Origin of the sequence: Rothia similimucilaginosa (genome assembly GCF_029850875.1) — a bacterium.
In the GTDB taxonomy this organism is placed as follows: domain Bacteria; phylum Actinomycetota; class Actinomycetes; order Actinomycetales; family Micrococcaceae; genus Rothia.
Map to the genome: position 1 here is coordinate 1 of NZ_JAOVAM010000012.1, position 45014 is coordinate 45014.

A 45014-nucleotide genomic window follows, 5' to 3' on the forward strand; every position below is an offset into this window, starting at 1 on the left:
TCCCCTTTCATAAAAAAAAACCGGAGGGGGGCGGGTAACCGGATAATTCCGGTACCGCCCCACAGTCGTTTAGTACGCTAGAACTTAGCTACACAGAGCCTAGTCCTCGTCCTGAATATCAGTTGCAGGTGCTTCAGCTGCAGGAGCGTCCGCTTCGTTCAGCTCCTGCACCGAATCCAGAGCCAGCTCCTTCATCGGCTGAGAAGAGAAAACGAACTTCGCGGAGTCGCCCTCGCCCTCAGCATCCACGGTGATTTTCTCACCGGGCTTGATCTCACCGAAGAGGATCTTCTCGGAGAGTGCATCCTCAATGTTGCGCTGCATCTCGCGGCGCAACGGGCGAGCACCCATGGACGGATCGTAACCCTTAGTGGCCATGAGAACCTTCGCAGCATTGGTCAGCTCAATAGACATATCCTGCTCCGCCAGACGCTTAGCCAGGCGACCCACGAACAGGTCCACAATCTGCAGAATCTCAGACTCGGAGAGCTGCGGGAAGACAATGATGTCGTCCACACGGTTGAGGAACTCGGGGCGGAAGTGTTCCTTGAGGTTCTCCATCACACGCGACTGCATACGCTCGTAGTCGGCGGTTGCGTCGTCCATCGCCTGGAAACCGACCGGGATGCGGCGGTTCACGTCACGCGATCCCAGATTGGTGGTCATGATGATGACGGTGTTCTTGAAGTCCACCACGCGACCCTGCGAGTCGGTCAGGCGACCGTCTTCCAGAATCTGCAGCAACGAGTTGAACAGGTCGGCGTGAGCCTTCTCCACTTCGTCGAACAGGACCACGGAGAAGGGCTTACGGCGGACCTTCTCGGTCAGCTGGCCGCCCTCATCGTAGCCGACGTAGCCGGGAGGCGCACCGAACAGACGGGAGACGGTGTGCTTCTCCTGGTACTCGGACATATCCAGGGTGATGAGCGAATCCTCATCGCCGAACAGGAACTCAGCAAGTGCCTTAGCAAGCTCGGTCTTACCCACACCGGTCGGGCCGGCGAAAATGAACGAACCACCAGGGCGGCGCGGGTCCTTCAGACCTGCGCGGGTACGACGGATAGCGCGGGACAGCGCCGCGATAGCGTGCTCCTGGCCGATGACGCGCTTGTGGAGCTCCTGCTCCATGGTCAACAGGCGGCTGGACTCTTCCTCGGTGATCTTGTAGACGGGAACACCGGTGGAAGCTGCCAGAACCTCAGAAATAACCTCGGGGGTCACGGTGCCGAATGCGTCGCCACCTTCGTGCCATGCCTTCTCGGCTTCTTCCTTCTCAGCCAGGACCTTCTGCTCCTGATCACGCAGGCTTGCAGCCTTCTCGTAATCCTGGGAGTTGATGGCGTCTTCCTTCTGCTGGCGCAACTTGGCAGCCTTCTCGTCGAGCAGCTTGATCTCCGGAGGTGCGGTCATGCGCTTGATGCGCAGACGTGCGCCCGCCTCGTCAATCAGATCGACAGCCTTATCCGGCAGGAAGCGGTCAGAGATGTAGCGTGCCGCAAGATTCACGGCAGTCTCGATTGCCTCGTCGGTAATGGTGACGCGGTGGTGTGCCTCGTACTTATCACGCACACCCTTGAGAATCTGCACGGCGAGCTCCTGAGAGGGCTCCTCAACCTGAATCGGCTGGAAGCGGCGCTCCAGGGCCGCGTCCTTCTCAATGTGCTTACGGTACTCGTCCAGGGTGGTTGCACCGATGGTCTGCAGTTCGCCTCGAGCCAGCATGGGCTTGAGGATGGAGGCAGCGTCAATCGCGCCCTCTGCGGCACCTGCACCGACGAGGGTGTGGATCTCATCGATGAACAGGATGATGTCACCGCGGGAGCGAATTTCCTTCAGGACCTTCTTCAGGCGCTCTTCGAAGTCACCGCGGTAGCGCGAACCTGCAACCAGGGAGCCGAGGTCCAGGGTGTACAGGTGCTTGTCCTTGAGGGTCTCGGGGACGTCACCGTGCACGATAGCCTGTGCCAGGCCCTCCACGACGGCGGTCTTACCGACGCCGGGCTCACCAATCAACACAGGGTTGTTCTTGGTACGGCGGGAGAGGACCTGCATGACACGTTCCATCTCCTTGTGGCGGCCGATGACCGGGTCCAGCTCGCCCTCACGTGCTGCCGCGGTGAGGTTGCGGCCGAACTGATCCAGGATGGTCGAACCCGCGGGAGTGCCTTCGCGAGAGTTACCTGCACCCACGCCGGCGGTTTCCTTATCACCGGAGTTGTTGCCGGGGTAGCCGGAAATCAGGTCCATCACAGCCTGGCGCACGGCTGCGGGTTCAGCGCCCAGCTTGACCAGCACCTGGTTTGCCACGCCCTCGTTGGCACGAACCATGCCCAGCAGGATGTGTTCGGTGCCGATGTAGCCATGGTTCAGCTGAATAGCCTCGCGCATGGACAGTTCGAGAACCTTCTTCGCGCGAGGGGTAAAGGGGATGTGGCCGTTAGGTGCCTGGGGGCCGGGGCCGACGATGTCCTGAACCTGTTCACGTACTGCGTTCAGGGTAACGCCCAATGATTCCAGGGCGCGGGCACCGATGCCTTCGCCCTCGTGAATCAGACCGAGCAGAAGGTGTTCGGTACCGATGTAGTTGTGGTTGAGCATGCGTGCCTCTTCCTGGGCAAGCACCACAACGCGCCGAGCTCGATCGGTAAAGCGTTCAAACATTTACGCACTCCTTGCATTTTCCTATTGATACAAGAGTACGTTGAGCGCGGCTGAAAGGGCGGGCTGATGGGCGTCTGTTCGCCATCAAGAGAACAGATGAGCTGTTCGAAGCGTTTTAGGCACGGTTTCGGGGCTTCTGGCGGGGTACGGGAGTGGTTTTGAGGGGGCTAGCTCACGCAGGTGGGCCTACCCTGCAGGTGGATGGGCACTGCCGGTCGGTGCTGACTGTTTTTGCCGGGGCTGCCTGTGCAGAGTGTGCGCATGCAGAGTGTGTGCATATTGCCATCGGATGTACTGCGGGCAGGTGGTACGGGTGGGTTCTGAGAGACCATGGTGCCGATACGAGGGTTTACTGAAGAGGTGAACGCACAATAACCCATATAGACCAACTCCCCAAACTGATTGTTTCCTGCAGGTGCATGAATATATTGCAGAAATTTTTAAAAATTTATACGCTTAAGTGAGAAATTTCAATAATTTGCAAAAAATACTTGCCGGACAACACGGTACTTATTTCCCAGACAATTCCCGCATGATTTCGGCACCACACCAAGAAATAATCCGTAATTTCCGAAAGTACCACCGAAGATGCAGGGTCCCTAATTATTCGAAAATTTCAGTCAGTACATTCCAGTCTCTTCAATGGAATACTCGACTCAGCGACAGCACAAATACTACAGAGCATACCCCCGCTTTGAAGAGGTGAATGCACCATTACCTTTAGTGTTCCTGCCGATACATGAAATCTAAATGGGGAGCCTGAACTCGACACCAGATTGGGTATCCGATTCCCTAGTCTTCCTCCTGATAATTCAGAAGCGGGCATGGGCAAAGGATCAATATGTTTTACATGTAAGTAGTAAATTAGGGTGGGTGATATAAAAACACCCCACCCTCCGCAGATATGCAACACATATCAAGAAATACCGGGGTACAACTAAAGGCGGATGGTCAGAAAACCAGCCGCCTTTAGCGTCCGGAGAATTAGAGCCCTAAAGCACCAAACCCTCCGACAGCGTGAATACTGAGAGCCTTTAGCCCTGAGCCTTCATTGCTTCGTAGTATGCGTCCTGAACATCCTGGTGGATGCGGCCACGGTCAGAAACCTTGTGGCCATTAGCCTTAGCCCACTCGCGGATTGCTGCGGTCTCAGGGTTGCGCTTAACCGGAGCAGCGGTGCCACGGGGAGCACGGCTGCGCTGAGTAGCGGCACCCTGCACGCGGCGGGACTTCGCTACGAAGGGGCGGATAGCGTCACGCAGGCGAGCTGCGTTTGCAGAGGACAGATCAATTTCGTAGTGAGCGCCGTCCAGGCCAAAACGGATAGTTTCGTCTGCGGGACCGCCATCGAGATCGTCTTCCAGGATGATGCGAACCTTCTGTGCCATTGAGGCGCCTCCTCATCTGTTACATATATCCTATGGGGTAAACCCAAAAACCTCTATCGGAATTGAGAAAATAGGGCGCCGGATATATTTATGTACTAATTTTCTTTCATATAGTAACAGAAATATATTAAAGATTCCGAAAATATTCTGAGCATTGAAACAATGGACCAATCACCCGCAGCGATATATCGCTTCTGCTTCCCCCCGTTAAATCTGCACTCACTACAAGAACATTAAAGTGAAGTTCAGAGTGCAAATACTTTGGAATCTTCCAGACAGCAGACACAGCCCTCAGAGACAAAGACACCTAATAATGCACCCCCTCATCCTTTGACAATCTGAGTGCAATATAGCGCCCGTACGAGCCTGCACATTAGATCATTCGCACCATACATTTCAACTCTATTCAAAAGCAAAATTCTGCCGCCTCCCATCCCTTCATTATTTTCTATGTAACACATTCATGTATATAAGCAGAAAACCCCACCAGAGTGAATGGAACAGCATAAATCAGCACCAGAATAAGCAAAAAATCACCCTAAAACTCCCCTGACCTGTGTAAATAAACAACAAACCCAACCCCAGAAGCTATACGCCGCGCAAAAGAACACACAGAAAACGGCGGGTGGCGCAGATACAACCGTATCCGCGGCACCCGCCGCTTTGACACCCTCACAGGTGAAGGGGAAGCTTAGGCCTCCGGCTTCATCAGGGGGAAGAGAATAGTCTCACGAATACCGGGCTGACGCACCACAGTACCCGGATGCTCCGGATCCTGGTCGCCCGCCAGCAGCATAATCAGACGGTCGATGCCCAAGCCCAGGCCACCCATCGGGGGTGCACCGTGCTCGAGGGCGCGCAGGAAGTCCTCATCCAGCTCCATCGCCTCATCATCACCGGCAGCAGCCAGCAGCGACTGAGCGGTCAGGCGCTCACGCTGAATGACCGGGTCAATCAGCTCGGAGAACGCGGTACCGCGCTCCATACCGCCAATAATCAGGTCCCATGCCTCGATCAGAGGCTCACCGGAACGGTGCGGACGAGCCAGCGGCTGAGCACTTGGCGGGTAATCGTACACGAAGGTCGGGTTCACCAGGGCCGGCTCAACAATCTCACCGAAAAGCTCGGTCACCAGCTTCTCAGCGTCCCACTTCGGGTCAATGTCCACCTCATGCTTCTCAGCAATCTCACGCAAAACGGATGCGTCAGTCTCCGGGGTAATCTCAACTCCCACAGCCTCGGACAGGCCCGGGTACACGCCAACCCACTTCCACTCACCGAACAGGTCAATGGTGCCGTTCTCGGTCTCAATACGCTCAGTGCCGACAGCCTTCGCGCAGCTCTGGATAATCTCCTTCATCCGCTCAGCCATCACAAACTGGTCAGCGTACGTCTCGTAGCACTCCAGGGTGGTGAACTCGGGGCTGTGGGTCGAGTCCACGCCCTCGTTACGGAACACGCGGCCAATCTCGTACACACGGTCAATACCACCAACCACTGCACGCTTAAGCGGCAATTCGGTTGCAATACGCATCGTCATCGGCTGGTCAAAAGCGTTCAGGTGAGTGCGGAACGGGCGAGCCGTCGCGCCACCGTGCACCAGCTGTAGAACGGGGGTCTCAACCTCAATGTAGCCGTGATCTTCCAGCACGCGGCGGACGGTACGGGTAATCAGGGCGCGCTTCTTCACCAACTCGCGAGCCTCCTCGCGAACCATCAGATCCAGGTAACGCTGGCGAACGCGGGTTTCCTCATTCAGGTCCTTGTGCAGAACCGGCATGGGGCGCAGCGCCTTCGACGCCATCTTCCAGTCGGTCACCATAATGGACAGCTCACCGCGGCGAGAAACAATCACGCGGCCGGTCACGAACACGTGGTCACCCAGGTCAACCAGGGACTTCCACTCAGACAGGGATTCCTCGCCAACCTCAGCCAGCGACAGCATCGCCTGGATGCGCTTGCCTTCGGTACCACCCTGCAGGGTCACAAAGCACAGCTTACCGGTGTTACGGACGAACACCACGCGGCCGCCAACATGCACCACACGGTCAGTCTCTTCCCCAGCCTTCAGCTCCTCAGCAGCCAGCTTCGGATCGTACTCGGCGCGCAGATCCTCAATGTGGTTGGGCTCCACGCGATTACCCTCAGAATCCAGCAGACCCACCGGGTATGCCTCGCGACCCGATTCGATCAGCTTCGCACGCTTCTCCAGGCGAATCTGCATCTGCTCGGACATATCAGCAATCGCCGGTGCGGCAGTGTGCTCAGTGCTCACAGTGATACCTATCTGTGTAGTGTGTTGGGGACTCTTCTAAACGAGCGAACGCTTAGCGCAGGTCCATGTTGTCAATCAGGCGGGTCGGGCCAACGTACGCAGCAACCAGTGCCAGCACTCGCTCCGACTCCTCAGTCGGCTCGCCGAAAGTCATCGGATCAACCAACTCTAAATAATCCAGGCGCACGCCGGGAGTGGAATTAATCCGCTCGCGCGCACCATCCAAGTCAATCTCGTGGAAACCACGGTTCAGTGAATTCTCACGCAGCATCGCCAAGGTGCGGGACAGCACGAGAGCAGACTCACGCTCCTCATCCGACAGGTAGCCGTTACGCGAAGACAACGCCAAACCGTTATCATCACGCACAATCACCACCGGGCGCATGGTCACGTCATGGTTGAAATCGCGCACCATACGCTGAATCAGGATGTACTGCTGAGCGTCCTTCTGCCCGAAGTACGCGTTCACCTGGTGGTTACCGGCCGCGGGGCGAATAATATTGAAGAACTTATTGACCACAGTCAGCACACCATCAAAGTGACCGGGACGGGTCGCACCCTCAAACTTAGTACCCAGCTCACCGCTCGAAATGCGGATGAGCGGGTCACCATCGGGGTACATCTCTTCAACCTCGGGGGCAAAAATAATGTCAACACCGGCAGCACCGGCCAGAGCAGCATCCGCTTCGAGAGTACGAGGGTACGCCTCGTAATCCTCGCCGGGGCCAAACTGCAGCGGGTTCACGAAAATGGAGGCGACCACTACATCATTCTGTTCAGCAGCACGACGCAACAGGGTTGCGTGGCCGTCGTGCAGGGCACCCATGGTGGGCACATAACCCAGCGTGGCGGTACGGTACTGAACATCAGTGCCATTCTGCTCTGCCTCCTGGCGGGCTACCCGGTCCAGTTCCTCCTGCGCTGCGGCAAGGGATTCGGTGATTACCGTACGGAAATCCGCAATGGTGGTCACAACTCGGGGCTTCGAAGTCTCAGTCATGACGAGAACTCCTTGTTTTCGGGGGTTGAATCATCAATATCGCCGGGCTGGTTGCATTCCGTAGAATCGCCCAGCAGATTTTTAATTCGTCCCAGTTGCTCATCGTTTAACAAACCTCTATTATGCGCCCTTTTTGCAGTTGCATGTGCCAGAGCGGCATAAGAGTCTGTAATATCACCTGTTTTTTCAGGCTCTGAATACTCATTCAGAGCCTGAAGGTGAGCCTTCACGGTACCGGCGTCTCCACGTGCCACGGGCCCGGTTAGAGCACCTTCACCGCTGGCGAGCGCATTATCCACGGCGGCTCGAACGAGCGGCCCCATATAGCGTGCCGGGTCCTCAATACCGATAGAGGCAAGCATCTGCTGGGACTGGCCCAAGATGGTCACGAGGTGGTTCGCGGCATGCGCTAAGGCTGCATGGTAGAGCGCTCGGTCAGCCTCGGCAACGTGCACGGGTTCGCCGCCCATTTCCACCACGAGTGCCTGAGCAATCGGGATGAACGGCGCGGGTCCGGTCACAGCGAAGCAGGTGCCGTTCAGACGCTGCAAATCCACGGACATGCCGGTGAACGTCATGGCGGGGTGAATCGCCAAACCGATAGCGCCCAGCGCGGTCGCCGGTGCGAGAAGCTCAGTGCCGTGACGGCCGGAGGTGTGCACCAGAATCTGACCAGCGGTGATACTTCCCAAGGACGCCAGGTAGGTGATAAGGCCCGGCAACTCGTCATCAGGAACAGCAAGAATCAGCAATTCGCTGCGCTCAGCAATCTGCTCCACCGGCAGCAACGGCACATCGGGAAGCAGCATCGCGGCGCGCTCCTGAGAAGCCTCAGACACCGCGTGAACACCCACAATAGTGTGCTCGCAGGCGCGCAAAGCTGCACCGAGGACGGCTCCGACCCTCCCGGCTGAAATAATTCCAATGCCCAAACGCGCAGGTTTTGAATGCTGTATCACGGCTTTAAGTATATTCTCCCTTGGCAACACCCCCTGCCGCCGGTACACAACAGGAGACCGGCGGTAGGGTGTGTTTGCAGTTTTAGTAGCGGGTTAACGCACACCGTACCCATTCGCGCCGGGCACATTCGCAGCAGGCGCAGAACCCAGCGCGGGTTCCGGTACTCGGTAGTAGGGCTCAATACCCTCCAGCCGAACCGTCATCAACCACACCAGGTTCTCGCAGACGCGTGGCGGCGAGTGCATCATGAGCGTACGCACCGGGCCGGGCACCGTACCGAAATGCACACTCGCGCATCCGAAGGCACGCTGCAGCGGGCCCTGACCCCAGCTTACGCTCAGCACACGGCTGACCGGAACAATCGACAGGGCACGGATAAAGTAGCCACCACGAATCAGCAGCAGGTCACCTCGCGTATGCTCACCAACACTCGAGCACGCCGCATCAGAATCAATGCAAGTGGTCGCCTGCACCGAACCGGCGGTGTAACCGACCGTGGTCACACCGTTACGCTTCCAGGTGAGCAGATCCATCCAGCGCGCCGAAGAGGGCGTCACAATCATTGCCGGAACCTGCGGCTTCTGACTCTTCAGCGAACTGTTGGCGGTATCCAGCAGCACCTGCGCCTGCACCTCATCTAGGGCGGGCAACAGCAGACGCAACACCATCACCGTCTCCTGCTTGTTGCCAACCGGTAGGGCAATATTGCGGGTCACCAGCTTCTGGTTTTCGTTCTTCTCAATACCAATACCGGCAATGGTCATCTTGATGCGGTACCAGCCAAACGCACGCCACAGGATGGGCTGCTCCACGACCAGCGCCTGAATACGCTCAACCATCACGTTCTGGGTGTGCGTGCCGGTGAAACCGTACCGCAGGGTTACACCACCCTGACCGCTGGGGGTGATTTTGAAGTTCGCGGCACCATCAAAACGTGTCCATAGGGCAACCACGTAACCGACCATAGGCGCGAAGGTACCGGGCAGTATCGCCATGAAAATGAGGAACGGGCTCTCACCCTCCAGCATTGCGGCTAAGACCGCAATGCCAACCATGAGGGCCACGGCGGGCACCAGCCACACCAGGTGCTCCAGTATGATAGAGCCAATCAGACGCACATTCGAGATGCGAAAAATCGGCGGCTGTGAGAGGTCGGCTGCGACCGGCATTGGCATACGACCGCGAGCGCCGCGGCGAGATGCTGAGGGATGCTGAGGTACAGACTGCTCGGGTGCAAACTGGTCGGGTGCGGGCTGCTGGAATCCCTGCTGAGACACTACCTGCTGGGTGCTGTCCTGCACGGGCGCACCATAGGACGCCTCGAACGGCTGGTGCATCTGATCCGCATCCAGTATACGCTCCGTTGAAATCTGCATGCTATCGGACGACACGTCGACCGGGCGGCCAGCCGCCTCCGAACGCAGCAGGTTAATACTCGCCATCGCGGTGCGGCGCAGAACCTCCGCCTTACGGGCTGAAACGTACTTGATGTGCAGCGCCTCCGAAGAGCCGTCAGCCACCTCAAAACGTAGCTCCGACAGACCCAGCAGACGAGTCACCAGAGGACGCGAAATGTCCACGCTCTGCACGCTCTCCAGACGAATCGTGCGGTTCTTCTTGAACAGAAAACCGCTGCGGCGGTGAATCGCCAAATCGTCCAGGCTATAGCGAGTAAACCACCAGTCAATCGAGCCAGCAGCCAGAATCAGCAGGAGCACGGCAAAGCCGATGAGCTGCGAGTACGTCGTGCTGAAATAGCTGCTGTTCTCGTCAAATGCCTGCGTCAGGCGCGCGCCCCACTCGTTCGGCGGGGTGGTCAGAATATTCAGGATAATGCTCTGGAAGAAGCCGAACGCCAGCAGAATAATAAACCAGAGGTTCATAATGAACGTGCGGATATCGGCACGCCACCACTTCTGATCCTGAGAGTTCGGAGCGTTATTATTCGGAACCGGGGTACTCATTAGAGTGCCGCCATTCGCTCATCGGCGCGGCGCACTAAATCCGCACGCAGCTCCTCCGCCACGTTCAGCGGAATACCAAACAGCACCATCGTGCCGGTGGTCGTGCCCGCGGTGCGCACCGTCAGGCGGGCAACACCGCACATGCGCTCCAGCGGGCCCGAATCCACATCAACATACTGGATGCGACCGTACGGCATGGAGCTCATCGAACGGAACATGATACCGCGGCGAGCCATCAGGTGATTAGACTCCAGCGCGTAGCTGAGCGCGCGAGTACGGCGCGGAGTGGTCAGGATCCACCACAGACCCCACAGGCCAAACACCCCAATCACAGCCAGACCGATAATGCGCAGTACCTCCGGGCCGCCGAAGAACGCACCCGCACAGTACATGGCAACACCCGCAAGAATCGGGAACGCCAAAGCAGAAATGGTGTGAACAAAGCGAACTGTCAGGTAGCGGGAAGCTGCGGGCACCCATTGCGGCTCCGGTACGGATTGCGCGGGAACTGGCTGAGATGCGTTCGGGTACGAGGCTGCGGACGGAACCTGCTGACCGTACTCTGTTTGCTGTCCATACGGGGTACCATGCTGACCATAGGGCTGCTGATACTGCCCGTTCTGCCCATAGGGGCCCTGCTGGGCGTCCTGCCCGTACTGGCCATTCGGCGAATAACTATTCTGGTTAGGAGCCGACATAGGTTCCTCCCTCTCGCGGCTTTACGGCACCGGACGAGGAGGCCACATCCTCATCATCACCCGGCGGAATACGACAACAATGCTGAGCCCACAGGCCAGCAATCAGCAAGGCAACACTGCCCACACAATTAACAAGAACCTCCCAAAAGACCACCGAAAAACCGCGCGTAGACACCATCGCCAAATGGTAGCCAAGAATCGCGCCACACCAGCCCGCCAACAGGGCACCGGTCATAATGGACCCCTGCGCATACGCCACCGCACGCGCCGCAAGAATCGGGCCCATATGCGGTGCCTTCTCACGCGTCTGAATACGACGATAACGAGCCACCTGCACACCCAGCCACACGGCACCCGCCGCAACCAGCAGGCACACCGCGCCAAGCATCCACGAAAAATTCAGCTCTCCAAAACCGGCGCCAATCATCACGGAATTCACCATAAGAGCGACAGCGGCAGCGCACACCGCCGCTACAATAATCGCCCAATAGCTCAGGGGCTTCATGGTGTTTCCTTTCGGTAGGTTCCTCTACCTTCCAGGGTGCCATATTTAAGGCTGATCAGGTACCTGCATCTCACGCATATAGCTAATAGCGTCTTCATCCGCCTCAATCGGCGTACGGGACAGCTCTACAACGTTCACGACCTCGCGGCTCAGCGGTGCAGGAACCTCATCCGCACGCTCCCCCGAAGGCTTCGCACGATGCGTCACCGTCAAGCGTGCCTGCGGGTCCATCTGCGCCCACGGTACCAGCACAAAAGCACGCTCCTGCGCCCGCGGATGCGGCAGAGTCAGCACCGGATCCTCAGAGATCATGCCATCATAGTCAATCACGTCAATATCGAGGGTACGTGGGCCCCAACGCACCAGGCGCTCACGGTGATACGCCGCCTCCACCGCGTTACACAGCTTCAGCAGCTCGTAGGCCCCCAGGTCAGTGGTCACCTCAATGACCGCGTTCACGAAATCCGGCTGACCCGCTGGACCACCCACCGGGGCGGTACGGTACAGCCCGGAGGCGCGCACCAGCTGCACACCACTCGCCACCAGGTCGGCGATGGCACGCTCTAGGGTATCTTCGCTTTCGCCCAGGTTCGAGCCCAACGCCAACACCGCACGGTGCTTCTGTATACCTAGTTTCTGGGTGCCCGCCATTAACGGACGCCTTCACCGGCGACACGCTCACGGAACACGCTCACCGCTACGCACCCAAATGGCACCTCAATGGGCGCCTGCGGCTTAGAAACCTTGATTTCCACCGCGTCAATACGCTCAAAATCAGCCAAAATACCCTCGGCAATGTTCATGGCAAGGGTCTCAATCAAATCCAGCGAGCCGGTGGTAATCTCGCGGTTGATAAGCTCCGCTACCAGCGCGTAGTTCGTAGTCTTCGTCAGGTCATCGGTGGCAGCTGCGGCAGAAAAATTACTGTACAGGGTCGCGTCCACGACGAAGGGCTGGCCGTCGCGCTTCTCAAAGTCGAGCACGCCGTGGTAGCCCTTGGCGGTAATGCCGGTAAGAGTGATACGGTCGTGGCGTGCGTAATCTGCCTGGGTCATTGGGGTCTCCTAGAAAGTATTTGGGGCGTTGGGTTGGCGAGCAGCTAACGGTATTAGCTGACAGAGCGCAGCGCGGAGGCGACCGTCACCGCATCCACGCTGGCGGGCACGTCGTGCACGCGCACCGCCCACACCCCGCGCGCCGCCACCAGGGCGGTCACCGCCGCAGAAGCTGCGGCACGATGCTGAGACGGGCGCGGCTCCGACAGCGACTGCCACAGTTCACGTTCAGCCTCACCCGCATCGGTTGCGGTGAAACCGCTCGCATTCAGGCGCTCAGCCAGCGCCATATCCGCCGCGGTCAGGGCGTTCGCAATAAAACGCTTGCGGGAACCGGCAATGAGCAAGCGGTGGCCCAGGTGGTGCAGCTCATCAATAGCGGCGAGCAGCTCCCAGTCCTGCATGCCACCCTTAGCGAAGCCCAGACCCGGGTCAAGAATCAGGTTCTGCGGCAGCACACCGGCGGCAAGGAAACGCTCACGCAGGCCGGTCAGCTCCTCCACAACCTCGGTGACCACGCCGCGCGGGTACTCCGCCAGGCTGTTCATGGTCTGGGAGGTGCCGCGGGCGTGCATGAGGATGTACGGCACCTGCAGTTCGGCGGCGGTTTTAATCATTTCATCGCTCACGTTCAGACCGGACACATCGTTGATGATGTGTGCACCCGCGGCGATGGCGGCGCGGGCGGTCTGCGGGTTCATGGTGTCCACGCTAATGGTGGTGCCCATCTGCGCGACTGCCTCAATAACGGGCAGGATGCGGCGATGCTCCTCCTCCACACTGATGCGGATTGCACCGGGGCGGGTGGACTCGCCGCCAATATCGATAATGGAGGCGCCCTCAGCGATCATGCGGGCGGCGTGGGCGATAGCATCGGTGGCGGCATAGTGCTGTCCGCCGTCACTGAAGGAGTCGGGGGTGACGTTGAGGATGCCCATCACGAGGGTGCGTTCAGCAGCGAGCGCATCGCAGGGCAGAGAGGCTACACGAGTGGTGTGTGTGGATTCAGTCATAAATTTATCGTACCGAATCTGCGGTGCTCCCATGTGTGCCGCTGTGATTGGAAGCGCTATTTGGGCGGGGGTCGGGACACCGACGGGGCGATTCTGGTGACACGACATGCAATATTTGCATTACAGATACCTATTTAAGGGTATGCTGGGAGAGCACGCATACCGCACCGGGCACATTCCTAGTCGGCAGCGCGCCCCCCACACATACATACTCTAGGAAGTGACTCATTGTGAATATGAAGACTGGAGCTTGGATCCTCTCCCTGGTGGCTCTTGCCGCGCTGGTGACTATTGTGCTCGCTGAAAATGCTCCCGCCGTGCGTTGGATTGCTTTCGGCACCGCAACCAGTTGCGGTTTCATTGCCCTGGGCTTGATCGTAACGCTTGTCCTGGGTTGGGATGATCCGAGCGAGGCGAAGGATAGCCTGCAGCGTTAGTGGCGGGCTCTTCTAGCTTCTGAGGCATAGTATTCACTGCACCGCCGTTCAGGAGGCGACAGCTCACAACACACTCTCGGAGCACTTTGGCGATGCGAAAAGGGGCGGAGGTTTTCACCTCCGCCCCTTTTAACGTGTCTAGAGTGCGCTTAGCGCTGCGAGAAAATCAGGCTCATCGCCTCCGCACGGGTTGCGCCATTCATCAGCGCACCGCGTACCGCGCTGGTCACGGTCTTCGCGCCCGGCTTACGCACACCGCGCATTGACATGCACATGTGCTCAGCCTCAATCACCACAATCGCGCCGCGCGGGTTCAGGTGCTCCTCGAGAGCCTCCACCACCTGCGTGGTCAGACGCTCCTGCACCTGCGGGCGGCGAGCGTACATATCCACCACGCGGGCAAGCTTGCTCAGACCGGTCACCTTACCGTCCGGACCGGGAATGTAACCCACATGCGCCACACCGTGGAAAGGTACCAGGTGGTGCTCACAGGTGGAGTAGAACGGAATGTCCTTCACCAACACCATCTCAGAGTGGGCAATGTCGAAGGTCGTACCCAGAATCTCGCCAGCGTCCTGGTGCAAGCCCGAGAAGAACTCCGCGTAGGCGCGCGCAACACGTGCCGGGGTCTGCTGCAGACCGTCACGGTCCGGGTCCTCCCCAATCGCGAGCAGAATCTCACGGACGGCAGCCTCAATACGCGGCTGGTCGACGGCGTTCTTAGCCTCGCTCATTCTCTTCTCCATTCTGGTTCGGGGTGCCGTTCTCCGGGCGCTGCGCCGGAGGCACAGGGTAGTTCGGGTACTGCTGGGTGGGCATTGCGACGGTCGGGTCGGCATCCGGGTTGGTGACCGGCGGCTGTACGGGTGCCTGCTGTGCAGGTGCAGCCGGTGCTACAGGAACAGTAGGTGCCGTAGCAGGAGCTGCCGGTGCAGTAACAGGTGCTTCCTCAGCCTTTTCAGCTTCCTTCGCCAGCTCGCTCGGTGCCTTCACCGGCGGGATGTCGGTGCGCTCGCGGGTCAGCTTGGAGTACCAGTACTCACGCTCGGGGCGCTTGCGAACATCCTTGAAGATTTCGGCAATCTCGTTCTCGAGCAGGGTTTCCTTCTCGAGCAGGGCGAAGGCGAGGCGGTCTAGAACATCACGGTTTTCCAACAGAATCTGGAATGCCTCATCGTGTGCCTGCTCCAGCAGGGCGCGAATCTCAGTGTCGACCTTTGCCGCGGTTGCATCAGAGTAGTTGCGTGCCGAAGCGCCGCCGCCGCCGAGGAACGGTTCGGTATCTTCGCCGCCGAGCTTCACGGAACCAATCACGGCACTCATACCGTAGTCGGTAACCATCTTGCGGGCGGTGTCGGTCGCCTTCTGAATGTCGTTAGAAGCACCGGTGGACGGGTCGTGGAAGACAATTTCCTCAGCCGCACGGCCACCCATCGCGTACGCCATCTGGTCGAGCAGTTCGTGGCGGGTCGTGGAGTACTTGTCATCCTGCGGCATGACCATGGTGTAACCCAGGGCGCGACCACGCGGAAGAATAGTAATCTTCGTGACCGGCGCGGAGTTACGCAGTGCCGCCGCGACCAGGGCGTGACCGCCCTCGTGGTATGCGGTGACCTTACGTTCGTGCTCGTTCATGATGCGCGAGGAACGCTGCGGACCAGCCATGACGCGGTCAATCGCCTCGTCGATAGCGCGGTCGTCAATCACGTTACCGTTATCACGGGCGGTCAGCAGAGCCGCCTCGTTCATGACGTTCGCCAGGTCAGCGCCGGTGAAGCCGGGGGTACGCTTCGCGACCTGAGCCAGGTCAACAGTGTTAGCGATCGGCTTGCCTGCCGCGTGAACGCGCAGGATGTGTTCGCGGCCCTGCATGTCGGGTGCGTCCACACCAATCTGGCGGTCAAAACGACCAGGACGCAGCAACGCCGGGTCCAGAACATCAGGTCGGTTCGTTGCCGCAATGACGATGACGTTCGAGTTACCGTCAAAGCCGTCCATCTCAACCAGCATCTGGTTCAGGGTCTGCTCACGCTCATCATTACCGCCACCCATGCCGACGCCACGGCGGCGACCAACAGCATCAATCTCGTCGACGAAGACGATGGCGGCGGGGTCGCTCTTCGCTTCCTTGAATAGGTCGCGCACGCGGGACGCGCCCACACCTACGAACATTTCAACGAAGTCAGAGCCAGAAATCGAGTAGAACGGCACGCCAGCCTCGCCCGCCACAGCCTTGGCGAGCAGGGTCTTACCGGTGCCGGGAGGGCCGTACAACAGAACGCCCTTGGGGATCTTTGCACCCAGGCGGGTAAACTTTTCGGGTTCAGCCAGGAACTCGCGGACTTCTTCCAGTTCGGCGAGCGCTTCGTCCACACCGGCGACGTCGCTAAAACGTACCTCCGGCTTGTCCTTGGTAAACTTCTTCGCGCGGGACTTGGAGAAACTCATCACGGAGGAGCCGCCTCCGATTCGTCCCATCAGGAACCAGAAGAGCACACCAAAGAGCAGAATCGGCAACAGCAGGGACACCAGGGAGCCCAGGAAGCTGTGCTCAACCGGCTGGTCCGTGTAGCTTTCCAGCTCAGCGGATTCCATTGCCTTAGCAACTTCGTTGCCGCGGGGCTGCACATAGTAGAAGCGCACCGACTTACCGTAGTTGTCGTTGCCCTTCTTGTAGTCGTCCTTAAGCTGCAGCTCGACGCGCTGGTCGCCGTCGTAAATCTTTGCGCTCTTGACCTGATGGTCGTTGAGCAGCTGAAGACCGACGTTAGTGTCCACCTGACGCGAGGGCTGAGTGAAGAAGGAGGTCATGAGGAAACCCAGCATGACCACAATAGCTACACCCGGAAAGAACCAGGAACTATGAATCAGCTTCTTCAGGAAGGCCTCCGAGCCTTTCTGCGGAGTATTGGGGTTTTGCGCCAATGCTTTGTCCTTACGTTGCGGCTGTTACCCGTTGGGGTGCGGCCTGCTAGCCGGAACACCCTACGATGCAACCTTAAATGTACCCTACCTCAGCGAGCGGCTAGGTACCGGGCTTCTCTATTTCACCTGCGGGCTAAAGGGTTGTAGCACTCGGCGGGGCTGAAAGTGCATCTTCTTCGTCGGGTATTCGCGGCGGCTGGTATCTTTGGTAGCTAGTATCGCGGCAACGGTACGTCTGGGTGGCTGCGTCTCCCGCGTCCATCTCCGGATATATCCACAGTCGGGTACAGCAACGCCCCGCTCCCCCACAAACGTGAGGAAGCGGGGCGTCACCACCAACAGCATGGTTGCTGAGGTGAAGGCTTAGGAGTAAACGTGCGGGTGCAGGGTTGCGACACAGTCCAGGTTGCGGTACTTCTCAGCGAAGTCCAGGCCGTAACCAACAACGAACTCGGGCTCAATGTCCCAACCGACGTACTTGACGTCAACGTCAGCCTTGACAACCTTAGGCTTGCGCAGCAGGGTGCAAATCTCAACGGAAGCTGCGCCGCGAGAAATCAGGTTCTGCTGCAGCCATGCCAGGGTCAGGCCGGAGTCAATGATGTCTTCAACAATCAGGACGTTGCGGCCTACCAGGTCGGTATCCAGGTCCTTGAGGATACGCACAACACCTGAGGACTTGGTACCGGAACCATAAGAAGAAACAGCCATCCAGTCCATGGTGTAGTGGCCCTTGAGAGCACGGGAAAGGTCAGCCATAATCATGATGGCGCCTTTGAGAACACCCACCAACAGCACGTCCTTACCGGCGTAGTCCTCGTCGATGCGCGCCGCCAGTTCGGCGACCTTCGCATTAACCTCTTCCTTGCTGAAGAGAACGTTCTTAATATCGTCCTGCACGTCGATAGCCTGCACGATGTATTCCTTCGTATCTTTAGACGCTCTGCGTCTCCGCCGGAGCCCCAGGTACGGGGTTTCATACCTTCCCCCAGCGGACAATGTGGATGATGTTCGCCTTAAGTATGGCTTAAAACGGCGCCGCGGCGCACCTTACCAAGCAGACAGTGTGTGCTGAGGAGGCTCCGCGGGTACCTAGTTAGGGTCGAGTTGGCACTAATACGAGCACGTCCAGGCATTTACCAGTTGCTGGATGCACAATTTTGCGGCGACGGTACGCGCTTACGTGACCGGGCATCTGAACGGGTCCAGCTACCGCATATTCGGCGGTGAAAAAGTCCAGCGCCCGCAGTCGCTCGAAGCCCGGGTTCTCTCCCCCGGCGGCTTTACAGGCCGTCGCAAGCACACGCAAACGAAGCGCCGGATGCAGCGCCGCCACCTGCGCACGGTCCAGCAGCACGGCGTCCTCGCCTTCGATGCCGCGCACAGCGGTTCCGGCGGGTAGAATTGCCTGCTTGTAGGCTGCCTGTGCCCGTTCGTCGAGGTATTCGGCATCGGGGCCAGCTACGGAGGCGGTGCGCGCCAGGGAGCGGGCGACGTCCCCCCCGAGGTACTTCTCGAGGTAGGGCAGCACGCTGTGGCGGATGCGGGCACGCATGAGGGATTGGTCAGTGTTGGTCGGGTCAATCCAGGGCGTGAGGGTTTCGGCGTCGCAGATGTCGAGCATGTCGGTGCGGCGCAGGTCAAGGAAGGGTCGCAGGTAGATGACACCCTCTTCGACGCGTACAGGCGGCATGCCCGCTAGGGAGCGTGTGCCAGAGCCTCGGCTCAGGCCGAGCAGCACGGTTTCTGCCTGGTCGTCAAGGGTGTGGCCAAGCAGTACGGCACGGGCACCGGTCGCCTCGATGGCTCTCGCGAAGGCACTGTAGCGGGCGGTGCGTGCCGCCATTTCGGGGCCCATGTTACCGGCGGGAACCTGCACTTTTTCGGTGATGACGGGGTGAAGCCCCAGGTCGGCAAGGGTCTGCGCAGTCTGCGCGGCGATTGCGGCGGAGTCTTCTTGTAGGCCGTGGTCGACGATGATGGCGCCTACGCGTACGTCGCTGCGGCGGGCAAAGTGCGCGGCAATGGCTGCCAGCGCGAGGGAGTCGGGGCCGCCGCTGCAGGCGACCAGGAGCAAGGGTAGGTCGGCGGCGTCCGCGGTAGAGGCGGTGCGGGAGCGTCCGGTGGCTTTGATGCTTCCGGCGCCAAGGAGCTTTTCGAGGGCGGCGGCGAGGTGGCGGCGGGCAGTGCCGACGGCGGGGTGCAGGCGTCCTGCGCGTCCATTCTGCATGGTGGTTCCTTTATATAGGCGTGCGGGAGGGTTAGGTGAGGGGGTTCGCAATAGTCAGCTCGATGCCGAGCTCTTGGGCGACCTTGAGGACCGCACCAATTGATGGGCCGGGTAGCCCACGTTCAATATCACGGATCGTTTTATCGCTGATCCCAACCATCCACGCCAACTCCATTTGAGTGATTTTTTCGTACTTGCGTACGGCGCGAACCTGGGCACCAAATTCCTGCGCGAACCCCGTTGCGTCGAATGCCATGGGGTTTCCTCCTCACCGCTACAGAACCTCAATTTATACGAACTATTCTTCGTAATATGCCCATAATAGCACCCCAAGAATCTCTCTGAGGCTGTGATTCCGAAGAATAGTTCGGCTGCAAATGCTCTTCCCGGAACCTCCGAACACAATCAAGGAGTACAACAAAAAAAGGGGGCGTGCCCACCGCCTCCAGCACGCACGAAACTCGCACGAACCAGACACGGGGAACACGTCCCCTGACAAAAACCGGGTGCACCTAACGGTGCGGCAGCTTAGTGACCCTCAGCTGCGAAACGGTCGATAGCCTCCTGGACCATCTTCTCAGCAGCGGCCAGGTCTTCCCAGCCCTCGCCCTTAACCCACTTGCCGGGCTCCAGGTCCTTGTAACGCTCGAAGAAGTGCTGAATCTCAGCCTTCAGCTGTTCGGGAACATCAGCCAGGGACTTGATGTGGTTGTAACGCTTGTCGGTGGGAACGCACAGAACCTTAGCGTCGCCGCCAGCCTCATCGGTCATGTTGAACACAGCAACCGGGCGAGCCTCAACCAGCACGCCGGGAACAACATCAACGTCCAGGATCAGCATTGCGTCCAGCGGGTCGCCGTCCTCACCGAGGGTGTTCTCGAAGTAACCGTAAGCGGTGGGGTACTGCATGGAGGTGAACAGCACGCGGTCCAGGCGCAGGCGGCCGGTCTCGTGGTCCACTTCGTACTTCACACGGGAGCCGCGGGGAATTTCAATAGTGACATCGAGTTCCATCGGAACCTTCTTTCTCGTGAGTTAGAGTCACTTTCGCGGCGACTTCGGCGCGCAAGGTGCGAAAGTTAGGTGTTGAACTCACCCATTGTAACCCGTTCACGCACACCGAAACCGCGTATTCGGCACCAAAACCAGCGTAATTTACCACGCACACACCACCGTTAACGTTCCACCTAGTCCCACGCCCGCCACCGTGCCGGGCACCCCAGATAAGGTTCGTGAAGGTCAGCAAGAGCGCAGCATGAGCATCACGGCACCGGCACGTAAACTCGATAGGCACCCCATCCGCCCGCTATGCTCAAAAGATGCCTTCCAACAAGCACAACACCCAGAGCACCACCCTCACCCGCCGCGCCGCACTCACCCTCGGCGGCATGCTCCTCCTCACCGCCTGCGGATCCGCCGCGACCGAACAGAAACGCCCCGAAGGCTCCGCAAGCCCCACCGACAGCGCAACCGGCACCGCCAATGCAACCACTTCCGCCACTCCGAGCCCGGCTCTCGCCCCCGCACTGCCCGAGGCGGAGCAGGAGCAGCTACGCAATGCCCTCACCGCGCTCTTCGCGGACGGCACCTACCCGCACTACAGCCTGCTCGTCACCGACATGGACGGCAACCTGCCCAACATCAAAGCAGCCACCGCACCCGCCGACCTGTACGCCGCCAACGCCGACACCGCACGCGTGCCCGCCTCCACTTTTAAGGTGCTGACGCTATTCGCGCTCAGCCACTACGCTAACCTGCAGGCGCGCCTACGCACCCGCGTCACCCGCGACACCGCCGGACTGTACCTCATGGCGGGTGGCGACACCCTGCTCGGTGCCGGGGCCTCCAACCCGAAGCAGATTGTGGGACGCGCAGGCCTGGGCACCCTCGCTGAGCTGACTGTGAAGGCGCTCCTGCAGGGTGAGAAACCTGCCGCGGCGCTACCCGTCTACTTTGACGGCACCTTCTTTAGCGGCCCCGGCGTGAACCCTGGCTGGGATACTGCCGACCTGGCATCCGGCCAGATCACTCCCATTCACCCGATTGCGCTCGAATCGCACACGGTGCCGGGCAAGTCGACCCCAAGCAATCCGGTACGCCCGGACGATGCGGCAGTTGCAGCGCAGCAGGCGTTCGTGGATGCACTCAACACCGCCGGCAAGGAGTCCGGCCTGAGCTTCACCCTGGCTGAGCGCCGTACCGCCCCCGCAGAGGCGGTTGAAATCGCTGCGGTCGAATCGGCAACCCTGCTGGAGCAGGCGCAGCACATGATGCTCGAATCCGATAACGCCCTGGCCGAGGTGCTCGGCCGTTGCGCTGCCATCGCCGCCGGTAAGGAAGGCAGCGGCGAAGCGGCACAGCAGACCGTACGCCAGGCACTCGTGGATGCCGGCGTGAACATCGAAAACCTGGTGCAGGCGGACGTGTGCGGCATGTCGTTGACGGACCGCGTGACCGCCCGAACCCTCGTGCAGGTTGTGGCACTCATGAACGCCGACGAGCACGCCGAGCAGCTTATGAGCACGTTCCCGGTCGCGGGCGTGAGCGGCACCCTGTCCGATCGTTTTGGTGCGGCGAACGCCGTGCCCGCACGCACCTTTGTGCGGGCGAAGACTGGCACCCTGTACACAGTGTCATCGTTGTGCGGTGTGGCAACCCGACCCGACGGAACCCGCCTGATTTTCGCGATTATTCTGAATGGTCTGGGCGGTTCGGATACACTACCCGCCGCGAAGGAACGCGTGGACGCCGCGGCGGCAGCGATTGCGAACCGCTCGACCTCGCCGAGTGCTTCTGCTGATCCCTCTGCGGTAGCACCGGCTGCTTCTACCGCGGCTACGGCGGGTACCGCCTCCTAACATGTGCACCCGGATAGCCCCGAAAGCCCTCTAAATCATTGCTTAAAGGTTGATTTTCTGTACTGTTTCACGTGAAACCTAAAAATCAACCTCTCGGGGCGAGGGGGTAGCACGGGGTACCGATAGACTCCTCCACCGGTGCTCTCGCCCACTCCCTGCGACGGGAGTTTTATATTCGCCTTGTTTCTCTCTCCTCCAGCAGAAAAGTCACCATGGACCTTACCTTCACCCTCGCTGATCTGACCGCCACCTCCGCATGCGAGCTGCGGCTCTACACCGAGCTTCGGGAATGCGCGCAGAAGCAGTCAGCCCTCCCCCCTGAGAAGTCCGAGCGTGCCCGCGAAGCGTACCGCGAGTGTCTACGAGTGCTGACCGAAGGTGGCATGGTCAGCAGTGGAGTAGTCGGCAGTGAGCACGCAGGCGGCACAGCACGCTCGGTGTCCCTGGTGGCGACCTCTGAGGAGGGGCTGACCTACACGGTGGAGCTTGACCGCCTGGAATGCCCAACCGCGGACAGCGCCGCGCGAATCATCTGCACCCCGCACCCGAGTGAGGCGGCGCATCGTGCGCTACTGCGCGGTGCCCTGGCGGCGCACCTGCTGACCGCCGGTACCGTCGAGAGCACTACCGAGAGTGCTAAGAACGCGGTGCGCCTCGATCTCTATCTAGAGCACGAAAATGAGTCCAAATCAGAGCCCGCTGAGCCCACCGAACATACTGCGCACTCCTCCCCCACTGGTCAACCTCACCGGGTTGATTCGGCGCGTATTCTGCCGCTGATTCGCCTGCAGGAGCAGCGCCTCCTACTACTCACCCAGGCACTGAACGAGGGTTTAGAACCGGCGGAACTTGCCCAGCACATCCCATATTTACTGACCTGCGGCGAATGCCCGGCCTGCCTGAACGCGGCGGCACCTCTTGCCCTCGCGACCGACACCCCGGAGCTCGTCACCGAAGACACTGCCGAAAACCCTGAAACTGAGGAGCATCCGGCCATGTACCGAGTGCCCGCCGCAGTCGAGAACGACAGCGAACAGTACCGCCTGCAGTGCCTACTAGATGCCCAGCTCGCCTCCCTCGAAGAGCACGCGGCGGAGCACGGCTGGGGTGCCGGTGAACTTGAGGCGGCGATGCTACTGTCCATGACGAATTATCACCGCCGTGAGCGCGCCCCGTTCTGGCGTGAACACATTCGCCGTCTGGAGGACGGCCCGACGGCGTGGGTGGCGAGCCGCGATTACGCGTACCTTGATCGGGTGCAGGTGCTTTCGGCGGAGCATGCGCATGCTCTTCTGAATGCCCCCGCAGACCTGGAGGCGCTTGCCGCCGCCATGAAGGAGTCCACCGAGGTTGAGGACGCCCCCGGCTGGTATCGTGTGCGCGGGGCACAGGTGCGCCTGCTGCGTGCGCGAATTGAGGCTGACCCGAGCCTGGTGATTGCGCCCTCTGACCGTGCGGTTTTTTGTGCGTATGAGGCGGGGTTGAGCCCGCAGATTGCGCTGGACCGTATGGAGTCGCAGCTGAATTATTTCCGTGCGTCGAATCCGGGTGAGCGTATGCCCACCGAGTTGGCGGCGACGGGTTTCTTTGGCATGCGTGTTCTGGCGGTGGCGCAGGGCGGTTTTGGTGCCGGATCTGAGGGTTCTGCGGACCCCGCAGAGGCTACCGCAGAGGCTGTCGAAGAGTCGCCTGGCAAGTTCTTGGAGGTGCTTCTGCAGGAGCGCATCCGCGTGAAGGATGAGCCGCACGGCGCCCTGCCTTCGGGTATTGGTCCTGGTGATCCGGTGTCTACGGCGACGATTGAGACGGCTCTGCAGTCTGATGTGCACGGACTGCTTTTCAACGGTGCCCTCATGCCTAGCGCGCTGATATCTGACCTCCCCACATCCGGTGAAGATTCTGAGCCTTCCGATGCCCCCGCTTCGTCCCGCGCCCTGCCGAGCGTACTCGATGCGGCGGCTTCGCTGACGGGGGTACAGAGCGCCTCCGCGGATTTGCTGTTCCGCCGCGCACCGCGCCTAAAGAAGGGCGCCTCGAACGCCAAAAATGCAGAAAATCTACCCCTTGAGGTTGATTTTTCCGCCTCTGACCTGCCCACGGTGGATGCCGTGCACGCGGCGGTTCGCGCTCTCGACCACTCCTATGTGGCGGTTCAGGGCCCTCCCGGTGCGGGCAAGACTTTCCTCGCCTCGCATGTGATTGCGCGCCTGGTGGCGGAGGGCGCGAAGGTGGGCGTGGTGGCTCAGTCGCATGCGGTGATTGAGAATCTTATGTTGGCGTGCTACGCCCGTGATGGTTTTGATGTTTCACGTGCGGTGCGTCTGCGCGGCAAGTCAGTAACCCCGGATGCTCCGTGGTCTGAGGTGTCTGATTCTGAGCTGGTGGAGCTGATTTCTGGTGCGGGTGGCCTGCTGTTTGGCGGCACGGTGTGGGATTACGTGAGTGAGCGTCGCGTGCCTGCCGGGTCGTTGGATGTGCTGGTGGTTGATGAGGCTGGCCAGTTCTCTCTGACGAATACGGTGGCGGCAGCTCGTGCGGCGCGTTCGGTGCTGCTGTTGGGCGATCCGCAGCAGTTGCCGCAGGTGTCGACAGGTGTGCATCCGTACCCGGTGGATGTTTCGGCGTTGGGTTGGTTGTCTGATGGTGCGGCGGCGTTGGATCCTCGTTGTGGCTATTTCTTGGGTGAGTCGTGGCGCATGGATTCGGCACTGTGCGAGCGGGTTTCGTGGCTGTCCTATGATGGCGCGTTGGCGAGCGCTGCGGCGACGGCTGGTCGTGCCCTGCAGGGCATTGAGCCGGGTGTGGTGTCGTATCCGGTGGAGCATGCGGGCTGTTCGGTGCGTTCTGTGCAGGAGGCGCAGGCGGTGGTGGATTGTGTGCGCGAGTTGTTGGGCCGTGAGTGGGTTCCGGCAGCTGGTGCTGCGCCGCGCCCGTTGGCGGCGGAGGATTGCATTGTGGTGGCGGCGTATAACGCACAGGTTGATTGTGTGCGTGAGGCGCTGATTGCGGCTGATTTGGCTGATTCTTCGGGTGCTGGCGTGCGTGTGGGTACGGTGGATAAGTTCCAGGGTCAGGAGGCTGCGGTGGTGTTGGTGTCGTTGGCGTCGTCGCGGGTTGATTCTGGGCGCGGTGCCGGGTTTGTGCTCTCGCCGAATCGTTTGAATGTGGCGGTGTCGCGCGGTCAGTGGCAGGCGGTGTTGGTGCATTCGCCGTGGGTGGCGCGTTCGGTGCCACAGGATGTTGAGGAGGTGCTGGCTCTGTCGGGCTTCGCGGGCCTGGTGGAGTAGTGCTCTTCTGCACTCCCCCGCCCCTGCCCGCTGCGTTGCGGGGCTGACCGGTGGCGGGCGTCTTTGGCGTGCCCGGAATCGGGTTCGGTTGGGTGGAAGCACCAAGAATAAGTTATAGTCAATCTAACCCTAATATCAATACTCAAAATGAGGAAAGTTTTTCAACATGAGTTCATGCATATGACTCATATCTCCACTATGATTTAAGACACCAACAGATGTTGGGGGTTGAGCTGAATCACTCAACCAAGATTCGATAGCCATAGATGACTATCTGTCGAAAGAAACACCAATGGAACTCGATATTCAGGATTTGATTACCTCATCCGAAGATGAGCCCAAGAAGTCGTGAATTCTTTTCTTGGATTGACACTTCAGGAAGTAGCGACCCTCGTCTAGGTTACGAGGAAGCTCATACAGATAAAGTTCCAGAGATAAATGCTGCAATATCTCCTATAGTCCTTATATCTGGATCACTTGCCGCATATGAAGGAATTAGTTATCTTGCCAAACTTAAGCCGCAAAGTTTAGGTAAATCAATACATCAAAATATGTTCGATTACAGTAATTCATACATAGTGGAGGTCCCCCATGAGTGTCAACACCGAGCTACTCAAGAATAGAGATTTTCGAAATACTCTCTTCGCCATTGGAGCCAACCAGCTCTCAGACTCGATGAGCTATATCACCACGCCCATCATTATTTTGGCGCTAACCGGCTCCCCCGAAGCTGCGAGTATCACCCTCTTCGTCGCGGGTGTTCTCGCCACCTGCGCCGGAGCAGTATCTGGAACGTGGGTCGATAGAATCGGCCCCTCAAAGTGCCTGGCACTGTCCTGTATCGGCCAGTCGCTGTCCTGGATAGCGATTCTTCTCTACCTCGTTTTCAACGTCACCAACATTTACATTTTGGTGATTACGATCTCTCTCGCCGCCATCATTTCCACCTTCGACTACCCGAGTGAACAGTCCATCATCACCCGCGTAGTCCCCAAGGAACACCTAGGGTACGCATCCGGTATGGGTGAGACGCGCGAGTCCACCGCCAACCTGCTGGGCGGCCCGGTCGCCGGCATCATTATCGGCTTCTCGACCGTGCTCATGACCGCAGTTCACGCGGTCGTCAACCTGCTGGCGTTCATCGTCGCACCCAAGAGCTACGGCGCTAGTCGGCAGCCCGCGGAAGAGGAGGAGAGCGAGAAAACCAGCTTCTGGCAGGACTCAAAAGCCGGTTTCGAGTACATCCTGAAAAACAAGGTGCTGGTGTCCATTGCGTTCGTTTCAACGCTTGCAAACTTTGGAACGGTCGGCATTCCGCTCACCTTCATCTACTACTACACCCTGGAGGGCGCACACCCGCTCTTCATCGGCATCTTTGCGAGCGCCTTCGGTGTGGGCGTGTTGCTTGGTTCGTTCCTGGTCGGCCCGCTGACCGAGAAGTTTGCGCTCGGCCCGCTCGGTATCACCTCCCTGGCTATCATGTCGGCCTGCTACCTGTTGCTGCCGGTGGTTCATTCGATGCTGTGGGCGGTGTGCCTGCTGATTGTGTTGGCGGGTATTGTGCTTCCCTCCTTCAATTCGAGCATCATTGCGTACATTAACGCATCCACCCCGGAGCATATGATCGGTCGCGTGCACTCGGTGCAGGGCATCCCGAACATGGCGCTGACCCCGCTGGCTGTTCTGCTGGCAGGCTTCCTCATTGTTGATTGGGGCATTACGTACACGGCACTGTTCTACGCGGTGTTCATTTTCCTGTCGCTGGTGGTGATGGTATTCCAGAAGCCGCTACGTCAGCTGCCCCATATCTCGCAGGTAACGAACGCACAGTAGTTCCACGATAGCCCCGTCTATCAACTCCACTCAACACCCCCGAAAGCGAATAATTCAACGTGCACTTGCATGAAAATTATTTTCCTTTCGGGGGTGTTCTACGTCCTTTTGAGGATTTCTGCACACAGTGCACGCTTACAATAATTCCCCTTATCAATGCGCATTTTTGGGGTTTTAAATGTTGCCGGTATTACGGCGAACCTTACGCCGCTTGTTGAAGGTTTTACGGCATAATAGGAAGGTGTTCGTTCTAACCTTCATTCAACGTTCCGCACAGCACTCACTCACTGCACTGTCGGACGAACTCGCAAAGCTCAACCCGCGTGTTGCCTTCGCCCAGACATACCCTGACGAAATTCAGGGCGCTTTCGACCGCGCCAGCGACGCACTACACGCGGCGCTCATTGCCGCGCGCGATAACGGCTTCTGGGTCGGCATCGGAATCGGCGAGCTCAACATCCCCCGATTCGCAGGCGCACTCGGCGCCGTCAGCACCACCGATTGCACCGGCGATGCCCTCGAATTCTCACGCCTCGCCGTCGAAGAAGCACAGGGAGGTGCACCCGTACGCTGCATCAGCATCAGCGCCGATAACCGCCACCTTGCCGACCTTGCCGCAGGCTCCGCACGTCTGCTCTACCGCGTATGCGCCGACCGCACCGAAGCCGAATGGCGCGTGGTAAACCTGCTCGTACCCGGCGTGCGCGGCCAGCAGAAAGCAGCCGCAACCGCACTCGGCATCACTACCCAGGCGGTCAGCCGTGCCCTCGTCCGCTCCCTCTGGCATGAGGAGCAGGCGGCACGCGGTGCGCTCATCGAACTACTGACCCGTATTGACCGTTCGCGCCGCCGCGCCACCTAACGCCGCCGCGCATCCCTCATTCTTTTCGCGCCTGCCAGCCTTTCGTACCTGTCAGCGCAGAATCGAACACCTGATCCCGCCCGTGATGGTCGCCCCCTGCCAGGGCTGAACCGCCGGGCGGGATGCTCTTTAAGCCCGCACTGAATACCCTGCAACTCGACGGGCAAAACCAGAGAAAAGGTAAACTTATCTTTATGCCTCTCTCAGAACTTTCCGTCAGCACCCAGAACTACCTCAAGGAAATCTGGAGCCTCGAAGAATGGACCCAAACCCCTGCCACCGCATCCGCCCTGGCAGAGCGCATGGGCCTGCGCATTTCTTCGGTATCTGACGGCCTTAAGCGCCTGGCTGCCGCCGATCTGATTGAGCATCAGCCCTACGGCGCCATTGAGCTCACTGAAACCGGCCGCTCCTACGCGCTGGCGATGATTCGCCGCCACCGCCTCATTGAGACATTCCTGGTTGAGACTCTCGGCTACACCTGGGACCGTGTGCACGACGAGGCGGAGGTTCTGGAGCACGCGGTATCCGACTTCATGGTGGACCGCATCGACACCCTGCTGGGACACCCGACCCGCGACCCGCATGGCGACCCGATCCCGGACGCTTCAGGGCATATTAGTTTTCCGCAGACCGTGCCGCTGAGCCAATGCGAACCCGGCGAAACGGTCGTGCTCGAACGCATTAACGATGACGACCCACGCCTGCTGCGTTACCTGCAGGGCCAAGGTTTTGTGCCCGGCGTGCGCCTGCACATTGAGGAGGGTGCGCCCTTCTCTGAGGCGGTGAATGTGAGCGTGGTCGGTGCCGGTTCCGGCAACCTGCACGAGACGGACGCAGCCGGCGTGGTAAAGCCCGGCGGCACGATTATTCCGTTGGGTGCGGAGGCGACCGCCTCCCTGTTCGTGTCCCGCACGGTGCGGTAGAAGCGCGACTAAACCTTCAGAAGACAGCAATAGGCGGAAAACCCCACGGTGAGACTTTCCGCCTATTGCTGTATGTGGTGAGCTTTCTTAGGAAGCTGACAGCTCAGTTTTCGTTGCAGCAGTGTTGAGCCGGCGGGCACGCATCCTGCCCAGCAGACCGTAGCGCGGGGCAAACACATACGCCAGGGCGAACAGCATACCCTGCGTAACAACCACGGCACCGCCGGGGGATACATCCGCGTGGTAGCTGACGTACAGACCGGTCAGCGTGCCCACCAGGGACACACCCACACTCACCAGAAGCATGGGCACAAACCGGTCAGTGACCAGGCGCGCGGTAGAGCCGGGGATGACGAGCATCGCCACGACCAGCACCACACCCACAATCTGCAGCGCCACCACAGAGGTCAGTGCCAGCATAATCAGCAGCAGCGCACCGAGCAGACGCGGACGCAACCCAACCGCCTGCGCGAAGCCCGGGTCGAAGGCGTACAGCACGAAGTCGCGGCGCTTGACCAGCAGCACGGTGGCAACCACCACCGCGAGGACGGCTACCTGCCAGACATCCGACCAGGACACGCCCAGCACGTTACCGAAGAGAATATGGTTCAGGTCGGTATTCGACGGCGTGACCGAAATCAACACCAGACCGAACGCGAAGAGGGTCGTGAACACGATGCCGATTGCGGCGTCTTCGCGCACGCGGCCGCTGCGCCGCACCCCGCCGATGAGCGCCACCGCCACGAGCGCGGCAATGACCGCACCCACCGCGAAGGGTGCACCGAAAATGTAGGCGAGCACCACGCCGGGCAGCACCGCATGCGAGATGGCGTCGCCCATGAGCGACCAGCCGAGCAGCACAAGCCAGCAGGAGAGCAGGGCGCAGACGGCGGCGGCAATGATGGTAACCACGAATGCGCGGAGCATGAAGGGCAGGGTCAGCGGCTCTACCAGAAAGTTGAGGATGTCCATTTAGTTCTTCCCTTCCGCAGAGCTGTTTGTAGTATTGCCGGAGGTAGTAGCTGTGGAGGCAGCGACCGGTGTGCCGGTGTCTACTTCCATGCCGAAGGCACGCACCAGGTTCTCGGGGGCGAGCACCTTCTCGGGGGTGTCGTGCATCAAAATCTCACCGCGCAGCAGCAGCGCCTCGTCGGCGAACTGGCGCAGGGTCGCTAAGTCGTGCGTGGAAACCAGCACGGTCGCACCCTCGTCGCGCAACTGTTCAATAACCTGAATGAGCATTGCCTCGCTACGCTTATCCACACCGGCGAAGGGCTCATCAAGCAGCAGCAGCTGGGCACCCTGGGCGATAGCGCGTGCCACGAAGGCGCGTTTACGCTGACCACCCGAGAGCGCCCCAATCTGACGGTCGGCAAGGTCGGTCAGTTCCACGCGGACAAGCGCCTCATCCACGGCGGCACGGTCTGCGGCACGCAGGCGGCGGGTGATGCCGAGGTTGCGGTAGCGCCCCATGCTGACGACCTCGCGCACGGAGATGGGGAAGGCCCAGTCGATTTCTTCGCTCTGCGGCACGTAGCTGACGAGTCCGGCACGGTGGTGGTGCGCGTTCTTGCCGCGGTTACCGCCGACGGACTGCCCGTCGAGAGTAATGCTGCCGGCATGCACGGGCACGACCCCCATGATGGCTTTGAAGAGGGTGGATTTGCCGGAGCCGTTCATACCGATCAGGCCGCAGATACCCCCGGTGTCCAGGGTGAAGGATGCGCCGGTGAGGGCGCGGACTGGCCCATAGTTCACGTGCACATTGTCGCAGCTGAGAAGAGTGCTCATTCCTTGTGTTCTTTCTGGTGGTCACCGTATGCGTGCGGCGGGTGTACTTGCTTATGTGGTAGTGAGTGGGTGCTGTGTGAGCGAGTGTTAACGACGTGGGAGGATCGGAGCCAAGAAGGCGACCGCCCCTCCTACCCTATCGGTGGTGTGGGATTTACCCGGGGTTTTCGATGCGGGGTTTGGCCCGGGTTTGACCCTGGTTTATACCGGGTTTAAGAGTTGCCCTTGAGGCCGGCCACGATGGTGCGTGCGTCGTAGCGGATCATGTCCAAGTAGGTGGGCACGGGGCCGTTCGCCTCGGAGAGCGAGTCCACGTAGAGCACGCCGCCGAATCGCGCACCGGTGGCGTCGGCTACCTGGCGCATCGGGTTATCGGAGACGGTGGATTCGCAGAACACGGCAGGCACCTGGTTCTGGCGCACGTAATCGATTGCGGAGGAAATCTGTGAGGGGGTCGCCTGCTGTTCGGAGTTGACCGCCCAAATGTACTTTTCCTTCAGGCCCGCGTCTGCCGCCAGGTAGGAGAAGGCGCCTTCGCAGGTGACGAGTGCGCGCTGGTTCTCGGGCAGGGTGGAGATTTCCTTGACAAGCTCGTCACGCACGCCCTGCAGCTGCTTCTTGTAGGCTTCGCCGCGGGACTTGTAGTCGGCGGCGTGGGTGGGGTCGAGGGCGCTAAATTCACGAATCATCACGTCCACGTACTTCTGTACGTTGCTGGGGCTCATCCAGGCGTGGGGGTTGGGCTTGCCTGCGTAGGCGTCCTCGGTAATAGAGATGGGCGTGACTCCCTCGGAGACGGTCACGTGCTTAGCGTTAGATTCTTCAACGAACTTGGCGAACCAGGATTCGAGGTTCAGGCCGTTGTCGAGCACCAGGTCAGCGGCGTGAGCCTTCTTCAGGTCGGAGGGGGTGGGCTCGTACTCGTGGATTTCAGCACCGGGCTTGGTGAGGGATTCGACATTCAGGTCATCGCCTGCCACGTTGCGGGCAATGTCTGCGAGCACGGTGAAGGTTGTGAGCACGGTCTTCTTGCCGTTGCTGCTCTTAGCGCCTTCGGCGGTGCTGGCGGTGTTACCGCAGCCGGTGAGCACGAGTAGCAGGGTGAGTGCGAGGGCGGCGCAGAGCGCCTGGACGAGGCGGCGTGCATTGCTGCCTGCGGGGGTGAGAGCATTCATGAGGCATCCTTCATTGGAAGTCACGCGTTTGAGCATGTGGCTGATATGTGGAATTTGTCGCGCCGGGACGATAGGGACACAGTTGTGTCTGCGCAGGCATCATGGTGCGCTTTTGCCTATCGTCCCGGGCGGAATTTAACAATAGTTCGGCAAGGCGAACTTTTCAACTAAGCCACACAGAAAACCCCAAAATATTGGCAGAAACACAGGGGTCGACGTGCAGAGACAGGCGCACAGAGAAAGAAGCACCTACAGATAGAGTAAGGAGGCGAGAGCCTCACTCTCGCCTCCTTGCCCCCCTGCAACAGGTATATGACGGTTATTTAGTCGGCAATCTCAACCACGACCGGCGTGTGGTCGCTCGCGCCCTCACCGGCGCGTTCCACCCTATCGATCCAGGCACATTCCACGCGTGCGGCAAGCGCGGGCGAGAACAGCTGAAAGTCAATGCGCATACCCTCATCCTTGGCGAAGCGGCCCGCCTGGTAGTCCCAGTAGGTGTACTCGCCGGGAGTGTGCGGGCGTACTACGTCCACCATGCCCTCATCGAGCAGGGCGGCGAAGGCACGGCGTTCAGGCTCGGAAACGTGGGTCAGCTCGTTACGCAGGAAGTAGTCAATGTCCCACACGTCGGTGTCTTCGGGGGCGACATTCCAGTCGCCGACCAGGGCGAGCTGCGACTGCGGGTTAGCGGCAAGTTCGTTGTGCACGTTCTGGCGCAGCGCCTCCATCCAGCGGAGCTTGTAGTCCATGTGCGGGTCGGTCAGGCCGCGGCCGTTAGGCACGTAGAGGCTCCAGACGCGCACGCCGCCGCAGGTCGCACCAATTGCGCGCGCCTCGAGCACTTCGGGTTCGCCGGGCTTGCCGAAGTGCGGCTGGTTGTCAAAGCCGCGCTGCACATCCTCAAGGCCCACGCGGGAGGCGATTGCCACGCCATTCCACTGATTCAGGCCAAAGTGCGCGACCTCGTAGCCCATGAATTCGAAGAGGTCGAAGGGGAAGGTTTCGTCCTTGGTTTTTGTTTCTTGCAGGGCGAGCACGTCAACATCGTGTTCGTCGAGCCAGTCTTCGACGCGGTTTTCGCGGGCGCGGATTGAGTTGATGTTCCAGGTGGCAATCTTCATGTCTTCTAGCTTAGCGGGTGCAGCGCAGACGCCTTTCAGTGTACGCAGGCGATTGTGTAGCGGCATGGGTACTCACAACCTGCCAGAACAGCGCCCCGCCCGCCTGCACAACCCATTGGGTCGCGCCGGCGGGCGGTGAATATATGCGCTAGTCAGCACTAAAAAGCTGGTCGGTATTACTCCTAGTCAACGACGGGAGTGTCCACAACCTTCAGGCCCCTATCGTCGTACGCATTGAGCATGTACAGGGAATCGGAGAAGTACAAGGGGTTGGCGGGGGTTCACCACGTCGGCTACACCGTCACCGTCACGGTCAATTTCGGGGTAGGCACGGAGCGTGCGAGATGCCCAGCGGTTTTCGGGCTTGGTATGTTCAGTCTTCTTGACTTAGGCACGCAACGGGCGGGGAGTGAATCTCAACCGTTCCCATGTGAGTCTAAATTCTTGCAAGCAAGATGCACATCTATATAACCCTCGACAAAATGTTTTAAGGCAAAAATTAGGGAGCTTGTGTCACTCAACACCCTATAGTGTTGATTGTCTCCCCGGTTACTTTTATGCAATGGAGTGAAAATAATCCACAGAAAACCAACCGACCAGTGCAAATACCATATTTTGCACATAAATGCACTAATTGGTGAATTTTTATCGGTACGCGCCATATCACTTCATAAACCGGTTGATACTATCCGAAGCACCTCCATTAAAACCCCTCATCCAAGGCTTATCTCACAGGATCAGAGGCCCCGAATAGCACCCGCCGGGCACCTACCAGAAGAACGCCCAATGAGCACTCCCCCGGCATCCACTTCTAACAGACACCCGGCGAACGCCCAGCAGATTAGCTTCAATCCCCTACTAAGATTCCTTCGCGGAGGCGGCACCCACCACATCCAGGCGCGCATAGCGGCCTGCAAGCCAGGTACAAATCATCAGTTGAACCTGATGGAAAATCATGATTGGCAGCATCATCAGGCCCAGCGAGCCCGCACCAAAAATAATGATTGCCATCGGCAGGCCAGCCGCCAGCGACTTCTTCGAACCACAGAACTGAATTGTAATGCGGTCGGCACGGTTAAAGCCCAGACGCTTAGCCAGCTGGTCAGTCAGCCACAGCATGAACACCACAATAATCGCCATGAGGACGACCAGCAGCGCGATCTGCCACCACTCCACGCGCGTCCACACACCCTGCACCACCGAAGCGGAGAACGCCGAATAGACGATCATCATGACCGAGAACTTATCCAGCCACTTGGTGGTCGGCTTCTTGGCGAACTCGCCCACCCAGCGGCGCGTCAGCTGGCCGAGCACGAACGGCAAGAATAGCTGAATAGCAATATCCAGGAAGACCGTTCCGGAGAACTCAATATGGCCCGTGTTCATCAGCAGCATGGCGAGCAGCGGGGTCGCCACCACACCCACAATCGAGGAGAGCGAGGCGCTCACAATCGCCGCCGCCACATTACCGCCCGCAATCGAAGTGAACGCGATTGACGCCTGCACAGTCGAGGGCACAAAGGTCAAGAACAGTATGCCCATGTACAGCCCATCACCAAGTACAAAACGCAGCGGTGAAAGCGCCAAACCAATCAGGGGGAACAGCACGAACGTGCAGCTCAAAATCATCAGGTGCAGACGCCAGTGGGTTAGGCCGCGAATGGCCTCCGTGGTGGAGAGGCGAGCGCCATACAGGTAGAACAGCAGGGCGACCGCGAACTTTGTTCCGGTGCTGAACCATTCTGCGAAGTCGCCGCGTGCCGGTACGATAATTGCGAGAATAACCGCGCTAATGAGCATGGTCAGTAGCGGGTCAAGCTTGATAGAGCGAAGGGATGAAAGCATGCTGACCATTCTAGACCTGTGTCTGTGTGCAGGTTCGGGAGTGCCGGGTGTATCTCAGCTGTAGGCGGGGTAGTTGAAGGTTACGGGCGTCTCATGCCAGGTAACCCGAATGGCTGTAGCAACCGGCTACGAGCCTGTGAGGAGGCGGTTAACGGCAGAACCCGTCGGGGCGCCTCAGGCACCCCGACGGGTTCGTGAAGGTTATTGAGCTGTGCGGCTCAGGCAGGCGCTTAGAGCGCACCCGGGCGGCTACTGGCTACTTCTTATCGCCGTCAAAGCCGTAACCGTACGGGCCGCCCTCAGAGGGGCCGCTACCGTACTGGCCGTAACCGTACTGTTCGGGAGCAGTCTGACCATTAGAAGATTGGCCGTTAGGCTGGCCATTAGAAGGCTGCTCAGGGGCGGGCTGGCCTGCGCCGTTCTGGGTTGCACCATTCTGGCCTGCGGCAGGCTGACCGAAGCCAGGCTGCTGACCGTACGCAGGCTGATTGGGTGCAGGCTGACCCGGTGCGGGCACCTGCGGGCCACCGGGAGCACCCGGTGCCGGAGCGCCACCGGCGGCAGCGTACGCATCCCAACGCTGGCCGTGGAAGGCACGAGCCTGCTCAGTGAGCCAGCCAGCGAACAGCGTAGCATTCGCATCGAACTCGGGGGCGTTCTCAGGCTTAGAGTACACATCCACGGTTTCCAGGGTGTGGTCTGCCCAAATGTCCTGGTGTTCACGCATGAACTCGGTGGACTGAATCGGATCGGGCCACATATGCACCGGCTCCGCCGCCGGGATCAGGACAGGAACGCGCGGTACGGTGTCCTTGACCGGGTTCTCAGTCGGGCGCCAGAACAGGCGGCCGGGCTGGGTGCGGTCACGCAGCGCATGCGCACGCCAGGTGAGGATGGGGTGGCTTGCTATGAGGTTCACATACCAGACGGCAAGGCCGCGGTCGGTGACGGCACGGTCGGCAAGCTCATCGAAGTTAACCTGCTTGTTCAGGTACTTACCTGCCGCAAGCACCTTGACAGCGCCCTCAGCACCCTCGGGGCAGAAACGGTAGCCGAAGTTGTCGGCGGTGTATTCCTGCGAGCGGGACAGTGCACTCGACAGCACCGGAATCTGGCTGAACAGCATAGTGAAAATCAGACGGAAATAACCGACGTGACCTGCGGCGATGTGGCCAACCTCGTGGCCAATAATGAAGCGTAGCGCCTGCGGGTCACGGGACTTACCGCCAATCTCGAACAGGTCAGAGTACAGGCAAATGTAGCGGCGGAAGCCGTGACCTGCCGCAAAAGCGTTCATGGTGCCGTTACCGAGAACAACGTACGCGTCCGGTACACGACGCAGACCTGCCGCCTCAGCTGCTTCGGCGAGCATCTGGTACGCCTCAGGGAACTGGGTGGGGGTGATGCGCACACCCCGCACACGCTGCTGCGCGTAGTAGATTGCACGAACGATGAAGATGGCAATCGGGCCCAGGAGGAGCAGGCTAACCGTCTGGAAAATTAGGTCTTCCATGCTTGCCGTGGTGCTACCGGAAGAAGGTACACGAACCGAGCCTTCACCGGTTGAGCTGAAGATGTAATGCATCATCGAGCTGAACAGGTCAGCCAGCGCCATGAACAGCACAATGTAGCCGACCGCGGTGACCGCGTAGGCGGCGACCAGCCACGGAATTTCGGAGGGGTGACGCAACGCGTGCAGCACTTTCGGTGGCAGCATCGACTGGTAGGCGAAGAGCTTCGGCTGGGGCAGGGGGCTGACCGGCTTCTGGCGCTCGTCTTCGGGGAGCCAGCCGGCGGAGAGGTCCTGCGGGAGGGGCTCACCGGGAGCGTGGAATGCCTGCTGGCCGGGCTGGGCGTTAAACTGCCCGCCAGTCTGCTGGTGGTTTTCAGGGGGTTGAGTCATGTCTCGTCTGCTTCGTATCGAGTGTTATCTGATTCCACTCTATCGTTTTTGGGTACTTACCAGTGAATGTGAATACGCTTTTTCTCATAGAATCCCCATTCGCGACGCTACGGTACATCACATCATCGGAATACACAGCGCCGGGGCACACAGCCTTACGGGCATAAGAAATCCGCCGTAGCATCCATACGGAATGGGCGCCACGGCGGATCACTTTACGCTGAGCCGCCTACACGGCGGGGTGCGTGGGGCTTAGAGGCTCTTGACGAGTTCCTCGGTAGCCTCAGCGATAGCCTTCTCCTCGTTGGTGGGGATGACCAGCACCTTAATAGCGGAATCCTCGGTGGAAATCACGCGCGGCTCGGGGGAACGCTTAGCGTTCTCTTCCTCGTTGTACTTGACACCCAATGCGCCAAGGCGATCCAGGACCAGCTTGCGGAAATCACCGGAGTTCTCACCGATACCAGCGGTGAAGATCAGCGCATGCGCGCCGCCAACAACCAGGTTGTAGCCGCCAATGTACTTCACCAGGCGGTATGCGGTCATGTTCAGTGCGAGCTGTGCACGCTCGTCGCCGGACTCTGCAAACTCAAAGACCTTACGCATATCGTTGGAGCCAGCCAGTGCGAGCAGGCCGGACTCCTTGTTCAGGATGGTATCCAGGCGGGCACCGTCAATACCCTCACGGATCAGGATGGTGGTCAGTGCCGAGGGATCAATGTCGCCGGAGCGGGTACCCATGATTAGGCCAGCCAGCGGGGTGTAGCCCATAGAGGTGTCGACAGACTTACCGCCCTTCACAGCGGTCACGGACGCGCCGTTACCGAGGTGTGCGACGATACCGTTGAACTCGTCGCGAGCCACGCCGAGCATGTCAGCTGCAACGTGGGAGACGTACTCGTGGCTGGTGCCGTGGAAGCCGTAGCGGCGGATGCTGTACTTATCTGCCAGGTCGTAGGGGATTGCGTAGCGCCATGCTTCTTCGGGCATGGTGGAGTGGAACGCGGTATCGAAGATAGCGACCTGCGGCAGGGAGGGCCACTTATGCATTGCTGCACGCATGCCCTGAACGTGTGCGGGGTTGTGCAGCGGTGCCAGCGGGGAGAGGTCGTCAATCTGCTGGACAACTTCCTCAGTCAGCAGGGTAGGGTGGGTGAACTTCTCTGCACCCTGCACCACGCGGTGGCCGACTGCCTGCAGCTCACGGCCGTGCAGGACGGGCTCAAGCTTCTCGGACATGATGTCGAATGCGACCTCGTGGTTGGGCACATCGGTGCCGATGTTTTCGACGAGGCCGGAGGTCAGCATCTGCTCTGACTCGGGCAGGGAGGTGTCACGCACCTGGTACTTCAGGGAGGAAGAACCGGCGTTCACAACGAGAATAAGCATGAAAGTATCTTCTTTCGTAGTTTTCTTTTCCGCTCCATTCTCGCACTTTTCGAGCCTGCGTGCGAGACGGCCCCGACAGTGTTTTTACCGGGGGTTTTTACTAGGGGGCAGCCGTGGGGTTAGTGAGGTGCGGGTGTGGTGGGGTGCCAGAAGCTACCGAAGGATGAATGGTTAGGGACACGCCAGGGCTCATCCCCGCGCATACGGGAATACACTTAGCCACAAGGCACAATGCCTAGCAGAAGCCTAAAAATATTCAGTTTCCCACACGTATACATATATAAAAGGGATGAGTAGACGATTACTCGTCTACGGTGACCCGCCGCCAGTGGCGGCTGGCCTTGACGCATCCAACGCCACATCCCCCAACACCACCGAACCGATACGTGGGTTTTTGTTGGGGCGTAGCATCTAGAAACGATGACTGTTCCAGGGTATTCGGGTGCCGGAGGTTGCCACCCTGAATACGGGAATAGCAAGAAAAATAGTGTAAAAAATCGCTAATTTTTTCACTATCCCCCTAATTTTCAGGAAATAGTGAAAAAATCCGCGATTTTTTTCATTATCCAGGTCACAAATGGATGGCTAGGGCGCTAGATAGGATTTTGCCTTGCACCTTCACCACGCCCGCTATAGCACCTCGGGGTGGACCGCCACCTCCACGGCGGCAGGCAGCACCCGCGCGCTAATGCGGTACGCTGACGGTGCCGGGTCACCATCCACCTCAACGGGCTGCACACCATCCGGGAACTCCAACACCACCTCAGACCCCACCATATGGCGAATCACCGGCAGCTCAATGCGCGGCGAACCCAAAATCGTTCGGCGCGTAACCTTCGCCATCAGCAGGCCCCACTCCATCAGGTCACGCGGCGACGCCACAATCACCTCAAGGTTGCCGTCATGCACATCCGTCATATCAGCCAGGCGAATACCACCCTGCAGGCGGCCACAATTCGCGATCAGCACCGACCGCATCAGCAGAGTACGGAACGGTGCACCATCCACACTGACACGCACCGGGTGCGACCCGCCTAGCATGTGCTTCATGCCGGACTGCACGTACGACACCCACCCGAACTTCGCCTTAATGTCCTCGTTCGTGTAGCTCATGACGAGCGCATCAAAGCCTGCACCACTCATCACAAAGAACGTGTGTTCGGTTTCTTCGCCGGGGGTGCTCGTCGTCGTCATCTCAATCGCATCAACGGCCTGACCTGCACCATTGAGCGCAATATTCACGCACGCCGCCACGTCACTGACCGGAATGTACAGGTTACGTGCCAGTAGGTTACCGGTACCCATCGGCAGAATACCCAGACGCGGCTTGGTCCCCTCATGATGCGCCAGCGCCGCCGCCACAGCGCGCACCGTACCGTCACCACCGGCAGCAACCAGCAGGTCAACACCCTCAGCGATCAGCTCGCGGGCAGCCTCGGAACCGGGCTCGTCCACGCGGGTGGTACGCACCAGCGCCTGCGGGTGGCCGTTCGCCGCGAGGGTACGTTCCAGAATCTCGATAGCCGCCGCAGCGCCGGGTTTGCTGGGGTTGTACACCACGCCCACGCGCTGCCCCTCGCCGGTGGGCAGGGTCGGCAGAACGCCGAAGGGTGCACCCAGTTCGATAGCGCGTCGGCGGGCTTCACGGCGGGCACGAGTGACGGAGGCGGTCAGGGCCGCCGCCGCGGAAACACCAAGGATTTTACGGTATAGAGGCATAGTTCTTAGACTACCGGGATACGCGAAAACCCGCCCACCGTTTACGCGGTGAGCGGGTTTTTTCAGCTGGTTGTGAGATTACTCAGCGGGCAGGGTTTCCCTTATTCAGCAGCTACTGCCGGGATGACCTCGGCACCACCCATGTAGGGGCGCAGAGCCTCAGGAATACGCACAGAGCCGTCAGAGCTTATCGCGCCCGTCCAGACCCAGCAGGCGCCAGGCGTCTCCCCCTTGACGACTTTCTCCCAGAAGCGGCGGGCCTCTTCGCTTTGGTTAGCCTGTTGCATCGATGTACTCCGATTCAGCGTATTTGCCGATACGGTCCAATACCGCATAGACCGTGTGACGGCTACAGCCCATCTTGCGGGCGATAGCCATCTTAGGAACGCCCAAGGCATCCAGCTGATGCGGTCTCTGTCTGCGATACCCCTTGCTTCTTTACAGCATACGCCCGAATTAAGCCTTTTCGAGTAGTACGCGAGTTAGGAAGTTGCGGGCCGACTCGGAGATGAGTTCAACATCCTCCGGGATTGAAGCATAATGCCCTCGTCCCGGAAGCCACACCCGTTCCCACGGATTCCCTTGTTCCTTCCAGCGCTCTGCTACTTCGTTCGCCAGGTAGGCAGGGCAATTAATATCGTTCTCGCCGTGTATCTCCAGCACCTGCAGGTCTGCGTTGAACCCGTTCATGCCGCTGAAGAACTTGGCATCATCGCCTTCCAAATCGAATCGTCGTGCAAATCAGTCGAGATGCCCTGGATCTATAGTCACCGCATGCTCAACATGCTTTGCTAGGTTGCCTGTAGGCGCCCCCAACAATAGGCCTTTTGTCCGTTCAGTGGATGCGCCGAGCGTCAGAGCCAAAGTCGCCCCGAAGCTCCAGCCTGCTAGCACAAGAGGTCCAGAGGTCAGTTCGACAGCCCCCAAGAAATCCTCCTGCATCGCGGACCTCCACCTGTGCCAAGCCGAACGCGTATATAGACGGTCCGGCATAAGTGATCCCTGGTAGTTCACACCAATCCAGTCCAGGCCATGCGCGTTGCACCATTGAGGAAGTCCGAAGAAGCGACCCTCCGGCACCTCGTAGCTTTCAGGGCCTCCATGAAAATGGATCACTGCACCCGTTGCTCGTTCCGGTGCACGAGACACCACGTATTCCCCATGTGGTGAAGGGAAGGTCAACCCTGTAATAACTGGACGAGGACTTCGCAGCACTCGATTCCGCCTGGGGACAGAGGCGACCGTAAGCGTATCCGTGAACCCACGTACGGTGTAGAGGCTGCCGTCAAGAGACAGTGCTTTATATCCACTGAGGGTATCCACATGGTGCACCACTAAGTCACCGACGCCATCTTCAGTGATCTCACGCAACTGGGTGTCACTGCCCGTGAACACCGACATCACAACGCGGGTGGAATCGCCTCCTGCCTCTATTACAGGCCCGTCGGATTCCAGGAACGTTACCTGTCCATTAGCGAAAACGTGCAGACCATGCAGCCCATCCTCGTCTGTCGGGTCATTACTGGAGATGGCGAGAACTCGACCTAAAGCGGCGAAAGCGAACGCAGCCCGGACTCGCCATGTTGCCGAACTCGCCATATCCACAACGTTCAGGAATGTGCCTTGGACACCAAGGTCCTCCACGAATCCTGCGACCGTGCCGGAGCTGAACAGCAGTTCACCCCTGGGTCTTGGGTCCACCGTCGCTGGGTTCCTTCTTGCACCGCCGTTCGAAATCGTCCAGATTCTCTGGCACTGCTCCGCGTGTCCAGCCACAGCTCTACACCGCCAGGGATACCGAGAACTACAAGGTCCTCACCGTGTAGGCTGTGAACATTTACCACGCACGGTTGCCCCGCAGGCTTGAATGCCTCAGCTTCAAATCGATACGCCTGGACCCGAAAGCTTTCGTTCTCAAACCAGCATGCGTACATCACACCGTCGGGGCTCAATACAATCTCATCCGCCTCGGGTAAGTCCAGCGGTGTCGCCTCGCGGTCAGGTGTGCACAGTGTGGCGCCGTACTCGTTCAGAAGTGCCACCGACGAATCGGTCCAGGCTATAGGTTTGGCCCTATAGATTCGCATTTCGTCCTCGATAGTTCTTGGAGAAAAACGTAGTACTTGGGTCAGCTCACTCATCTAAATTCACCACTTCTTTGAAACAGTCAAGGTTAGAGCGCGAGTGAAGGACAATCACAACCTGCTTGTCACTGCCCTCGATAGCGCACGCCATCGATTCGAGCTCAGTGCGCTCCTCTGAGGGAGTGAGACTCTTCAAGGTCTCATCAAGCAACACAAGCCGGGTAGCGCCTTCACGTAATACGGAACGCGCAAGCATGAGCCCGCTCGAATTCGATGCTTCAGATGCGAACGGATCGATATCTGGTACGATTACCACTTCGCCTTGGGGATACCGGCGGTATAGAGCATCAAGCATGACGGACTTCCCCGCGCCAGTTGGTCCAATCAAGGCAACCATAGAACACCCAGAGTTAAGAACACTCTCAAGCAGAGCCAGGTCAGCAGACCGTACGGGCGGATAAGAACGGTCGGCCCGGTACTCTTCAAGCATCCGAACACGCTCCGCAGTCAAGCTGACTACACCAACCTTTTGCAACGTCTCCACCGTAGATTGGATACCAGATGACAGAGTTACTGCAAAATATATTACGACCGCGGGAGCAACCACTGAGTTCGATCCTTCGACCATCAGTGCCAATACCACTGCAGAAACATTCAGTGACAACACAAGCAACTGAATCAGTCCCGTACGCAGTGCGTAGGCGTTCGCCAACTGAATCGAGCTACTGACGTATGCAGCCTCCGAATGAGCGTAGGCTTCTTCTCCAGCCCGACGCAGCCCTGCACTGACGGGCGCAGCGTGTAAGCCAGCCTGGGCACCAGCCACCCCGATGAAGTCACCTCGGCGATTGGCAGCCGTCGTCGAGGCAGGGAGAATCCATTTTGAACCCTGACGCATAGCAAGCATCGCTAGGGGTGCTACCGCCAACACAACGATTATGAACAGCGGGGCGCCGGCCACTGCGCCTCCGATGAGCATAGAGGTCTGTAGAATGACCATAAATACCGAACCCAGGGCGCTAGGCACCGACATCTGAAGGTCGGAGAAGTCTTCACCCATCCGCCCCATGACCGCACCGCTTGTTCTAGGACTAGCGAATCGATCGAGCCTGCGTATAACCCGGTCATGCAAATCGCTCAGCCTAGCGATGGGAGCCCAGTAGAGCGGGCCAAAGAACATGACGGACCCAACAATTGCTGCCAGTGCGCAAGCAGCTGACACTCCAGCAACCTGAGCAGACAGCCCATCACTGTGAGCAATCGTCAATGCAAAAGCAACTTCTGATCCGCTCAAGAGTAGGGCGCCACACGTAATCCACACCAAATGCGGTCCAAACAACAACAGGGCCGATCGTCGGAATGTGGCACGCTTCGGCTCAGGGTCAGGAAGGTCCTGTCCCTCGCTCACCTCCATCGAACCAGCATCTGCCTCCTTAGCTGCCCCGGGGCTATGAGCCTGCAACTCAAGAGGGTCTACCCTCGCATCATTGCCGGGGGTGAAGGCACTCGGTACGTACTCCTCCGAGCTTGCCAGAAGTGTGCACGTTGGCACGCACTCTAAGATCCTCTCGGCAACCACTTCTCGTGTTACAGGATCAAGCGCTGCGAACGTATCGTCCAAAATTAGCCAGTCCGGTTTGTCTGCCAAAACGATAGCGACAGCAGCACGGTGTCTCTCTCCTGACGACAAGGTTGTTGCGTCTTGCCAGAACCGCCCGATCACATCCTCAGTGAGCCCCATATCTAAAGCGAGGCTAGTGAACCGGGATACCTGATGTGGAGAAGCAGAAGCTCGCCACGCTGACAACACCGAATGGGACATTTCCGGGTTGCGTGGTACGAAAGCGGAATCAGGGGTGGTCACGGATGTGCGCAATGCTTCAGCGCGCTCAGACGTAGCTGCAAGCACCTCTCTAGAGTTTGAAGGCTGCCCCACCCAGTCCTGCTGTTTAACCGTGCAATTTGGAGACGACTCGAGCTTGTCGAGCTCACGCATCATTGGCACAGCGAGCCGAATAACCCGATAGTTTACGATGTTGTTCTGCACCGCTGCGTACAGGTAGCGGGCTGCCAAAATAATTCCAATACCGAAATGAGCGGATGGCCAGAGCCACGCGCCGAGAACCGCAACCACAGCGAGCACCGCAGTTAGTGCTCCCCGTTCAAGGAATCCATTCAGGATCTGCAACGGGACCCGTCTGCGCAGAAGATGCTCTTCGGTGTTTCGGATGCTAGCGACCTTGTCCAGGGCGGTACCCCAGCTGGGGATGCTTCGCCCTCGAGGCATCGCGTTTGCTACACGCTGGATCCACTGCCTACGCTCTCCCTCTAGAGCAACGTACTGTTCCCATAGTCGGCCCACCAAGTTGATGAGACGGACGCTGACGAATACCAATCCAGTGATGAGCAACGCAGCGATTGCGCCGCTTGCACCATATAGCGCGAGCGAAGCCGCGAGAAAGGCAATAATCTGAACGGTTGAAACGGCGAAATCAACAACGAAGGCAAACTGGCTGATCTGTGCTGGGTATGTGAGAACATGCCCGTGAGCTTCCGGCGGATGGGATGACCTACCAAAGATGTCCCGGAAACGGCGGTATGTAAGCTGTCGAACCGCGATCGTGAGAATAATCTCTTGGCGTTCCTTCACCCAGTACCCTAGGCTTTCAGCCAAGAAAGCGAAGATGAGTAACCAAATAGCACTGCCTGGGGTCCTCTCACCTGACGTTACCCGGCCGATACCTGCCGTAATCATCAGAGCCCCTGCAACACTCAGTAGGCCAGCAGTGAAGACGGTGAAACTCGTGCTCGTTGGCGCGAATACCAAAGCAAGCCAGCGAATCCGTCTCGGCAGGTTCCGCGCTATCCTTTGATAGCGCACATACAAGTGCTCGATGGGCATGTCTCTCAGATGCAGGCTAGGAGCGCTCTGTGCTTCGCCCTGTCGCTTGTGATTAATCACCATTATGTTTCCAGTCATTCGGTATTCGAGTTCAGGTGTACGGCCTCGTTAATAAGTTCGTCGTTTGGAAAACGGGCTTGGAGGTCGTTGAGGGCCGCCGCCGCGGAAACACCAAGGATTTTACGGTATAGAGGCATAGTTCTTA

General features: G+C 59.2%; 36 protein-coding genes. 6 read left to right on the forward strand and 30 right to left on the reverse strand.

Annotated features, from left to right (window positions below; translation table 11 throughout):
• Positions 1-99: 99 nt before the first annotated feature.
• The 11 genes from QFX05_RS08105 to folP form a co-directional block, all read right to left on the reverse strand.
• Complete coding sequence (locus QFX05_RS08105) at positions 100-2661, reverse strand: ATP-dependent Clp protease ATP-binding subunit (RefSeq protein WP_279742216.1); 2562 nt, start codon at positions 2659-2661, stop codon at positions 100-102.
• 1034 nt (positions 2662-3695) lie between these two features.
• A complete protein-coding gene (locus tag QFX05_RS08110) occupies positions 3696-4049 on the reverse strand; it encodes a histone-like nucleoid-structuring protein Lsr2 (RefSeq protein ID WP_279742217.1) in 354 nt (117 codons plus the stop codon).
• A gap of 691 nt (positions 4050-4740) precedes the next feature.
• Complete coding sequence (gene lysS / locus QFX05_RS08115; protein WP_371567960.1) at positions 4741-6324, reverse strand: lysine--tRNA ligase; 1584 nt, start codon at positions 6322-6324, stop codon at positions 4741-4743.
• Between the two features lie 52 nt (positions 6325-6376).
• Positions 6377-7324: a pantoate--beta-alanine ligase gene (gene panC, locus QFX05_RS08120; protein ID WP_279742218.1), complete on the reverse strand. Its 948-nt coding sequence runs from the start codon at positions 7322-7324 to the stop codon at positions 6377-6379.
• Entirely contained in the window at positions 7321-8283 is a 963-nt protein-coding gene (locus tag QFX05_RS08125; protein WP_279742219.1) for a Rossmann-like and DUF2520 domain-containing protein, read from the reverse strand. The genes panC and QFX05_RS08125 overlap by 4 nt, the downstream gene beginning before the upstream one ends.
• A 93-nt stretch (positions 8284-8376) precedes the next feature.
• Positions 8377-10248 carry a PH domain-containing protein gene (locus QFX05_RS08130; RefSeq protein WP_279742220.1) on the reverse strand — a complete coding sequence of 624 codons (1872 nt, stop codon included), beginning with the start codon at positions 10246-10248 and terminating at the stop codon, positions 8377-8379.
• Positions 10248-10946, reverse strand: a complete 699-nt coding sequence (locus QFX05_RS08135) for a PH domain-containing protein (protein WP_279742221.1) — start codon at positions 10944-10946, stop codon at positions 10248-10250. Before QFX05_RS08135 ends, QFX05_RS08130 begins: the two co-directional genes overlap by 1 nt.
• Positions 10933-11451: a DUF3180 domain-containing protein gene (locus QFX05_RS08140; RefSeq protein WP_279742222.1), complete on the reverse strand. Its 519-nt coding sequence runs from the start codon at positions 11449-11451 to the stop codon at positions 10933-10935. Before QFX05_RS08140 ends, QFX05_RS08135 begins: the two co-directional genes overlap by 14 nt.
• A 45-nt stretch (positions 11452-11496) precedes the next feature.
• Complete coding sequence (gene folK / locus QFX05_RS08145; RefSeq protein WP_279742223.1) at positions 11497-12102, reverse strand: 2-amino-4-hydroxy-6-hydroxymethyldihydropteridine diphosphokinase; 606 nt, start codon at positions 12100-12102, stop codon at positions 11497-11499.
• Positions 12102-12506: a dihydroneopterin aldolase gene (gene folB / locus QFX05_RS08150; RefSeq protein ID WP_279742224.1), complete on the reverse strand. Its 405-nt coding sequence runs from the start codon at positions 12504-12506 to the stop codon at positions 12102-12104. The genes folK and folB overlap by 1 nt, the downstream gene beginning before the upstream one ends.
• A gap of 53 nt (positions 12507-12559) precedes the next feature.
• Positions 12560-13519, reverse strand: a complete 960-nt coding sequence (gene folP, locus QFX05_RS08155; protein ID WP_279742225.1) for a dihydropteroate synthase — start codon at positions 13517-13519, stop codon at positions 12560-12562.
• A gap of 236 nt (positions 13520-13755) precedes the next feature.
• Between folP and QFX05_RS08160 the strand changes: the two genes are divergently transcribed.
• On the forward strand, positions 13756-13956 hold the full coding sequence (locus QFX05_RS08160) for a hypothetical protein (RefSeq protein ID WP_280925884.1): 201 nt from the start codon (positions 13756-13758) through the stop codon (positions 13954-13956).
• 149 nt (positions 13957-14105) lie between these two features.
• Here the strand turns inward: QFX05_RS08160 and folE are convergent, their stop codons facing one another.
• From folE to ppa, 6 genes are all read right to left on the reverse strand, one after another.
• Positions 14106-14690, reverse strand: coding sequence for a GTP cyclohydrolase I FolE (gene folE / locus QFX05_RS08165; RefSeq protein ID WP_005504347.1), 585 nt, complete (start codon positions 14688-14690; stop codon positions 14106-14108).
• Positions 14677-16881, reverse strand: coding sequence for an ATP-dependent zinc metalloprotease FtsH (gene ftsH, locus QFX05_RS08170; RefSeq protein ID WP_348635939.1), 2205 nt, complete (start codon positions 16879-16881; stop codon positions 14677-14679). The genes folE and ftsH overlap by 14 nt, the downstream gene beginning before the upstream one ends.
• Before the next feature lie 363 nt (positions 16882-17244).
• Entirely contained in the window at positions 17245-17796 is a 552-nt protein-coding gene (hpt, locus tag QFX05_RS08175; RefSeq protein ID WP_279742227.1) for a hypoxanthine phosphoribosyltransferase, read from the reverse strand.
• A 181-nt stretch (positions 17797-17977) separates the two neighbouring features.
• Positions 17978-19111 carry a tRNA lysidine(34) synthetase TilS gene (gene tilS, locus QFX05_RS08180; RefSeq protein ID WP_279742228.1) on the reverse strand — a complete coding sequence of 378 codons (1134 nt, stop codon included), beginning with the start codon at positions 19109-19111 and terminating at the stop codon, positions 17978-17980.
• Positions 19112-19142: 31 nt separating this feature from the next.
• A complete protein-coding gene (locus tag QFX05_RS08185; protein ID WP_279742229.1) occupies positions 19143-19367 on the reverse strand; it encodes a helix-turn-helix transcriptional regulator in 225 nt (74 codons plus the stop codon).
• A 272-nt stretch (positions 19368-19639) separates the two neighbouring features.
• Complete coding sequence (gene ppa, locus QFX05_RS08190; protein ID WP_279742230.1) at positions 19640-20125, reverse strand: inorganic diphosphatase; 486 nt, start codon at positions 20123-20125, stop codon at positions 19640-19642.
• 305 nt (positions 20126-20430) lie between these two features.
• On the opposite strand from ppa, the gene dacB reads away from it, so the two are divergent.
• From dacB to QFX05_RS08215, 5 genes are all read left to right on the forward strand, one after another.
• Positions 20431-21969, forward strand: coding sequence for a D-alanyl-D-alanine carboxypeptidase/D-alanyl-D-alanine endopeptidase (gene dacB / locus QFX05_RS08195; RefSeq protein WP_279742231.1), 1539 nt, complete (start codon positions 20431-20433; stop codon positions 21967-21969).
• Between the two features lie 212 nt (positions 21970-22181).
• Positions 22182-25256 (forward strand): DEAD/DEAH box helicase, encoded by a 3075-nt coding sequence (locus QFX05_RS08200; RefSeq protein WP_279742232.1) that lies wholly within the window; start codon positions 22182-22184, stop codon positions 25254-25256.
• A 591-nt stretch (positions 25257-25847) separates the two neighbouring features.
• Positions 25848-27089, forward strand: coding sequence for an MFS transporter (locus tag QFX05_RS08205; RefSeq protein WP_279742233.1), 1242 nt, complete (start codon positions 25848-25850; stop codon positions 27087-27089).
• A 241-nt stretch (positions 27090-27330) separates the two neighbouring features.
• Entirely contained in the window at positions 27331-27951 is a 621-nt protein-coding gene (locus tag QFX05_RS08210; protein WP_279742234.1) for a recombinase RecJ, read from the forward strand.
• Positions 27952-28145: 194 nt separating this feature from the next.
• Complete coding sequence (locus QFX05_RS08215; RefSeq protein WP_279742235.1) at positions 28146-28877, forward strand: metal-dependent transcriptional regulator; 732 nt, start codon at positions 28146-28148, stop codon at positions 28875-28877.
• Between the two features lie 87 nt (positions 28878-28964).
• Here QFX05_RS08215 and QFX05_RS08220 read toward each other — a convergent pair whose 3' ends face one another.
• From QFX05_RS08220 to QFX05_RS08270, 13 genes are all read right to left on the reverse strand, one after another.
• Positions 28965-29849 (reverse strand): metal ABC transporter permease, encoded by an 885-nt coding sequence (locus QFX05_RS08220; protein ID WP_279742236.1) that lies wholly within the window; start codon positions 29847-29849, stop codon positions 28965-28967.
• Positions 29850-30668: a metal ABC transporter ATP-binding protein gene (locus QFX05_RS08225; RefSeq protein ID WP_279742237.1), complete on the reverse strand. Its 819-nt coding sequence runs from the start codon at positions 30666-30668 to the stop codon at positions 29850-29852.
• A gap of 212 nt (positions 30669-30880) precedes the next feature.
• Complete coding sequence (locus QFX05_RS08230; RefSeq protein ID WP_279742238.1) at positions 30881-31843, reverse strand: metal ABC transporter substrate-binding protein; 963 nt, start codon at positions 31841-31843, stop codon at positions 30881-30883.
• A 323-nt stretch (positions 31844-32166) separates the two neighbouring features.
• Positions 32167-32967 (reverse strand): exodeoxyribonuclease III, encoded by an 801-nt coding sequence (locus QFX05_RS08235; protein WP_279742239.1) that lies wholly within the window; start codon positions 32965-32967, stop codon positions 32167-32169.
• A gap of 858 nt (positions 32968-33825) precedes the next feature.
• A complete protein-coding gene (locus QFX05_RS08240) occupies positions 33826-34821 on the reverse strand; it encodes a bile acid:sodium symporter family protein (protein WP_414628303.1) in 996 nt (331 codons plus the stop codon).
• 247 nt (positions 34822-35068) lie between these two features.
• Positions 35069-36715: a M48 family metallopeptidase gene (locus QFX05_RS08245; protein ID WP_279742241.1), complete on the reverse strand. Its 1647-nt coding sequence runs from the start codon at positions 36713-36715 to the stop codon at positions 35069-35071.
• Between the two features lie 252 nt (positions 36716-36967).
• Positions 36968-38104, reverse strand: coding sequence for an acetate/propionate family kinase (locus QFX05_RS08250; RefSeq protein WP_279742242.1), 1137 nt, complete (start codon positions 38102-38104; stop codon positions 36968-36970).
• 630 nt (positions 38105-38734) lie between these two features.
• Positions 38735-39823: a diacylglycerol/lipid kinase family protein gene (locus tag QFX05_RS08255; RefSeq protein WP_279742243.1), complete on the reverse strand. Its 1089-nt coding sequence runs from the start codon at positions 39821-39823 to the stop codon at positions 38735-38737.
• A 101-nt stretch (positions 39824-39924) separates the two neighbouring features.
• Positions 39925-40110, reverse strand: a complete 186-nt coding sequence (locus QFX05_RS08260; protein WP_279742244.1) for a hypothetical protein — start codon at positions 40108-40110, stop codon at positions 39925-39927.
• Positions 40097-40216 (reverse strand): hypothetical protein, encoded by a 120-nt coding sequence (locus QFX05_RS08415; RefSeq protein ID WP_390897542.1) that lies wholly within the window; start codon positions 40214-40216, stop codon positions 40097-40099. The genes QFX05_RS08260 and QFX05_RS08415 overlap by 14 nt, the downstream gene beginning before the upstream one ends.
• Before the next feature lie 63 nt (positions 40217-40279).
• Positions 40280-40546 (reverse strand): alpha/beta hydrolase family protein, encoded by a 267-nt coding sequence (locus tag QFX05_RS08265; RefSeq protein ID WP_279742245.1) that lies wholly within the window; start codon positions 40544-40546, stop codon positions 40280-40282.
• Positions 40547-40564: 18 nt separating this feature from the next.
• The gene (locus QFX05_RS08420; protein ID WP_459550503.1) at positions 40565-41422 is read right to left on the reverse strand and encodes an alpha/beta hydrolase family protein; all 858 of its coding nucleotides are present in this window, start codon (positions 41420-41422) and stop codon (positions 40565-40567) included.
• 534 nt (positions 41423-41956) lie between these two features.
• Positions 41957-44887 (reverse strand): hypothetical protein, encoded by a 2931-nt coding sequence (locus tag QFX05_RS08270; RefSeq protein WP_279742246.1) that lies wholly within the window; start codon positions 44885-44887, stop codon positions 41957-41959.
• Positions 44888-45014 lie beyond the last annotated feature (127 nt).

Excerpts from the sequence above, each read along its gene's own strand:
- QFX05_RS08105 (WP_279742216.1), bottom strand. The coding sequence starts at position 2,661 with ATGTTTGAACGCTTTACCGATCGAGCTCGGCGCGTTGTGGTGCTTGCC.
- QFX05_RS08110 (WP_279742217.1), bottom strand. The coding sequence starts at position 4,049 with ATGGCACAGAAGGTTCGCATCATCCTGGAAGACGATCTCGATGGCGGT.
- panC (WP_279742218.1), bottom strand. The coding sequence starts at position 7,324 with ATGACTGAGACTTCGAAGCCCCGAGTTGTGACCACCATTGCGGATTTC.
- QFX05_RS08130 (WP_279742220.1), bottom strand. The coding sequence starts at position 10,248 with ATGAGTACCCCGGTTCCGAATAATAACGCTCCGAACTCTCAGGATCAG.
- QFX05_RS08135 (WP_279742221.1), bottom strand. The coding sequence starts at position 10,946 with ATGTCGGCTCCTAACCAGAATAGTTATTCGCCGAATGGCCAGTACGGG.
- QFX05_RS08140 (WP_279742222.1), bottom strand. The coding sequence starts at position 11,451 with ATGAAGCCCCTGAGCTATTGGGCGATTATTGTAGCGGCGGTGTGCGCT.
- folK (WP_279742223.1), bottom strand. The coding sequence starts at position 12,102 with ATGGCGGGCACCCAGAAACTAGGTATACAGAAGCACCGTGCGGTGTTG.
- folB (WP_279742224.1), bottom strand. The coding sequence starts at position 12,506 with ATGACCCAGGCAGATTACGCACGCCACGACCGTATCACTCTTACCGGC.
- folP (WP_279742225.1), bottom strand. The coding sequence starts at position 13,519 with ATGACTGAATCCACACACACCACTCGTGTAGCCTCTCTGCCCTGCGAT.
- QFX05_RS08160 (WP_280925884.1), top strand. The coding sequence starts at position 13,756 with ATGAAGACTGGAGCTTGGATCCTCTCCCTGGTGGCTCTTGCCGCGCTG.
- folE (WP_005504347.1), bottom strand. The coding sequence starts at position 14,690 with ATGAGCGAGGCTAAGAACGCCGTCGACCAGCCGCGTATTGAGGCTGCC.
- tilS (WP_279742228.1), bottom strand. The coding sequence starts at position 19,111 with ATGCAGAATGGACGCGCAGGACGCCTGCACCCCGCCGTCGGCACTGCC.
- QFX05_RS08185 (WP_279742229.1), bottom strand. The coding sequence starts at position 19,367 with ATGGCATTCGACGCAACGGGGTTCGCGCAGGAATTTGGTGCCCAGGTT.
- ppa (WP_279742230.1), bottom strand. The coding sequence starts at position 20,125 with ATGGAACTCGATGTCACTATTGAAATTCCCCGCGGCTCCCGTGTGAAG.
- dacB (WP_279742231.1), top strand. The coding sequence starts at position 20,431 with ATGCCTTCCAACAAGCACAACACCCAGAGCACCACCCTCACCCGCCGC.
- QFX05_RS08200 (WP_279742232.1), top strand. The coding sequence starts at position 22,182 with ATGGACCTTACCTTCACCCTCGCTGATCTGACCGCCACCTCCGCATGC.
- QFX05_RS08205 (WP_279742233.1), top strand. The coding sequence starts at position 25,848 with ATGAGTGTCAACACCGAGCTACTCAAGAATAGAGATTTTCGAAATACT.
- QFX05_RS08215 (WP_279742235.1), top strand. The coding sequence starts at position 28,146 with ATGCCTCTCTCAGAACTTTCCGTCAGCACCCAGAACTACCTCAAGGAA.
- QFX05_RS08220 (WP_279742236.1), bottom strand. The coding sequence starts at position 29,849 with ATGGACATCCTCAACTTTCTGGTAGAGCCGCTGACCCTGCCCTTCATG.
- QFX05_RS08225 (WP_279742237.1), bottom strand. The coding sequence starts at position 30,668 with ATGAGCACTCTTCTCAGCTGCGACAATGTGCACGTGAACTATGGGCCA.
- QFX05_RS08230 (WP_279742238.1), bottom strand. The coding sequence starts at position 31,843 with ATGAATGCTCTCACCCCCGCAGGCAGCAATGCACGCCGCCTCGTCCAG.
- QFX05_RS08235 (WP_279742239.1), bottom strand. The coding sequence starts at position 32,967 with ATGAAGATTGCCACCTGGAACATCAACTCAATCCGCGCCCGCGAAAAC.
- QFX05_RS08240 (WP_414628303.1), bottom strand. The coding sequence starts at position 34,821 with ATGGTCAGCATGCTTTCATCCCTTCGCTCTATCAAGCTTGACCCGCTA.
- QFX05_RS08245 (WP_279742241.1), bottom strand. The coding sequence starts at position 36,715 with ATGACTCAACCCCCTGAAAACCACCAGCAGACTGGCGGGCAGTTTAAC.
- QFX05_RS08250 (WP_279742242.1), bottom strand. The coding sequence starts at position 38,104 with ATGCTTATTCTCGTTGTGAACGCCGGTTCTTCCTCCCTGAAGTACCAG.
- QFX05_RS08255 (WP_279742243.1), bottom strand. The coding sequence starts at position 39,823 with ATGCCTCTATACCGTAAAATCCTTGGTGTTTCCGCGGCGGCGGCCCTG.
- QFX05_RS08260 (WP_279742244.1), bottom strand. The coding sequence starts at position 40,110 with ATGCAACAGGCTAACCAAAGCGAAGAGGCCCGCCGCTTCTGGGAGAAA.
- QFX05_RS08420 (WP_459550503.1), bottom strand. The coding sequence starts at position 41,422 with ATGGCGAGTTCGGCAACATGGCGAGTCCGGGCTGCGTTCGCTTTCGCC.
- QFX05_RS08270 (WP_279742246.1), bottom strand. The coding sequence starts at position 44,887 with ATGACTGGAAACATAATGGTGATTAATCACAAGCGACAGGGCGAAGCA.